The 55,891-nt window shown below is 73.9% G+C and carries 55 protein-coding genes (2 of these 55 running past the window's edge); 28 read left to right on the plus strand and 27 right to left on the minus strand.

Annotation, left to right across the window (positions count from 1 at the left end):
- On the minus strand, positions 1-194 hold the start of the coding sequence (locus ACIBPC_RS28670) for a winged helix-turn-helix transcriptional regulator (RefSeq protein WP_398848641.1). Its footprint begins 262 nt before the window's first position; the window shows 194 of its 456 coding nt (coding positions 1-194); its start codon is at positions 192-194; the stop codon falls past the left edge of the window.
- Between the two features lie 84 nt (positions 195-278).
- On the opposite strand from ACIBPC_RS28670, the gene ACIBPC_RS28675 reads away from it, so the two are divergent.
- The 5 genes from ACIBPC_RS28675 to ACIBPC_RS28695 all read left to right on the plus strand — a co-directional run bounded on the left by ACIBPC_RS28675 (position 279) and on the right by ACIBPC_RS28695 (position 4,280).
- Complete coding sequence (locus ACIBPC_RS28675) at positions 279-1,439, plus strand: MFS transporter (RefSeq protein ID WP_398848642.1); 1,161 nt, start codon at positions 279-281, stop codon at positions 1,437-1,439.
- Positions 1,440-1,449: 10 nt separating this feature from the next.
- Positions 1,450-2,586, plus strand: a complete 1,137-nt coding sequence (locus tag ACIBPC_RS28680) for an adenosine deaminase (RefSeq protein WP_362967805.1) — start codon at positions 1,450-1,452, stop codon at positions 2,584-2,586.
- Positions 2,587-2,751: 165 nt separating this feature from the next.
- Complete coding sequence (locus tag ACIBPC_RS28685) at positions 2,752-3,132, plus strand: ATP-binding protein (protein ID WP_362967806.1); 381 nt, start codon at positions 2,752-2,754, stop codon at positions 3,130-3,132.
- 75 nt (positions 3,133-3,207) lie between these two features.
- On the plus strand, positions 3,208-3,393 hold the full coding sequence (locus ACIBPC_RS28690; RefSeq protein WP_398848644.1) for a hypothetical protein: 186 nt from the start codon (positions 3,208-3,210) through the stop codon (positions 3,391-3,393).
- Between the two features lie 62 nt (positions 3,394-3,455).
- Positions 3,456-4,280, plus strand: a complete 825-nt coding sequence (locus ACIBPC_RS28695; protein WP_398848646.1) for a hypothetical protein — start codon at positions 3,456-3,458, stop codon at positions 4,278-4,280.
- A gap of 24 nt (positions 4,281-4,304) precedes the next feature.
- On the opposite strand, the gene ACIBPC_RS28700 is transcribed toward ACIBPC_RS28695, so the two are convergent.
- Genes ACIBPC_RS28700 through ACIBPC_RS28715 form a run of 4 tightly spaced genes read right to left on the minus strand, consistent with a single transcriptional unit; the run spans position 4,305 to position 7,931 of the window.
- Entirely contained in the window at positions 4,305-4,931 is a 627-nt protein-coding gene (locus ACIBPC_RS28700; RefSeq protein ID WP_398848648.1) for a VanZ family protein, read from the minus strand.
- A 59-nt stretch (positions 4,932-4,990) separates the two neighbouring features.
- The gene (locus ACIBPC_RS28705; RefSeq protein ID WP_362967810.1) at positions 4,991-5,587 is read right to left on the minus strand and encodes a hypothetical protein; all 597 of its coding nucleotides are present in this window, start codon (positions 5,585-5,587) and stop codon (positions 4,991-4,993) included.
- On the minus strand, positions 5,584-7,257 hold the full coding sequence (locus tag ACIBPC_RS28710) for an ATP-binding protein (RefSeq protein WP_398848649.1): 1,674 nt from the start codon (positions 7,255-7,257) through the stop codon (positions 5,584-5,586). The genes ACIBPC_RS28705 and ACIBPC_RS28710 overlap by 4 nt, the downstream gene beginning before the upstream one ends.
- Positions 7,254-7,931 carry a response regulator transcription factor gene (locus ACIBPC_RS28715; protein WP_362967812.1) on the minus strand — a complete coding sequence of 226 codons (678 nt, stop codon included), beginning with the start codon at positions 7,929-7,931 and terminating at the stop codon, positions 7,254-7,256. Before ACIBPC_RS28715 ends, ACIBPC_RS28710 begins: the two co-directional genes overlap by 4 nt.
- Positions 7,932-8,123: 192 nt before the next feature.
- Here ACIBPC_RS28715 and ACIBPC_RS28720 point away from each other — a divergent pair, with 192 nt between their 5' ends.
- On the plus strand, positions 8,124-8,855 hold the full coding sequence (locus tag ACIBPC_RS28720) for a SigE family RNA polymerase sigma factor (protein ID WP_362967813.1): 732 nt from the start codon (positions 8,124-8,126) through the stop codon (positions 8,853-8,855).
- 117 nt (positions 8,856-8,972) lie between these two features.
- On the opposite strand, the gene ACIBPC_RS28725 is transcribed toward ACIBPC_RS28720, so the two are convergent.
- On the minus strand, positions 8,973-10,160 hold the full coding sequence (locus ACIBPC_RS28725; protein ID WP_398848651.1) for a phosphatidylserine/phosphatidylglycerophosphate/cardiolipin synthase family protein: 1,188 nt from the start codon (positions 10,158-10,160) through the stop codon (positions 8,973-8,975).
- A 297-nt stretch (positions 10,161-10,457) separates the two neighbouring features.
- Here ACIBPC_RS28725 and ACIBPC_RS28730 point away from each other — a divergent pair, with 297 nt between their 5' ends.
- Positions 10,458-10,676, plus strand: coding sequence for a hypothetical protein (locus tag ACIBPC_RS28730; RefSeq protein ID WP_398848653.1), 219 nt, complete (start codon positions 10,458-10,460; stop codon positions 10,674-10,676).
- Between the two features lie 12 nt (positions 10,677-10,688).
- Positions 10,689-11,240, plus strand: a complete 552-nt coding sequence (locus tag ACIBPC_RS28735) for a hypothetical protein (protein WP_398848655.1) — start codon at positions 10,689-10,691, stop codon at positions 11,238-11,240.
- A gap of 2 nt (positions 11,241-11,242) precedes the next feature.
- On the opposite strand, the gene ACIBPC_RS28740 is transcribed toward ACIBPC_RS28735, so the two are convergent.
- From ACIBPC_RS28740 to ACIBPC_RS28750, 3 genes are read right to left on the minus strand one after another with little or no spacing between them, the layout of a single operon-like run.
- On the minus strand, positions 11,243-11,578 hold the full coding sequence (locus ACIBPC_RS28740) for a hypothetical protein (protein ID WP_398848657.1): 336 nt from the start codon (positions 11,576-11,578) through the stop codon (positions 11,243-11,245).
- Positions 11,565-12,071: a hypothetical protein gene (locus ACIBPC_RS28745; RefSeq protein ID WP_398848659.1), complete on the minus strand. Its 507-nt coding sequence runs from the start codon at positions 12,069-12,071 to the stop codon at positions 11,565-11,567. The genes ACIBPC_RS28740 and ACIBPC_RS28745 overlap by 14 nt, the downstream gene beginning before the upstream one ends.
- Positions 12,052-16,491, minus strand: coding sequence for a DUF6531 domain-containing protein (locus ACIBPC_RS28750; protein WP_398848661.1), 4,440 nt, complete (start codon positions 16,489-16,491; stop codon positions 12,052-12,054). The genes ACIBPC_RS28745 and ACIBPC_RS28750 overlap by 20 nt, the downstream gene beginning before the upstream one ends.
- Positions 16,492-16,689: 198 nt before the next feature.
- On the opposite strand from ACIBPC_RS28750, the gene ACIBPC_RS28755 reads away from it, so the two are divergent.
- Both ACIBPC_RS28755 and ACIBPC_RS28760 read left to right on the plus strand, forming a co-directional pair.
- A complete protein-coding gene (locus ACIBPC_RS28755; RefSeq protein WP_398848663.1) occupies positions 16,690-17,172 on the plus strand; it encodes a nucleoside deaminase in 483 nt (160 codons plus the stop codon).
- A 73-nt stretch (positions 17,173-17,245) separates the two neighbouring features.
- Complete coding sequence (locus ACIBPC_RS28760) at positions 17,246-18,058, plus strand: class I SAM-dependent methyltransferase (protein ID WP_398848666.1); 813 nt, start codon at positions 17,246-17,248, stop codon at positions 18,056-18,058.
- Between the two features lie 62 nt (positions 18,059-18,120).
- Here ACIBPC_RS28760 and ACIBPC_RS28765 read toward each other — a convergent pair whose 3' ends face one another.
- Positions 18,121-18,678, minus strand: coding sequence for a hypothetical protein (locus ACIBPC_RS28765; protein WP_398848668.1), 558 nt, complete (start codon positions 18,676-18,678; stop codon positions 18,121-18,123).
- Positions 18,679-18,793: 115 nt separating this feature from the next.
- Between ACIBPC_RS28765 and ACIBPC_RS28770 the strand changes: the two genes are divergently transcribed.
- Positions 18,794-19,489, plus strand: coding sequence for a TetR/AcrR family transcriptional regulator (locus tag ACIBPC_RS28770; RefSeq protein ID WP_398848669.1), 696 nt, complete (start codon positions 18,794-18,796; stop codon positions 19,487-19,489).
- A gap of 128 nt (positions 19,490-19,617) precedes the next feature.
- Here ACIBPC_RS28770 and ACIBPC_RS28775 read toward each other — a convergent pair whose 3' ends face one another.
- From ACIBPC_RS28775 to deoC, 6 genes are all read right to left on the minus strand, one after another.
- Complete coding sequence (locus ACIBPC_RS28775; RefSeq protein ID WP_398848671.1) at positions 19,618-19,872, minus strand: type II toxin-antitoxin system RelE/ParE family toxin; 255 nt, start codon at positions 19,870-19,872, stop codon at positions 19,618-19,620.
- Positions 19,860-20,162, minus strand: a complete 303-nt coding sequence (locus ACIBPC_RS28780) for a hypothetical protein (protein ID WP_362967826.1) — start codon at positions 20,160-20,162, stop codon at positions 19,860-19,862. Before ACIBPC_RS28780 ends, ACIBPC_RS28775 begins: the two co-directional genes overlap by 13 nt.
- 102 nt (positions 20,163-20,264) lie before the next feature.
- Positions 20,265-20,810: an EF-hand domain-containing protein gene (locus ACIBPC_RS28785; protein ID WP_398848672.1), complete on the minus strand. Its 546-nt coding sequence runs from the start codon at positions 20,808-20,810 to the stop codon at positions 20,265-20,267.
- Between the two features lie 126 nt (positions 20,811-20,936).
- Entirely contained in the window at positions 20,937-21,878 is a 942-nt protein-coding gene (locus ACIBPC_RS28790; protein WP_398848673.1) for an aldehyde dehydrogenase family protein, read from the minus strand.
- The gene (locus ACIBPC_RS28795) at positions 21,871-23,304 is read right to left on the minus strand and encodes an aldehyde dehydrogenase family protein (RefSeq protein WP_362967830.1); all 1,434 of its coding nucleotides are present in this window, start codon (positions 23,302-23,304) and stop codon (positions 21,871-21,873) included. Before ACIBPC_RS28795 ends, ACIBPC_RS28790 begins: the two co-directional genes overlap by 8 nt.
- Before the next feature lie 6 nt (positions 23,305-23,310).
- A complete protein-coding gene (gene deoC, locus ACIBPC_RS28800) occupies positions 23,311-24,282 on the minus strand; it encodes a deoxyribose-phosphate aldolase (RefSeq protein WP_362967876.1) in 972 nt (323 codons plus the stop codon).
- A gap of 233 nt (positions 24,283-24,515) precedes the next feature.
- Here deoC and ACIBPC_RS28805 point away from each other — a divergent pair, with 233 nt between their 5' ends.
- From ACIBPC_RS28805 to ACIBPC_RS28825, 5 genes are all read left to right on the plus strand, one after another.
- On the plus strand, positions 24,516-24,770 hold the full coding sequence (locus tag ACIBPC_RS28805; RefSeq protein WP_362967832.1) for a hypothetical protein: 255 nt from the start codon (positions 24,516-24,518) through the stop codon (positions 24,768-24,770).
- 87 nt (positions 24,771-24,857) lie between these two features.
- Positions 24,858-25,505 carry a PH domain-containing protein gene (locus ACIBPC_RS28810; RefSeq protein WP_362967834.1) on the plus strand — a complete coding sequence of 216 codons (648 nt, stop codon included), beginning with the start codon at positions 24,858-24,860 and terminating at the stop codon, positions 25,503-25,505.
- Between the two features lie 16 nt (positions 25,506-25,521).
- Positions 25,522-26,130 (plus strand): M23 family metallopeptidase, encoded by a 609-nt coding sequence (locus ACIBPC_RS28815; protein WP_398848674.1) that lies wholly within the window; start codon positions 25,522-25,524, stop codon positions 26,128-26,130.
- 41 nt (positions 26,131-26,171) lie between these two features.
- The gene (locus ACIBPC_RS28820) at positions 26,172-26,948 is read left to right on the plus strand and encodes an SDR family oxidoreductase (protein WP_398848676.1); all 777 of its coding nucleotides are present in this window, start codon (positions 26,172-26,174) and stop codon (positions 26,946-26,948) included.
- 2 nt (positions 26,949-26,950) lie between these two features.
- Positions 26,951-27,802, plus strand: a complete 852-nt coding sequence (locus tag ACIBPC_RS28825; RefSeq protein ID WP_398848677.1) for an SAM-dependent methyltransferase — start codon at positions 26,951-26,953, stop codon at positions 27,800-27,802.
- Between the two features lie 67 nt (positions 27,803-27,869).
- On the opposite strand, the gene ACIBPC_RS28830 is transcribed toward ACIBPC_RS28825, so the two are convergent.
- The 4 genes from ACIBPC_RS28830 to ACIBPC_RS28845 all read right to left on the minus strand — a co-directional run bounded on the left by ACIBPC_RS28830 (position 27,870) and on the right by ACIBPC_RS28845 (position 31,452).
- On the minus strand, positions 27,870-28,412 hold the full coding sequence (locus ACIBPC_RS28830; protein ID WP_398848679.1) for a GNAT family N-acetyltransferase: 543 nt from the start codon (positions 28,410-28,412) through the stop codon (positions 27,870-27,872).
- A gap of 46 nt (positions 28,413-28,458) precedes the next feature.
- Positions 28,459-29,508: a zinc-binding dehydrogenase gene (locus tag ACIBPC_RS28835; RefSeq protein ID WP_398848681.1), complete on the minus strand. Its 1,050-nt coding sequence runs from the start codon at positions 29,506-29,508 to the stop codon at positions 28,459-28,461.
- A gap of 184 nt (positions 29,509-29,692) precedes the next feature.
- The gene (locus ACIBPC_RS28840; RefSeq protein WP_398848682.1) at positions 29,693-30,304 is read right to left on the minus strand and encodes a TetR/AcrR family transcriptional regulator; all 612 of its coding nucleotides are present in this window, start codon (positions 30,302-30,304) and stop codon (positions 29,693-29,695) included.
- A 50-nt stretch (positions 30,305-30,354) separates the two neighbouring features.
- Complete coding sequence (locus tag ACIBPC_RS28845; protein WP_398848739.1) at positions 30,355-31,452, minus strand: methyltransferase domain-containing protein; 1,098 nt, start codon at positions 31,450-31,452, stop codon at positions 30,355-30,357.
- Positions 31,453-31,598: 146 nt separating this feature from the next.
- Between ACIBPC_RS28845 and ACIBPC_RS28850 the strand changes: the two genes are divergently transcribed.
- The 4 genes from ACIBPC_RS28850 to ACIBPC_RS28865 all read left to right on the plus strand — a co-directional run bounded on the left by ACIBPC_RS28850 (position 31,599) and on the right by ACIBPC_RS28865 (position 38,036).
- On the plus strand, positions 31,599-32,141 hold the full coding sequence (locus ACIBPC_RS28850; protein ID WP_362967852.1) for an AAA family ATPase: 543 nt from the start codon (positions 31,599-31,601) through the stop codon (positions 32,139-32,141).
- A gap of 10 nt (positions 32,142-32,151) precedes the next feature.
- A complete protein-coding gene (locus tag ACIBPC_RS28855; protein WP_398848684.1) occupies positions 32,152-32,928 on the plus strand; it encodes an SDR family NAD(P)-dependent oxidoreductase in 777 nt (258 codons plus the stop codon).
- 191 nt (positions 32,929-33,119) lie between these two features.
- Entirely contained in the window at positions 33,120-37,580 is a 4,461-nt protein-coding gene (locus ACIBPC_RS28860; protein WP_398848686.1) for a putative adhesin, read from the plus strand.
- A 36-nt stretch (positions 37,581-37,616) separates the two neighbouring features.
- Positions 37,617-38,036 carry a hypothetical protein gene (locus ACIBPC_RS28865; protein ID WP_398848688.1) on the plus strand — a complete coding sequence of 140 codons (420 nt, stop codon included), beginning with the start codon at positions 37,617-37,619 and terminating at the stop codon, positions 38,034-38,036.
- Positions 38,037-38,393: 357 nt separating this feature from the next.
- Here the strand turns inward: ACIBPC_RS28865 and ACIBPC_RS28870 are convergent, their stop codons facing one another.
- The 3 genes from ACIBPC_RS28870 to ACIBPC_RS28880 all read right to left on the minus strand — a co-directional run bounded on the left by ACIBPC_RS28870 (position 38,394) and on the right by ACIBPC_RS28880 (position 41,462).
- On the minus strand, positions 38,394-40,088 hold the full coding sequence (locus tag ACIBPC_RS28870; RefSeq protein WP_398848690.1) for a phospho-sugar mutase: 1,695 nt from the start codon (positions 40,086-40,088) through the stop codon (positions 38,394-38,396).
- Positions 40,089-40,098: 10 nt separating this feature from the next.
- Positions 40,099-40,899: a purine-nucleoside phosphorylase gene (locus ACIBPC_RS28875; protein WP_362967860.1), complete on the minus strand. Its 801-nt coding sequence runs from the start codon at positions 40,897-40,899 to the stop codon at positions 40,099-40,101.
- Positions 40,900-41,024: 125 nt separating this feature from the next.
- On the minus strand, positions 41,025-41,462 hold the full coding sequence (locus ACIBPC_RS28880; RefSeq protein WP_362967862.1) for a gamma-glutamylcyclotransferase: 438 nt from the start codon (positions 41,460-41,462) through the stop codon (positions 41,025-41,027).
- Between the two features lie 94 nt (positions 41,463-41,556).
- On the opposite strand from ACIBPC_RS28880, the gene ACIBPC_RS28885 reads away from it, so the two are divergent.
- Positions 41,557-42,996 (plus strand): NAD(P)H-quinone dehydrogenase, encoded by a 1,440-nt coding sequence (locus ACIBPC_RS28885; RefSeq protein ID WP_362967864.1) that lies wholly within the window; start codon positions 41,557-41,559, stop codon positions 42,994-42,996.
- A gap of 156 nt (positions 42,997-43,152) precedes the next feature.
- Positions 43,153-44,067, plus strand: a complete 915-nt coding sequence (locus ACIBPC_RS28890) for a DeoR/GlpR family DNA-binding transcription regulator (RefSeq protein WP_362967866.1) — start codon at positions 43,153-43,155, stop codon at positions 44,065-44,067.
- Positions 44,068-45,091: 1,024 nt separating this feature from the next.
- Here ACIBPC_RS28890 and ACIBPC_RS28895 read toward each other — a convergent pair.
- Positions 45,092-46,867 (minus strand): biotin carboxylase N-terminal domain-containing protein, encoded by a 1,776-nt coding sequence (locus ACIBPC_RS28895; RefSeq protein WP_398848692.1) that lies wholly within the window; start codon positions 46,865-46,867, stop codon positions 45,092-45,094.
- Between the two features lie 778 nt (positions 46,868-47,645).
- Here ACIBPC_RS28895 and ACIBPC_RS28900 point away from each other — a divergent pair.
- Positions 47,646-48,128 carry a hypothetical protein gene (locus ACIBPC_RS28900; protein ID WP_362967872.1) on the plus strand — a complete coding sequence of 161 codons (483 nt, stop codon included), beginning with the start codon at positions 47,646-47,648 and terminating at the stop codon, positions 48,126-48,128.
- Here ACIBPC_RS28900 and ACIBPC_RS28905 read toward each other — a convergent pair.
- The gene (locus ACIBPC_RS28905; protein WP_362967874.1) at positions 48,060-48,656 is read right to left on the minus strand and encodes a nucleoside triphosphate pyrophosphatase; all 597 of its coding nucleotides are present in this window, start codon (positions 48,654-48,656) and stop codon (positions 48,060-48,062) included. The genes ACIBPC_RS28900 and ACIBPC_RS28905 overlap by 69 nt on opposite strands.
- Positions 48,657-48,878: 222 nt before the next feature.
- Here ACIBPC_RS28905 and ACIBPC_RS28910 point away from each other — a divergent pair, with 222 nt between their 5' ends.
- From ACIBPC_RS28910 to ACIBPC_RS28920, 3 genes are read left to right on the plus strand one after another with little or no spacing between them, the layout of a single operon-like run.
- Positions 48,879-49,775 carry a polyphosphate polymerase domain-containing protein gene (locus ACIBPC_RS28910; RefSeq protein WP_398848695.1) on the plus strand — a complete coding sequence of 299 codons (897 nt, stop codon included), beginning with the start codon at positions 48,879-48,881 and terminating at the stop codon, positions 49,773-49,775.
- Positions 49,765-50,442 carry a DUF4956 domain-containing protein gene (locus tag ACIBPC_RS28915; protein ID WP_398848696.1) on the plus strand — a complete coding sequence of 226 codons (678 nt, stop codon included), beginning with the start codon at positions 49,765-49,767 and terminating at the stop codon, positions 50,440-50,442. Before ACIBPC_RS28910 ends, ACIBPC_RS28915 begins: the two co-directional genes overlap by 11 nt.
- The gene (locus ACIBPC_RS28920) at positions 50,442-52,154 is read left to right on the plus strand and encodes a CotH kinase family protein (protein WP_398848698.1); all 1,713 of its coding nucleotides are present in this window, start codon (positions 50,442-50,444) and stop codon (positions 52,152-52,154) included. The genes ACIBPC_RS28915 and ACIBPC_RS28920 overlap by 1 nt, the downstream gene beginning before the upstream one ends.
- 12 nt (positions 52,155-52,166) lie before the next feature.
- Here ACIBPC_RS28920 and ACIBPC_RS28925 read toward each other — a convergent pair whose 3' ends face one another.
- Complete coding sequence (locus tag ACIBPC_RS28925) at positions 52,167-52,376, minus strand: acyl-CoA carboxylase epsilon subunit (protein WP_398848700.1); 210 nt, start codon at positions 52,374-52,376, stop codon at positions 52,167-52,169.
- A gap of 96 nt (positions 52,377-52,472) precedes the next feature.
- On the opposite strand from ACIBPC_RS28925, the gene ACIBPC_RS28930 reads away from it, so the two are divergent.
- Positions 52,473-53,408 (plus strand): zinc-binding alcohol dehydrogenase family protein, encoded by a 936-nt coding sequence (locus tag ACIBPC_RS28930; RefSeq protein ID WP_398848702.1) that lies wholly within the window; start codon positions 52,473-52,475, stop codon positions 53,406-53,408.
- A gap of 18 nt (positions 53,409-53,426) precedes the next feature.
- Here the strand turns inward: ACIBPC_RS28930 and ACIBPC_RS28935 are convergent, their stop codons facing one another.
- Complete coding sequence (locus tag ACIBPC_RS28935) at positions 53,427-55,022, minus strand: acyl-CoA carboxylase subunit beta (RefSeq protein ID WP_362968576.1); 1,596 nt, start codon at positions 55,020-55,022, stop codon at positions 53,427-53,429.
- Between the two features lie 101 nt (positions 55,023-55,123).
- Here ACIBPC_RS28935 and ACIBPC_RS28940 point away from each other — a divergent pair, with 101 nt between their 5' ends.
- Positions 55,124-55,891: the 5' portion of a biotin--[acetyl-CoA-carboxylase] ligase gene (locus ACIBPC_RS28940; RefSeq protein ID WP_398848704.1), read on the plus strand. The gene runs 84 nt beyond the window's last position; only the first 768 of its 852 coding nucleotides appear in the window; the start codon lies at positions 55,124-55,126; its stop codon lies beyond the right edge, outside the window.

Consider the following 55,891-nt stretch of genomic DNA (forward strand, 5'->3'; position numbering starts at 1 on the left):
CTGCGGAGCCGGTCGGTGAGGATGTTGCGCGCGATGCCGGTGCGGCGCTGGAACTCGGTGAACGAGCGCGCCCCGTCCATCGCGTCGCGGACGACGAGCAGGCTCCACCGGTCGCCGACGAGGTCGAGCGTCCGGGCGACGGGGCACTCCGGGTCGGTCCAGCCCGCGTCGGGCGCGTGCGCGGTGCTCGGCATGGCACCTCCAGATCGGTTGCGGATCGAAACCATTGTGACGTAGCCTCCGAACGGTTGCAAAGTGCTACTGATTGGAGCCGCGGAATGGGTACGGGTCGGAGGCTGCTGCTCGCGGTCGTCTGCGGGGTCGCGGTGGCGGGCGTCTACGCCGCGCAGCCGGTGCTGGGGCCGATGGGCCACGACCTCGGCGTCCCTGAGCGGCTCACCGGCTGGTTCGTGGCGGCCGGACAGCTCGGCTACCTGGCCGGGCTCGTGCTGCTCGTGCCGCTCGGCGACGTGGCCGACCGGCGGTGGCTGATCTCCGCGCACCTCGCGCTGACCGCCGCCGGAACGGGCCTGACCGCCGCCGCCCCGGCGGCGTGGGCCGCGTTCGCCGGGCTCGCCGTCGCCGGGCTGTTCGCGGTGGTGGTGCAGATCGCCGTCGCCTGCGCCGCGTCGCTCTCCCCGCCCGACGAACGCGGCCGGAACATCGGCGTCGTCACCTCCGGCGTGGTCGTCGGCATCCTCGGCGGCCGGGTGCTCGCCGGGCGGCTCGCGGAGGAGTGGGGCTGGCGGAGCGTCTACGCCGTCCTGGCCGTGCTCGCGCTGGCGCTCGCCGCGCTCGTCCCCGCCGCGCTGCCCGCCGACGCGCGGTCCCGGCAGACGTACGGGCGCGCCCTCGCGTCGCTCGCCGGGCTGTTCCGGGAACGCCTCTTCCTCACGCGCGGCCTCGTCGCGCTCTTCCTCTTCGCCTCCTTCGGCGTCCTGTGGAGCGGCATGGCGCTGCCGCTCTCCGGCGCGCCGTGGCACCTGAGCGAGGCGCAGACCGGGCTCTTCGGCCTCGCCGGGCTCGCCGGGGCGCTCGGCGCGGCGCGCGCCGGACGGTGGGCGGACGCGGGAAGGGCGGACCGGGTCACCGTCCTCGCGCTCGCGCTGCTCGCCGCCTCCTGGCTCGCGATCGCCCAGCTGCCCAGGTCGCTGTGGCTCCTGGCCGCCGGGGTGGTCGTCCTCGACTTCGCCGTCCAGGCCGTCCACGTCGGCAACCAGCACACCCTGACCGCGGCCCACCCCGACCGCGCCAGCGGCGTCATCGGCGGGTACATGGTCTTCTACTCCCTCGGCTCCGCCCTCGGCGCGGCGGCGACCACCGTCGCGTACACCGCGGGCGGCTGGACCGCGTCGAGCCTCCTCGGGGCCGGGTGCGCCCTGGCGGCCCTCGCCGTCGCGGTGCTCGGCGGACGCCGTCTCTACGCGCGTAGGCGTTAGAGTTCGCGGCGTGACGACACCCGCTGAGACACCCCCGGCGCCCGAGCAGATCCTGCGCGCCCCCAAGGTGCTGCTCCACGACCACCTCGACGGCGGCCTGCGCCCCGCCACCATCGTCGAACTCGCCGACGCCCAGGGCTACGACGCGCTGCCCCAGACCGACCCCGAGCGCCTCGGCCACTGGTTCCGCGAGTCCGCCGACTCCGGCTCGCTCGTCCGCTACCTGGAGACGTTCTCCCACACCACCGCCGTCATGCAGACCGCGGACGCGCTGGTCCGCGTCGCCGCCGAGTGCGTCGAGGACCTGGCGGCGGACGGTGTGGTGTACGCGGAGATCCGCTACGCGCCGGAGCAGCACCTCACCGCCGGGCTGAGCCTCGACGAGGTGGTGGAGGCCGTCAACGAGGGGCTGCGGCTGGGGGAGCGGCGTGCCGCCGAGGCGGGGCGCCGCATCCGCGCGGGCGCGCTGCTGACCGCGATGCGGCACGCGGCCCGTTCCCTGGAGATCGCCGAACTGGCCAACCGCCACCGGGACCTGGGCGTCGTCGGCTTCGACATCGCGGGCGCGGAGGCCGGGTTCCCGCCCACCAGGCACCTGGACGCCTTCGAGTACCTCAAGCGGGAGAACAACCACTTCACCATCCACGCGGGCGAGGCGTTCGGCCTGCCGTCGATCTGGCAGGCGCTCCAGTGGTGCGGCGCCGACCGGCTCGGGCACGGCGTGCGGATCATCGACGACATCCAGGTGGCCGAGGACGGCTCGGTGAAGCTGGGCCGCCTGGCGGGCTACGTCAGGGACAAGCGCGTCCCGCTGGAGCTGTGCCCCACGTCCAACCTCCAGACGGGCGCGGCCGACTCGTACGCCGAGCACCCGATCGGGCTGCTGCGGCGGCTGCGCTTCCGCGCGACCGTCAACACGGACAACCGCCTCATGAGCGGAACCAGTATGACCGCGGAATTCACCCATCTGGTCCGGACATTCCGTTACACGCTGGACGACCTCCAGTGGTTCACGGTCAATGCGATGAAATCCGCGTTCATTCCTTTCGATGAACGTCTCGCCATGATCAATGACGTCATCAAGCCCGGCTATGCCGCGCTCCGCTCCGAATGGCTGTTTGGACAACGGGCGCCGCTGCCGTCCTGACCAGTGCGGATGCCGTGCGGGGCAGGGCGCGGGAATCGCGGTGAGCACGGCGGGGCGGCGGTGCGCAAGGGGACGCCGCGCGCATTTCGATTCATTGCGGTGCGGGCGCCGCTCTGGCTACCGTCCACCTCGCCGCTCGAAACCCCACGCAAGGACGAATCACTGATGAAGCAGTCAACGAAGAAGACGCTCGGCGCTGTCGCCCTCGGTGCCGCCTTCGCCGCCGCCGGTGCCGGTTCCGCCGCCGCCGTCGCGCCGCTCGACGGCGTCTCCGAGACGGCGGGCGGCGTGGTCCGCACGCTCCCCGCGCACGACGTGGCCCGCACCCTGCCGGGTGAGAGCGGCGAGGTCGTCGAGGCCGGCGCGGGCATGCTGACCGGCAAGACCGACGCCGTCACCACCGCGCACCACACCCTGTCGGCCACCCAGGCCGCCAGCCCGCTGGGCCAGGCGACCGAGCTGCTCGGCGGCCTGCCCATCGACCCGGCCGACTCCCTGGGCATCCCCACGAGCCAGGTGCTCGACGGCATCCAGATCGCCCGCTGACCCCATCGGCGCGCACGAGGGCCGGTCCCGTCCCCCCGGACGGGACCGGCCCTCGGCGTACGCGAGAATGGCGCCGTGAAGAAGTGCAGGAAGTGCGGTGCGGACAGGCGCCGTTGGCCCCGCTCCTGTCCCCGGTGCGGTCCCTCGGCGACCCGGGACGCGGCGGAGGTCGGCGCCGACATGGCCGCGCCGGCGGTGATCAGCGTGGTCTGGAGCGGCGTCGCGTCGTTCTTCCGCGCGATGCTGCGCTGGCTCAACTGACCGGCACCGGTCGGCCGCCCGGGGCCGGACAGGACGGGCAGGCGGGGGGCTCCCGCGAAAGCGTGCCCCGTTCTCCGCTCGGCACCGAGGACATGCCGGGGCGGCCGGACACCCCTGCCCCTGCGGGGCTCCCGCATCATCAACAGCTCCTGCACGGCACGGACTGGGCATCCCTCGCCACCCCGTCCGGGACGGGCGAGTCGCTTCCGGCGGCACTGGCACGCCTCCTCGACCCCGACCCGGCCGTCAGGGCGGACGCCGCGCGGGACGCGCTCGGGGCGGTGACCCACCAGAACACCCTCTACGAAGCCACCGTGCCCGTGGCCCGCTACCTCGCGGCCATCCTCAACCGGCCCGACCTCACCGCGGGCGGCTTCGGCCCCGGCACCGCCGTGCCCTCGCGCCCCCCGACCCTCGTCGGACTGCTGACCTGGCTCGGCGACACCGCCTACGACGCCGACGACGAGAGCGTCGCCATCGGCGAGCGCCACTGCGGCGAGCGGTTCCTCCACGAGTACGCGGAGATGCGCGCGTTCCGGGACCTGCGACCGGTGATCTTCTCCGCTGTCCGGCCCCTCCTCCGCCACGGGAACGCGGAGGTACGCGACGCGGCTCTCGTCACCGCCATCCCCCTCGCCGAGCATCCCCATCTCGCCGGGCACCGGGACGAGCTGGTCGAGCACGCCCGCCGCCTGCTGGCCGGCAGCAGCACCCGTCACCACCGGGACCGCGCCCTGGACGCGTTGGACGCATGGGGTCCCGGCACCGGCGATCCGGAGGACGCGGCCGACATCGCAGCTCGCGGACAACGCGCCCGTCGCACGGCTGAACGCGCCTCCCGCCGAGGCGGCTGGACAGGTGGCCACGGCGAGGACCCGCCGTTCTGACCCGGCGACGCCCCGCCGTACCCGTCAGGCGTGCAGGCGGCTGAGGACGCGTGTGTCGTGCTCGGCGGGGCGGGGCGCCGGGCGTGGCATCGCCGCCACGCGGCGGGCCGTCCACATGTCGGCGCGTCCGGGCGAGGGCTCGCGCGCCTCCCGGACGAGCGGCGGCAGCGGCGGCGCGTCGTGCCGGGCGCGGCGCAGGCGGCGCAGCGCCCCGTAGACGAGCTGGTGCGTCAGGGCGATGCCCGCCGTGTCGAGGATCACCGAGTCGATGTCGGCGACACGGCTCGGCACCACCGACTGGCAGTACTCCAGCGCCAGCGAGACCATCACGCCCGCGAAGACCGTGCGGCCGAAGGACATGAAGCGCGAGCCGCCGAGGTCGCGGCCGAGCAGGGGGAGCAGCACGCCGAGCGGTGCGAGCCTCAGCATCCCGCCGCCGATCGCGCCGACGGCCTCCAGGGGGCCGCGCCCGAGATCGGCGGAGATGGTGGCGAACGGCTGCATGTTGCCGGGTGCGACCCACACGACGCTGAGGGGGCGCAGGGCCAGCCAGCTCACGAGGGAGAGGTGGAGGGCCACGAGGGTGAGGGCGGTCAGCCGGACGCGCCGACCTGCGGCGGACCCGGTGGAGCCCGCGGTTTGAGGCTGCACGGACACCAGGACGCGAGGGGTGTCCCCTGTGGTTCCGCGCGGAATGTGTGACGTACGTCTTACGGCGCGTAGGCCCGCCGTCTGATGCTGTCGCGGGCGTCCTCGGGGCTGGCCCGGGTCGCGGTGGAGCAGGCGTACGTCTTCGGGCGGTCCTTCTCGGCGTGGGAGGGGCCCGCGAGGGTCACGGACCTGCCGTCGCCCAGCGACTCGTTGGCGGCGAAGGTGCAGATGATCTGCACGAGGGCGGTCGCGGGGAGGGCGCTGGGGCGCCTGCTCAGCCGCAGGGTCCCGGCCGGGTCGCCGCCGACCGGGCCGGTGACGCGCAGGTCCGTCGGCACCTCGCTGGTGAACCCGGCGTCCCGCTCGTCCTTTCCAGGGGCGCTCTGGAGTTCGGTGAGGAGCGCGGTGGCTATCTTCACGCCGCTCTGCACACCGGGGTTGGCGAGGATGAGGGGGCGCTCCACCGGGTTCACGTGCGAGCCGCAGACGAGGAAGACCTGGCTCGCCCGGTCCGTCTCGTCCGGCGGCGCGTCGCAGGTGGCGCGGGTCGGCGCGGGGCCCGCGTCCACGGGGACGTCGGTCGGGCGTATGCCGCAGGCGGTGGTGGCGGCGAGCAGCAGGGTCACGCCGAGGCCCGTCGCGAGGCGGCGGATCATCCGGCACCACCGCCGTCCGCCGCGCCGCCGCCCGGTGTCCGCGCGCCGTCGCCGCTGCCGCTGCCGCTGCCGCCGTCGCCGCTGCCGTCGCTCTCGCCGGGGGCGGTGCGGCCGCGGGGGATCTCCACGGCGTCCCCGCCCTCCACCGGCTCCTCCGCCTCCCCTGGCTCCTCCGGCTCCTCGGGCTGCCCGCGCTTGGGCAGCCGCAGCGTGAACTCGGCGCCGCCGCCCGGCGCGTTGCGCGCGGTGATGTCACCGCCGTGCAGGTGCGCGTTCTCCAGCGCGATGGACAGGCCGAGCCCGCTGCCGTCCGAACGCGGCCGGGACGCGCTGGCCTTGTAGAACCGGTCGAAGACGTGCGGCAGCACCTCGGCCGGGATGCCGGGGCCGTGGTCCGCCACCCGGATCACCACCTCGTCCCCGGCGGGACCGGTCTCCTCGCGCAGGCCGACGCGCACCGGCGAGCCGCCGTGCTTGAGCGCGTTCCCGATGAGGTTGGCCAGGATCACGTCGAGGCGGCGCGGGTCGAGGCGGGCGATGACGTGGCGCGGCGCGTCCAGCTCCACCGCGTCCAGCCAGGCGCGGGCGTCGACGCAGGCGGTCACCTGGTCGGCGATGTCGACGTCGTCCAGCACCATCCGGGCCGTCCCCGCGTCGAAGCGGGTCACCTCCATCAGGTTCTCCACCAGGTCGTTGAGCCGCCGCGTCTCGCTGACGACGAGCTGCACGGCGGGCGCGATCATCGGGTCGAGGCTGTCCACCTCCTCCTCCAGCACCTCCGTCATGGCGGTGATGGCGGTCATCGGGGTGCGCAGCTCGTGCGACATGTCGGCGACGAAGCGGCGGCTGGCCGCCTCCCGTTCGCTCAGCTCGGCCACGCGCGCCTCCAGCGAGGCGGCGGCGTCGTTGAACGTACGGGTCAGCTCGGCCAGTTCGTCGGCGCCGCGCACTTCGAGGCGGGTGTCGAGCTTCCCCTGGCCCAGCCGGTGCGCCGCGTCGGACAGCCGCTGCACGGGCCGCAGCACCGTGCGGGCCGCCGCCTGCGCCAGCAGCACCGAGCCGATGACGGCCAGGGCGGTGGCGACGCCGAGCGACCAGGCGAGGGACCGCAGGTCGTCGCTCTCCGGGCCGAGGGACGCGAGCATGTAGCCGGTCGGCCCGTCGCCCAGGACGCGGGTGCCGCCGATGAGGTAGGGGTGGTCGTCCATGGTGATCCGCTGCCAGTACATGTGGAACGGGGCGCCGGAGTCGTCGTCGTAGCGCCGCTGCCGTACGGCCTCGCGCAGCGACTCGGGCACCATCGCGGCGCTGAAGACGGCCGGGTCGGACTCGGCGGCGCAGCCGGGGAGCCCGGCGCGCTCCTCGACGAGGACGACCTCGAAGCCCAGGGTGTTGTTGGCGACGGCGGCGGCCATGCCGCGCAGGTCGTCGCAGGTGGCCTCGTCGGGGAGCGCGCCCGCGTTGTCGCCGAGCGACTTGCGGAACTCGCCGAGCGCCGAGTTCTGCGCGCGGGTGACGACGGCGTCCCGGTTCAGCCAGTACGCGATACCGGAGACGGACACCGCCGCGACGAGGGCGACCAGTGCGAACACCGTCACCAGCCGCAGCCGCAGGCTGGTGAGCCGCAGCAGCGCGCGCAGCTGTCCCCGTACCCCGGTGTCGTGCGTCACGAAGGGGCGTCCAGGCGGTAGCCGACACCGCGGACGGTGCGGATCAGCTTGGGCGACGAGGGGACGTCCTCGACCTTCGCGCGCAGCCGCTGGACGCAGGCGTCCACGAGCCGGGAGTCGCCGAGGTAGTCGTGCTCCCAGACGAGGCGCAGCAGCTGCTGGCGGGAGAGCGCCTGGCCGGGGCGGCGGCTCAGTTCGAGGAGGAGGCGCAGCTCGGTGGGCGTGAGCTGGAGGTCCGTGCCGTTCTTGGTGACGGTCATGGCGGCGCGGTCGATCACGATCGAGCCGAAGGTGGCGGAGTCGTTCGACTCGCGCTCGCCGCGCCGCATCACCGCGCGGATGCGGGCGTCCAGCACGCGGCCCTGCACGGGCTTCACCACGTAGTCGTCGGCGCCGGACTCCAGGCCGACCACCACGTCGATGTCGTCACTGCGCGCCGTCAGCAGGATGATCGGCAGCTGATCGGTCCGGCGGATACGCCGGCAGACCTCGAAACCGTCGATACCGGGCAGCATCACGTCCAGGACGATCAGATCGGGACGCTGCTCGCGGAGCAGCTTCAGCCCGTCCTCGCCCGTGGGAGCGGTCACCACCCGGTGTCCCTGGCGAGTCAGGCTCATCTCCAGGGCTGTCCGAACCGCCTCGTCGTCCTCGATCAGCAACAGGAAAGCCACGCCGGTCATTGTGTCCTATGGACCGGGCGGAGTACGACTGTCCGTTTGCGCCCGCCTCCCGGCGCCCGGCGGGCGCATCGGTGCACGGCCCCTGTGACACCGCTGTGACAGACGGGGGACTCCCCCATGAAACTGGCCCGGCACTGTAGTGCGCAGCAGGAACCGGACGAGAACGGACGAGGGGGGAGCGGGATGAGCGTGACGCATCACACCGGCTCGGCAGTGAAGGGGACGCACGGACCCGCCGGGGTGGTTCCCGTCCGGCACGGGGAGAAGTCCGGGACCGCGAGCCGGCTGGGGGGCCGGCGCGGTTCCGGGCAGCAGCGCCCGTCCCACCTGAGTGCGGTGGACGGACGCACGGGGGAGGTGCGCTGCGCGGCGGGGGCCGCGCGGCGCGAGGGGGCGGAGGCGGAGTTCACGGCGTACGTCCGTGAACGCCGCGCCTCCCTCTACGCCACGGCCTACCACCTCACCGGCGACCGGTTCGAGGCGGAGGACCTGCTCCAGAGCGCGCTGCTGTCCACGTACCGCGCCTGGGACCGCATCACCGACAAGGCCGCGATCAACGGCTACCTGCGGCGGACCATGACCAACCTCCACATCAGCGCGTGGCGGCGGCGCAAGCTCAACGAGTACCCGACCGAGGAACTGCCCGAGGCGCCGGGCGAGCAGGACACCATGCGCGGCACCGAGCTGCGCGCCGTCCTGTGGCAGGCGCTCGCGCGGCTGCCCGAGCAGCAGCGGACGATGCTGGTGCTCCGCTACTACGAGGGGCGGACCGACCCCGAGATCGCCGACACGCTGGGCATCAGCGTCGGCACGGTCAAGAGCAGCATCTGGCGGACGCTGCGCCGCCTGCGGGAGGACAGGACGCTCAGCCTCGGCCAGGACCAGGAGGAGTCCTTCGGCGAGCTGGTGGCCTGAGCCGCCCTGCGAGACCGGGGGGAAACGGGGGAGAAGCGGGGGGAACGGGGGAGCGGGGGAGCGCGCGGGGTCCGGTCGACCGGGGGGTTCGGCCGGGCCCCGCGTCGCGTCGCGGGATTACAGGAAGCGGCGGATCGGCCTGACCAGGGCCTCCTTGGCCCGCTGCGCCGCGTCCCTGCGCCGCCACCGCACCGCCTCCATGTGCACGCTCGCCGCCACGTCCTCGTCGAAGTGCCGGTCGAGGGTGGCCGTGAACTCCTGGTCGAGCACGGTGAGCATGACCTCCTCGTCGTGCTCCAGCGACCGCCGGTTGAAGTTGGTCGAGCCGATCAGCGCCGCGACCCCGTCCACCGTCGCGATCTTCGCGTGCATCATCGTCGGCTGGTACTGGTAGATCCGCACGCCGCAGTCCAGCAGCTGCTGGTAGTGGAGCTGGCCGCCGAGCTGCGCCACGCGCTTGTCGGTGTGCGGCCCCGGCGTGACGATCTCCACCGTGACGCCGCGCCGCGCCGTCGCGCACAGCAGCTCGGCGAAGTAGTCGTCCGGCGCGAAGTAGGCCGTGGCCAGCCGCACCCGTTCCTCGGCGGACTCCAGGACGACCTTCAGCAGCGTCTGCATGTCCTGCCAGCCGAAGCTGGCCGAGCCGCGCACCACCTGCACGACCGCGCTGCCCGGCTGCCGCTGCGCGGGGAAGCGGTCGCGTTCGTCGAAGAGGACGTCCTGGCACTCCGCCCAGTTCTGGGCGAACGCCGCCGCGATCCCGTCCACGGCCGGCCCGGTCACGCGGACGTGCGTGTCACGCCACTCGTTCTCGTTCCGCGCGTCGCCGCGCCACTCGTCGGCGATGCCCACGCCGCCGGTGAACGCCGTGCCCTCGTCCACGACGAGGACCTTCCGGTGGCAGCGGTGGTTCTGCTTGAGCGGCGACAGCAACAGCGGCTTGCGGAACCACGCGACGGTCACCCCGGCGCGTTCCATCAGGTCGAGCCGGTCCTTCTCTATGGGCATGCTGCCGAACCCGTCGAGCAGCAGCCGCACGCGCAGCCCCGCCGCCGCCCGTTCGGCCAGGGCCTCGGCGAACTCGCCCGCGATCTCGCCCTTCCAGTAGACGAACGTCATCATGTCCACGGTGTGCTCCGCCGACCTGATGGCGTCCAGCATGGCCGCGAAGATCGCGTCGCCGTTGCGCAGCACGTCCAGGTGGTTGCCCTCGGTGGCGGCGATGCCGATCAGCCGCTCGAGTCTTCGCCGTATGCGCTCGGCACGTCTGGCCGCGTCGGGTACGGCGTCCGCTGTCTCGGTCACGGTGCTCTCCTCGTCCGCCGGGCTGGGGGGACGACGCCCCGTCGCCGTCCGGCGGGGCGGCGGAGCCGATCGACTGTAGCTCCACGCACGCCCGACGAACAGGGCCGGTGGACCCGGCAGGACTCCGTTCCCGCCACCGGCCCGCACGGCATCGACGCGGGGGTGACAGAGGTCACGGCCTCCCGACCCCGACGACACCGGTAGCCACCCGCGCTCCCCGGCGGTCGAATCTTCTTCTGATACGCCAAGGCGCCCCGATCCCGCAGATGAGGAGATGATCGTCGCTACGGTCAGTGCGTGATCTCCAAAGGACGGCATCAGAGCGGAGATGTCGCGAGCGCGCTCGACCGCGCCAGGAAAGCCGGCCTCACGGTCGTGCCGGACAAGAACGGGCATCGGTGGGGGCTGGTCATCTGCTGCCCGTGCTCCTCGCGCCATATCGTCCCCGGAACGCCCAAGAACGCCGGTAACGAGGCGTTCAGAATCGATCAGTTCGTCAAAAAGCACACCCACTGAGGAGATACACGAGTGACCTGGAGTTTCGGCATCCTTCTCGAAGGGCCGGTCACCCTGGAGCAGTCGGACGCGTTCGATCACTGCGACGCCTTCGCGGACGGGGAGATCTCCTACACGATCGCCTTCCCGAGTGACGACGCCTACCTGGAGCCCGACCCGGAAGAGCTGCGGACGTTGATCTGCGATGTCGAGGCGCCGAGCTACCTGGACGCCGTCGCCCAGGCCCTTCAGCGCATCCGGCTGATCGACGGGTTCCGGCCGGTCGGCGTCACTCTGCACCGCCTCGTGACGCTCGACACGGCCGCCCAGCGCAGCGGGCTCGACGAGGAAGAGATGGTCCGCCTGGCGAAGGACCCGCGCTTCCCCGAGCCCCTGCCCGGGGACGGACCGGCGTTCTGGACCTGGGACCGGATCTTCGCGTTCTTCCAGGAGATCGGCGCCCCGGTCCCCGACGTCCCGCGCGAGGTGCTGATCGCGGACCTGGCACTCCGCCTCGCCGACGCCCTCGACGGCGCGGACATCCCCCCCGGCTCGCTCAAGGCCCTCGGCCTGTCGCTCGACTGACGTCAGAGCGCGCCGGTCCGCAGCGGGCGCCTCGTGCGGCGCACGGCGGCGTCCGCGTGGAAGGTGACGGAGGTCGCGGGCCCGCTCAGGGCGACGGCGATACGTCCCGCGTCGTCCGGGAGCGGCGTGCTCTCCCAGGCGGTCACCGGTTCGTGGCTCCAGCCCGTCACGGTGAGCGAGTCCACCGAGGTGTGGACGGCGATCTCCTCCGACGCGTTGTGGCCCTCCGGCGTCGGCTCGGTGGGGTGGAGGGCGTAGACGGTGACGGTCCGCTCGCGTTCGTCGATCAGCAGGGACGTCACGCGGCTGTCGGGGAGTGTGCTGTCAGACGCGTTCATAGAAGGCCCTGTCCGTGGTGTCCGGCAGTCCGCCGCGCAGCCTGATGCGGTCGACGGGTCCGGCGAAGCGGTAGGTCTCGGGCGCGTCGCCGTGGGCGGCGAGGTGGCCGACGCGCAGGGACCCGTTCGCTGTGAACCGCCCCTGGCCCGCCTCGTCCTGCCGCGTGACCGTGACGGCGAGGCGGCGGTGTCCCTCCGGCGGCGCCGCGTCCAGCGTGACGTCCACAGGGCCGCCCACGAGCCGGCCCGTGATCCGCACATCCGCCACGTCCAGGAACGCGACATGGCACCCGAACCACTCCGCCTCCGCACCGGCCCCTTCGGAGCCCCCCCGGTCGGGCGGGGCCGGCAGGTCGATCCTGAGGATGACGGACGGCCCGTTCCGGTCCAGGTACAGCGAACGCAGCACGGCACCCGACAGCGGCGGGACGGCGGAGTAGTACCCGTCCAGCAGTTCCCGGTTGACCACCGCGTCAGCCCAGTGACGGGTCATAGTAGTAGTGCTCCTCGGCGCCGGGGATCTGCCCGTTGCGCGGATCATCGTACGGCCTGACGTGCACGTGCGGTGGCTGGTCGCCGATCCCGTTCGGGTCGCCGTACGAATGTCCTGTGTGGTGGTCCTGGTAGACGATCAGCTCGTCCCTGTTGTTGATGTGCACCTCTTCGTAGAACATCACCGGCTGGTAGTCGTCGTCGAGGATCTGCTTGCCGTTCGGCTTGGTTGAGGGGGTGTGGCGAACCTCCAGCGGCTCCGCGCCGTCCGGCACCCCCGCGTCGCGCAGCGCCTGCTCGCGCGCGGCGGCGCGGCACGGCGTGAGACCGAGCGGGTCGCTCCAGCTGTGCGGATCGCGCACGTAGCCGTAGGGGTTGGGGGACGGCGTGAGGCCGAGCGGATCGGGGGTGGCGAACCGGGCGGTGTCCGGGTCGTAGTGGCGGTGGACGTTGTGGTGCCAGCCCGTCTCGTCGTCGGCGTACTGGCCGGGGAAGCGCAGCGGGAAGTCCTCGCCGTCCGTTCCCCGGTCCGAGCCCCAGACCGTCCCGTCGGCGCGCCAGGCCGTGGCGCCCGTCTCGTCCAGCAGGTGTGTCGGCGTACCGACCAGGTCGGTGACGATCGCGAGGAACCGCCGGTCGGTCTCCTCCTGCCGGCGCTCCCGCCGGTCGAGCTGCGTCAGCGGCTGGTGCGCATGGTGGTTCCACGTGGTCGTGCGCACGGAGGCCTCGCCCGGCCGCCCGCCGGGCGAGGTGATCCGCTCGGCGAGGGTGGGTCCGTCCCACACGAACTCCGTCCGCTCGCCCTCCCGCCCGTCCGGCGCGACGCGCTGCTTGCTCACGCGTCGCCCCAGCGGGTCGTGGCCGTAGGTCCAGCGGCTGCCGTCCGGAGTGATGACGCCGGTCAGCCGGTCCTCCGCGTCCCAGGTGAAATGCCAGGCGAGCAGCTTGCCCGAGAGCGTTCGCACGCGCCGCAGCACGACCCTGCCCGCCTCGTCGTACGAGTAGCGGGTGCGGCCCGCGGCGCGCAGGCGCATGCCCTCGTGGCGGCGCTCGCCTGCGGTGTCGCCGCCGTCCCGGGTGTGGGCGGCGGTCTGGTTGCCGTCCGGGTCGTACGCGTAGGTCTCGGCCGCGCCGGGCGCGGTGACCGACAGCGGGCGGCCGAGGGCGTCCCGTTCGTAGCGCGTCGTCCCGGTGTCATGGTCGTGGACGCCGACGAGGTGGTCGTCCGCCCGCCAGTCGTACGTGCGCTGCTGCACGGTCCGGCCGCCGCGCAGGACGCTCTGCCCGGTGAGATGGCCCGCGGGGTCCCATGCGTGGGTGAGGACGAGCGGGACCGGACCGCCGGTGATCTCCCGGGTGGTCTCGCGGCCCCGGTCGTCGTAGTCGAAGGCCAGGATGTGCCCGGAGGTCGCCAGAGTGGCGGGGGCGCCCGTGGGTGTGTACGTCCAGACACTGTCCACGGCCGAGGGGGTCGTGCGTCGGGTGCGGCGGCCGAGCGCGTCGTACGTGCTTGTGACGGTGCGGCCGTCGGACGTCTCGGCGGTGACCCGGCCCAGCGCGTCGCGCACCAGGCTCAGCGTGCTGTCGTCTGTGACGGCACCGACGAGCCGCCCGGCGGCGTCGTGCCGGAAGCGGGTCACGTGCGCTCCCACGGTCTTCTCGACGACCCGCCCGGACGGATCGCGCGCCAGGTAGACCGTCTGCCCGAGCGCGTCGGTGCGGCTGACGATCCGGCCGGCGGCGTCGTGTTCCCAGCGGGTGACGCGGCCGTCGAAGTCGGTCTCTCGGACGACGCGGCCGAGCGCGTCGCGCTCCAGCTCCCAGGTGAGGCCGGACGGGCTGACGAGGCGCCGCAGCCTGTTCTCGGTGTCGCGCTCGAAGACATGGCGGCTGCCGTCCGGCAGGGTACGCGCGACGACGAAGTCGAACGTGCCGTAGGTGTAGGCGGTCACGCCCCCGTGGCGGTCGGTGTGGGTGAGGCAGTTGCCCTCGGGGTCCCAGGTCCAGCTCCGGACGGCGCCGTTCTCGTCGGTGTGCCGTAGCGGGCGTCCTTCGACGGTCCACTCCCAGGTGCTGCGCGCGGCGTGCTCACCGCCCTGACCGCGGGTGATCCCGGTGATCCGGCCGAACGCGTCGCGTGTGCAGCGGGTGACGGCCCCCGCCGCGTCGGTCACCGCGCGAGGCAGTCCGGCGGCGTCCGTCTCGAAGCGGGTCACGGCGCCGGTCGCGTCGGTGAGTTCGGTGAGGGCGCCCTGTGGGCCGTAGCCGAAGCGGGTCACGGCGCCGGACGGATCGGTCACCGCTGTGCGGTTGCCGCGTTCGTCGTACTCCTGCCGCCAGACGGCGCCGTCCGGCTCGGTGACGCGGGTGGGGCGGCCGCCGTCGTCCACCTCGTACGCGGTGCTGCGGCCGTCCGGGCCGGTGACCGCGATGACATGGCCGTCCTCGTCGCGTGCGTGGTGCGTCGTGCCGCCGAGCGCGTCGGTGCGAGTGAGGAGGCGGTCGTACCGGTCCCAGGTGTGGTGGGTGTGGTGGCCTTCGGGGTCGGTCTCGGTGACGAGTTGGTAGGAGTCGTTGAACTGGTAGACGGTGGTGTGGCCGAGGGAGTCGGTGAAGAGGGTGCGGTGGGTCGCGGGGTCGTAGGCGATGCGGCTGGCGAGGGCGCCGCCGGTGCCGTCGGTGGCGACGCAGCGGCCCTGCGCGTCGTAGGTGTACGCGTACCAGGTGCCGTTGCGGTCCTCCCAGCGCGTGATGCGGTGACGGTCGTCGTAGTGGAGAAGCAGGGGGAGGCCGGAGGAGTTGGTGACCGAGGTGAGGTCGCCGTGCGCGCTGTAGTCGTAGCGCAGGAGGACCGGACGGTCGGGGGCGCTGAGCAGATTGACCCGGGTGACGCGGCCGTCCGCCGTGGTGATGCCGAGGTGGTGGCCGGAGCTGTGGCGGATGCCGGTGGGGCTGCCGCTGTCGTCGTAGGTGAGGCGGAGGACGTTGCCGTTGCGGTCGGTCACGGAGGCGAGGGGGAGTTCGCCGCCGTGCCGTCCGGGGACGGGCGCGAACCGGAGGGTGCGTCCGGTGGCGCTTTGGAGGACAGACATGGGCGAGCCCGCGTGGCCGTCCCAGGCCAGGGGCCAGCGCGGGCCCTCGACGGGCAGGACCGGACCGTCCGGCGTCGGTGGAGGGTAGTCCAGCACCATGCCGTCGTCCGTCACGAGGCGGACGCCTTCCGGTGCGAGCACGAGCCGCTGGTCGAGAGTGGAGGCCCAGGAGCGGCCGAACCAGGTGCCTTCCCGGAGGCCCGAACGGTGGTGTCGTGCGAGAACGAGGGGTAGGACTCCCGGGAGTTCGACATCCGTGGCGGTCATGACGACTTCGCCGGTGGCCATGTCTACGGGGTCGGTGGCGCAGACGAGTCGGTCACCCGGGCGAGCACCGCGGCGGAGGCCCTGGGCCAGCCCGCGGGCGCCTTGGGCGAGGCCGCGGAGGCCGGTGCGGGCGGCGGTGAGGCCGCCGCGGAGGCCGCGGGCGAGGCCGCCGAGAGTGGTGAGGCCTTTCATGCCCGGGATGCAGTCCAAAGCGGCGAACGCGACATCCCACAGGGAGGCCTCGCCGTTGGCGTATTTGACCAGCGTGTCGGCGAGGACGACGAGTGCCGCGGCGAGGACGACCCAGGCGAGGGGTCCGCCGATGATCATGACGACGACGCCGAGGACGGCGACGACGATCTTGCATATGTCGACTATCGTGTCCCAGTTTTCCGTGACCCAATGGACGGCCTTCTGCCACCACTTGCGGTTGTGGATACCGGCGTCGGACGCCTCGTCGATGTCACGGGCCGCCTGCCGTGCGGCCTCTTCCCGCATCTCCTTGGCCTGGCGGGCCAACTCCCGGGCGGCGTCGAGGGAGTCCTGCGCCGTGTCGACGCGGGCCTGTGCGGCGTCGCGGGCGTCGTTCGCTGCTTGGCGGTCGCGGGTGGCGGCGCGGACCTCTGCCTCGTCCGGCGCAGGCGCATCGGCCCGTTCGCCTTCGCGCTGGAGGCGTTCGGCCTCGTCCCCGGCGCGGCCCACCCAGTCCTGCGCGCTGCCCAGCGAGCCCTGCGCGGCGGTGAGATCGGCCTGCGCGGCGATGGCACGGTCCAGCGCGCGATCCGCCTGCCCCTGTGCCGTCTGCAACTTGGGCCAGTACGTCTGCAACGCCTGCGCGCACAGGTCGTAGGAGTCCCGCAGCTTCTCCAAGTTGCCCGGCACGCCGTCGAACTCGCTACGGAACGCCTCCGCCGACAGCCCGGCCCAGTCCTGCACCGCACGGTCGGAGGCCAGACCCCGGACCTTCCCCAGCGCCTCCGCCACATCGTCGGAGAACGTCTGCAACTCGTCCGCGAGGTCGCGGACCTCCTCCGGATCACCCGGCGTCGGATCGGAATCCATTCCCACGGCAGACCAATCAGAAGGCCGCGCCATACCCCACCCCCGTGCTTGTTCCGAGGCAAACTAGCGTGTCTGTCGTCATCGACAGGCGGCAGTTGCGTCACGGAGTCGTCCCGTTGCCGCCGTCCGTCTGCGGCGCGTCGGCGCAAGACGTCGTGTGAGCCCTGCGATGACGTACCGGAAGGGGAAGGAACGCACATGAACGAGACCGACCTGCGTCATCTGCGGCGTGCTGTCGAACTGGCCGCCGAGGGGCTGGCGGCGGGGGATGAGCCGTTCGGTGCCGTGCTGGTGGGACCGGACGGGGGCGTGCTGTTCGAGGACCACAACCACGTCGGCGGCGGTGACGCGACGCAGCACCCCGAGTTCGCCATCGCCCGCTGGTCGGCCACGCACCTCACCCCGGAGGAACGGGCCGCCGCCACCGTCTACACCTCCACCGAGCACTGCCCCATGTGCGCCACCGCCCACGGCTGGGTCGGCCTCGGCCGTGTCGTCTACGCCAGCTCGTCGGCCCAGCTCGGCACGTGGCTCGGCGGCCTCGACCTGCCGCCGCTGCCCATCCGCCCGCTCCCGATCACCGACCTGGTGCCGGGCGCGGTGGTGGAGGGCCCGGTCGCACCGCTGGACGAGGAGGTGCGCGCGCTCCACCTGCGCTACCACTCCATCCCCCGGGACTGAGCCCGAACCGGCGAAACCCCGCGCCGCTCCCGTCCCGCCTGCCATGGTGGCGTTCCGGAGCGGAGGAGGGGCTGTGGAGCGGACAGACCGGGAACGGGCGGCGTGGTCGCCCGAACGGTACGCGGAAGGCATGTTCGGCCACGCCGTGCCGACCGAGCACGAACGGCTGCGGCTGCTCGAATCCCTGCTGGACGGCCCGACGCGCGCCCGGCTGACGGCACTCGGCCTGCGGCGCGGGCAGGACGTGCTGGAGGCGGGCGGCGGGGCCGGTTCCGTGGCGCGCTGGATGGCCGGGCAGGGCGCGCGGGTGACGGTCACGGACCTGGACACGTCGTTCCTCACCGGCCTCGCGGCGGACGGCGTGCGCGTGCTGCGGCACGACCTGTACGCGGACGATTTCCCGCCTGCCTCGTTCGACATCGTCCACACCCGGTACGTCGTGATGCACCTGCCCGACCCCGATCTGGCCGTCGCCCGGCTCGCCGGGTGGCTGAAACCGGGCGGGGTGCTGCTGGTGGAGGAGCCCGCGGCCTTCCCCGTCCTCGACTCGCCGCACCCGGCGTACCGGACGCTCATGCGCGCGTACTTCGCCCACCTGGAGCGGTCGGTGGGCAGCGACACGGCGTGGGCCCGTTCGCTGCCGGTGCCGCTGGAACGCGCCGGGCTGGCCGGAGTCGGGCTCGACGCGCGGCTGCGGCCGCTCCGGGGCGGGGACGGGGAGGCGCGGTGGTGGCGGCTGACGCTGGAGCAGGCCCGCCCGGCGATGGTGGCGGCCGGGACGGCGGCGGACGGGGACTTCGAGGCGGCCTACCGCGACCTGGCGTGCCCGGACTTCCACGACCTGTCACTCGCCGTCTTCGCCGCCTGGGGCCGCCGCCCGGCCTGACGCGAGCACGCCCCGCCGGGTCTCGCGCGGCGGGGCGTGCTCACGCACGGATGGGGCGGGCGTCAGCGTTCGTCGGCCGGGCGCGGGAGGCGGAAGGCCGAGACGAGGAAGAAGATCCCGCCGAGCAGGGCGTAACCGGCGAGGGTCGTCAGCGAGGGGTCGTCCTGCGCGGCGCTCCCGACGAACGAGGCGCCGGCCAGCGCCGAGATCCCGCCGCTGGCGATCATGGCCCACTGGCCGCCCATCGGCCGTCGCGCGACGCCCACGAAGAGCTGGACGAGACCGGAGACGATCGCCCACGCGCCCCACACGCGCAGCACGTCGGCGACGCCCGAGGCCCCCGCGACAGCGACGCCGACGGCGGCGAGCGAGCTGACGGCGATGTTCACGTACAGGCCCGTGACGGGTCGGCCGGTACGCGCCGACCTGGCGTCCACGACGGCCGCGGCCACGTCGAAGGCCGGATAGAGGAACAGCAGCAGCCGGGCGCCGGTGGTCAGTTCCGAGCCGGACGCGAGCAGGAGCGCCGCCCACGCGGCGGCGAAGACGAAGCGGACGGTGTAGAGCCTGCGCAGGGCGGGCGTGGCTCCGGCGTGCTGGGCCGTGGCAGCGGATGTCATGGCGTTCTCCCGTGGAGGTGAGAGTGGAGAGAGAACGGTCTCTCTCCTTTTGAGAGCGTGGCACAGTCCGCACGCGAAAACAAGAGAGACCGTTCTACCTGCTACAGTCGGCGCTATGAACGACACGGCATCCGCGCCCGGCAAGGCCCCCGGCGGGCGAGTCTCCGCGGCCCGCGAGCGGCTGCTGCGGACCGCCGGACAGCTCTTCTACGCGGAGGGCATCCACACGGTGGGCGTGGACCGCCTCGTCGCCGAGGCGCACGTCACCAACGCCACCTTCTACCGCCACTTCCGCAGCAAGGAGGACCTCGCCGTCGCCTACATCGGCGGCGTCGACCGGACGATCCGCGCCCAGATCGACTCCCTCGCGGCCGCGGACGCGCCGCCCGACGCCGTCCTGCGGGGCATCGGCGCGTCCCTGGTCGAGCAGATCCGCTCGCCCGGCTACCGCGGCTGCGCCTTCCTCAACGCGGCGGCCGAGTACCCCGATCCGGAGCACCCCGTCCACCGTGCCGTCGTCGAGCACCGGGCGTGGTTCCTGCGGACGGTGACCGGGCTGTTCGCCGCGATCACGGCCGCGGAGTCCGCGTACGCCGGGCGGCACTTCGTCATGCTCCGCGACGGCGCGATGAGCGCGGGCTACCTCGGGGACCCCGTCGTCGCGGGCGAGACCCTGCGGCGGGGGATCGACGGACTGCTGCGCGTCCACGCGGCGCGTGAGCTGGGCGAGGACGCCGCCGCGCCCGGCGGGGCACCGGACGCCCCGGCGGTCGCCGACGTCGCGTGCGCGCCACCGCCGCCCGGCGCGTAGCCACGACTGGCGCAGACGTCGAACGGATGCCGCGCGGCGGCGGGAGCACGGTCGCGGTTCCACTCACCGTCGCGTGACGCCGACCGGTCGGCGGTACCGGGCCGATCCGGGACCGGCGGGCCGATGCCTCAAGGCCTGTTGCTCACCCCGACGTGCTCGACAGCGACGATCACCGGTTTCCTGCTCACGATCCGGTAGAGCACCCGGTAGAAGCCCGCCCGCATACGGAACTGGTCGTCACCGTACGGGTGAACGCCCGGTGGTCGCGGGTTGTCCAGAAGGAGGTTGATGCTGTCGAGCAGCGACTCCGCTGCTCGGTGGTCCTCCTTCTGGAGCCGGGCGAACGAGCGTTTGGCGGACGCCTCCCACTTCACTCCCCCCATTCCCCGGCCTCCAATTGCTTCACGAACTCCTCGTGCGGCGTGGGCTCCTTGCCTTCGAGACGGGCGACGGTGTTCCGCGCGATGGCGAGGTCGTCCTCCAGGTCCTCCAGTTCGGGAAGGCACACCACGACGGCGACGATGCGGTCGTCCCCGTCCACGAGCGCGATCCGCTCCCGCGATTCCTCGACGCGTCGCGCCAGTACATTCATCTGGCCGTCGGCGCAGGTGATCGGCATGGCGTTCCAGGGGCCCAGTTTCTTCAGCCCGCTCAACGGTGTGTAGGCGTCCATGCGGAGAGCGTAGCTTCCGGCGGATCGCCGCATTTCCCCTCCGGCCTCGCCGCCGGGCATCCCTCCCGCCCTCCGGGTCCGGGGGCGGGAGGGGCCGTCCGGTCAGGCGGCCGGGTCGCCGACCAGGGCGTCTCCGGCGATGCCCGCCTTCGCGGGGTCGTAGTAGTCGCGGATGCCCTCGGCCCACACGTCCACCGTGATGCGGTCGTCGTCGTCCGGGCCGAACGCGTCGAAGAGCGCGTTGATGTTCGGCGTCTCGAAGCCGATGGCCCGCATCAGGGCGATGAACAGCGGCCGTTCGATCCGCCCGTCGCCGTCCGGGTCGCCGAGCGCCGACAGGGCGACGGCGAACGCGTCCAGCGCGGCGCCGAAGCGCTCGGGCGCGAGGACGACGGCGTTGAACTCCGCCGGGTCGATCCGTCCGTCCTGGTCGGCGTCCAGCTCGGTGGCGAGGGTGGTCCACCAGTCCCGGAGGGAGGCGAGCAGCGCCGCCTTGCGCGACTCGTCCGAGCCCTCGGCCACCGCGAGGACGCGCTGCCCCATCAGCTCGAAGTCGTCCGCCTCGACGACGCCGTTGCCGTTCGCGTCGAAGAGGGTGAAGACCAGTCCGGCCCTGCCGGTCGCCGCGCTGGTCGCTTCCGTGGTCATCTCGCACCGCCTATCCCCGGGCCCTGGGCGGCCCGGCCCCTCGACTATGGAGGGCGCGGGACGGGGCGGCCTGGAGAACGGCGGGCGTTCACCGTAACGGATGAACGCCCACCCTCCGGTGGGGAGTTAGACCCCCATCGGGTGCCAGACGGTCTTCGTCTCCAGCGGCCACAGCAGGCGGCCGGTGCCCGGGTCCGCCGTCCAGTCCTCGTCGGCGCGCGGGCGCCGTACGCGCTTCAGCGTCCCGGCCGCCTCGGCCTCCAGGGCGGCCGCCTCCGTCCCCGCGCCGGTGAGGTCGAGCGCGTCCACGTCGCCGTGCGCGGCCAGCGGCGGCCCCAACTCGGCGACGCGGCCGGAGAGTACGTTGACGACGCCGCCCGGCACGTCCGAGGTCGCCAGGACCTCCGCCAGCGACAGGGCGGGCAGCGGGGCGCGTTCCGAGGTGATCACAACGGCCGTGCAGCCCGTGGCGAGGACCGGCGCCAGCACGGACACCAGGCCGAGCAGCGACGACTCCTGCGGCGCGAACACGGCGACGACGCCGGTCGGTTCGGGCGTGGACAGGTTGAAGTACGGCCCGGCCACCGGGTTCGCCGCGCCCGCGACCTGCGCGATCTTGTCCGTCCAGCCCGCGTACCAGACCCAGCGGTCGATCGCCGCGTCCACGGCGGCCCGCGCCTTCGCCGCGCCAAGACCCTCCGCGTCCGCCACCTCGGCGGCGAACTGCCCGTGCCGCCCCTGGAGCATCTCCGCGACGCGGTACAGGACCTGGCCCCTGTTGTACGCGGTCGCGCCCGACCAGCGCGGGAACGCCTTGCGGGCCGCGACCACCGCGTTCCGCGCGTCCTTGCGCGACGCCAGCGGGGCGTTGGCGAGCCACTGCCGTCCGGCGGCGTCCGTCACCTCGTACACCCGTCCGCTCTCGGAGCGGGGGAACGCGCCCCCGATGGACAGCTTGTAGGTCTTCAGCACGGAGAGACGCTGCGCGGGCCCCGGCTCCGGCTGCTTCTTCGCGGGCTGCTTCCCGGCCTGCTTCGCCGGCTGCTTCGCGGACTGCTTCTCAGACATCGAGATACGCCTCCAGGCCGTGCCGCCCGCCCTCGCGGCCGTAACCGGACTCCCGGTAGCCGCCGAACGGCGACGTGGGGTCGAACTTGTTGAACGTGTTGGACCAGACGACGCCCGCCCGCAGCCGGTTCGCCATCCACAGGATGCGCGAGCCCTTCTCCGTCCAGATCCCGGCGGACAGCCCGTACGGCGTGTTGTTGGCCTTGGCGACCGCCTCGTCCGGCGTGCGGAAGGTGAGGACGGACAGCACCGGGCCGAAGATCTCCTCGCGCGCCACGCGGTGCGCCTGCGTCACGCCGGTGAACAGCGTCGGCGCGAACCAGTAGCCGCTGGACGGCAGTTCGCACGGCGGCGACCAGCGCTCCGCGCCCTCCGCCTCGCCCGCCGCCGCCAGCTCCTCGATCCTCGCGAGCTGCGCCGCCGAGTTGATCGCGCCGATGTCGGTGTTCTTGTCCAGCGGGTCGCCCACGCGCAGCGTCGCCATGCGCCGCCTGAGCGCGTCGAGCAGCTCCTCCGCCACCGACTCCTGCACCAGCAGGCGCGAGCCCGCGCAGCAGACGTGGCCCTGGTTGAAGAAGATGCCGTCGACGATCCCCTCGACGGCCTGGTCGAGCGGGGCGTCGTCGAAGACGATGTTCGCGGCCTTGCCGCCGAGTTCGAGCGTGACCTTCTTGCGCGTCCCGGCGACCGTGCGGGCGATGGCGCGGCCCACGCCGGTCGAGCCGGTGAACGCGACCTTGTCCACGCCGTCGTGCGCGACCAGCGCCGCGCCCGTCGCGCCGTCGCCCGTCACGATGTTGACGACACCGGCGGGCAGCCCGGCCTGCGCGCAGATCTCCGCGAAGCGCAGGGCGGTCAGCGGCGTCGTCTCGGCCGGCTTGAGGACGACGGTGTTGCCCGTCGCGAGGGCCGGGGCGATCTTCCAGGCGAGCATCAGCAGCGGGAAGTTCCACGGGATGACCTGCGCCGCGACGCCGAGGGGGCGCGGCGCGTCGCCGAAGCCCGCGTACCGCAGCTTGTCGGCCCAGCCCGCGTAGTAGAAGAAGTGCGCGGCGACCAGCGGGAGATCGACGTCGCGCGACTCGCGGATCGGCTTGCCGTTGTCCAGCGACTCCAGCACCGCCAGCTCGCGCGACCGCTCCTGGACCAGCCGCGCGATGCGGAAGAGGTACTTGCCGCGCTCGGCGCCCGGCAGCGCCGACCACGCGGGGAACGCCGCGCGCGCCGCCGCGACCGCCGCGTCCACGTCCGCCTCGCCCGCCCAGGCGACCTCGGACAGGACCTCCTCGCTCGCGGGCGAGACCGTCTTGAAGACCTTCCCGTCCGCCGCGGGCCTGAACTCGCCGCCGACGAACAGGCCGTGCGACGGCCGGACGTCCGCGACGGCCCGCGACTCGGGCGCGGGCGCGTACTCGAAAGTGCTCATGGGGTGTCAGTCCACCGTCACATAGTCGGGGCCGGAGTAGCTGCCGGTGCGCAGCTTCTGACGCTGCATCAGCAGGTCGTTCAGGAGGCTGGACGCGCCGATCCTGAACCAGTCGGGGCTGAGCCAGTCCTCGCCCGCCGACTCGTTCACCAGCACCAGGTAGGCGATCGCCTGCTTCGCCGTCCTGATGCCGCCCGCCGCCTTCACGCCGACCTGCCTGCCGGTCGCGGCCCGGAAGTCGCGGGCCGCCTCCAGCATGAGCAGGGTGTTGGGCGGGGTGGCGTTGACGCCGACCTTGCCGGTGGAGGTCTTGATGAAGTCGGCGCCCGCCAGCATCGCGAGCCAGGAGGCGCGGCGGATGGCGTCGTACGTGGCCAGCTCGCCGTTCTCCAGGATCACCTTCAGGTGCGCGTCGCCGCACGCCTCGCGGACGGCGGCGATCTCCTCGTACACCGCGAGGTAGCGGCCGGAGAGGAACGCGCCCCGGTCGATCACCATGTCGATCTCGTCCGCCCCGGCGGCGACCGCCGCGCGGGTGTCGGCGAGCTTCACGTCGCGGGCGGCGCGGCCCGCGGGGAAGGCGGTGGCGACGGACGCGACCTTGATGCCGGTGCCGCGCAGGGCCTCGACGGCGGTGGCGACCAGGTCGGGGTAGACGCAGATCGCGGCGACGGCGGGCGTCCCGCGGTCGGTGGGGTCGGGCGCGGCGCCCTTGGCGCAGAGCGAGCGGACCTTGCCCGCCGTGTCGGCGCCCTCCAGCGTCGTCAGATCGATCATCCGGATGGCGAGATCGATGGCGAACGCCTTGGAGCTGGTCTTGATCGAACGCGTCCCGAGCGTGGCGGCGCGGGCTTCGAGTCCGACCGCATCGACGCCGGGCAGACCGTGCAGGAAGCGGCGCAGCGCGGCGTCGGACGCCGTGACGTCCGCGAGGCCGGGGGCGGCGGCGGGGCTTGAGCTGGGGGGCCGGGAAAGCATGGTCACCAGATCAGCATATCTACGCGCGTAGTGGCCTGTCACGCCCTCGGCGGAAGACGGCCGGAAGGCGGCCCGTGGATTCGTTCCCTTGTCCACGAATGCACCCCTGCGGGTGGTTTGGGGCGGTGGTGCGCGTCCGTGTGGGTGACGTCTCGCCGCCTGGGCAGGCACAGGGGGGCGCGCGCCGAGCCGCCCGCCCGCACTGCCCGCCCGGACGGAAGGACCACACGCAGATGGCCACCTACAGCACGGAGATCCACACCGGAGGCGGCGGCTGGCAGCCGGACCGGCCGCTGTCGCTCCACCTCGCCAACCGCGGCGAGGTCGTGCCCGAGGACGGGCGCCCCTCGACCGGCACGACCGTCACGTGGAGCGGCGACCAGGGCAAGGGGACGGTCACGTTCTTCGACGGCGGCAGCCGCTTCGAGGGCACCGCCCAGTTCCCGGGCGAGGGCCCCGTCGAGTACCGGGGCAGGGCCCAGGACTGACCGGTCCGCCACCGCGTCGCGGGGCGCCCCGGACACCGGGCGCCCCGCGACCCCGCCCCCGCGCGGCCGTCCGGCACAATCGGTCGCATGAGTGAGCCCCAGAAGTACGCCGACCGCGTCTACCGCTCGGGAGCCGGCATCGTGGGCGGCGTCCTGCTGCTCGCCCTCGCCGCGTGGCTCGGCTTCGACGCCATCCTGCGCGGCGACGGCCGCACGCCGCTGGTGGCGCTGTCGGTGCTGGTGTTCGCCGTGCCGCTGATCGTGGCGTTCTCCATCCGCCCGGCGGTCTTCGCGTCGGACGAACGCCTGCGGGTGCGCAACCCGTTCCGCACCGTCGTGCTGCCGTGGGGCAAGGTCGAGACCGTGCGGGCGCGCTACTCGTCCGAGGTCGTCGCGGAGGGGCGCACGTACCAGCTGTGGTCCATCCCCGTCTCGCTGCGCGCCCGCAACCGCGCCAACCGCCGCCGCGAGCAGGCCGAGTCCGCCCGCATGCCCCGTTCGGGACGCCTCGGCGGCTTCGGCGGCTTCGGCACGCCCGACCAGGAGCACGGTGAGCCCCGCCCGCCGACCCCGGCGGCGGGCGACGAGGCCGTCCTCGTCCTGCGCGAACTGGCCGAGCGGCACCGCGAGAAGCCCGGCGCGCAGGGCGACATCGAGACCCGCTGGAGCCTGGAGACGCTGATCCCCCTCGCGGCGGGCGCGGTCGCGCTGCTCGTGCTCTGGCTGACGAGCTGACCCGGCCGCCGCGCGCGTGGACCTCGCCTACCCGTTCGCGGGCCGCTGGCTCGTCCGGAACAGCCCCGCCGACCGGGTGCCGAGCCACGGCACGGCCCTGTTCGCCACGTCCTACGCGATCGACTTCGTACCGGTCGGCGACACGGGCGGCACGGCGCCCCTCACGCCCCGCTCCCTCATCCGGCCTGAACCGCCCGAGAGGTTCCCCGGCTTCGGGCGCCCCGTCCTGGCGCCCGCCGAGGGGGTCGTCGTCGCCGCGCACGACGCCGAGCCCGACCACATGGCCTACCGCGGCCTGCCCTCCCTCGGCTACGCGCTGACGCAGCGCCGACGGGCCGCGGCAGGCTGGGTGGCACTCGCCGGGAACCACGTACTCATCGAGAGCCGCGGCGTCGTCGTCGCCCTCTGCCACCTCCGGCACGGCACGGTCGAGGTCCTGCCGGGGCAGCGCGTCCTCACCGGTGACACGATCGGCCGCTGCGGGAACTCGGGCAACAGCACCGAGCCGCACGTCCACGTCCAGGCCGTCGACAGCCGCGACATCGCGCACGCCGCCGCCGTGCCCCTGACGTTCGGGGGGCGCCTGCCGCACAACGGCGAGGTCATCACCGCGCACGCCCCCTAAGGCGTTTGCGGCGACGCCGCCCGTCGCGGATCATCCCTCCCGTGACCGACACCCGCGCGCCCGCCGCCCCCCGTCCCCTCGCCCTGATCACCGGGGTCGGCCGCAGCGCCGGGATCGGCGCGGGCATCGCGCGCCGCCTCGCCGCGTCCGGCTGGGACCTCGCCTTCACCTACTGGACGCCCTACGACCGGCGCATGGAGTGGGGCGCCGAGGAGGGCGCGGCCGACGCCATCGCCGCCGACCTCGCCGCGCGCGGCGCCACGACCGCAGCCGTCGAGGCCGACCTCGCCGACCCGGCCGCGCCCGCCCGGGTCTTCGACGAGGTCGAGAGCCGCCTCGGCATGGTCACGGCCCTGGTGCTGTCCCACTGCGAGTCGGTCGACTCCGGCCTGCTGGACACGACCGTCGAGAGCTTCGACCGCCACTTCACGGTCAACGCGCGGGCGTCCTGGCTGCTGATCCGCGAGTACGGCCGCCGCTTCACGGGCACGCACGGCACCGGCCGCGTCGTCGCCCTCACCAGCGACCACACCGTGGGCAACCTGCCGTACGGCGCGAGCAAGGGCGCCCTCGACCGCATCACCCTCGCCGCCGCCCACGAACTGGCCGAACTCGGCGTCACGGCGAACGCCGTCAACCCCGGCCCGGTGGACACCGGCTGGATGACCGACGACCTCCGCACGCGGATCCGCGCCGCCACCCCCCTCGGCCGCCTCGGCACCCCCGAGGACACGGCGCACCTCGTGGACTTCCTGCTGTCGCCGCAGGGCCAGTGGGTCAACGGGCAGCTCCTCCACAGCAACGGCGGGTCGGCCTGACCGTGTTCGCCGCACTCTCCGCCCTCAACGCCCGCCCCGCCCTCTACTCCCGCGTCACCACACCGGAGTTGTGGACCGACCCGCACATCTCGGCGCGCATGCTCGCCGCGCACCTGGACCCGTCCGTCGATCTCTCCTCCTACCGGGCGGAGTTCATCGAACGGGTCGTCGCCTGGCTCGTCGGCCGCTTCGGCGTACGGGCGGGCGTGCGCGTCGCCGACCTCGGGTGCGGGCCCGGCCTGTACACCACGCCGCTGGCCCGCGCCGGGGCCGACGTCACCGGGCTCGACCTGTCGGCGCGCTCGCTCGGCCACGCCGGGTCGCTCGCCCGCGCGGAGGGGCTGACCGTCCGCTACCTGCGGCAGGACTACCTCACCTGGCGCGACCCGGACGGCGCGCGGTACGACCTGGTCCTCATGGTGATGCGGGACTACTGCGCGCTGCCCCCGGACGGGAGGCGGGCGTTGCTGCGCACCGTGCGGCAACATCTCGACGGCGGCGGCTCGTTCGTCCTCGACGTCGATTCCGCGGCCGCGCTGGCCGATGTGCGCGAGCGGGCGGTGTACGCGCCGTCCATGATGGACGGATTCTGGTCCGACCGGCCCTACTTCGGCTTCCACAACACCTACCGCTACGAGAGCGCGCGCGTGTCGCTGGACAAGTACGAGATCTTCGAGGCCGGGCGGCACAGGACGTTCTGCAACTGGGTCCGCTACTTCACGCCGGACGAGCTGGGCGCGGAGCTGGCCGAGGCCGGGTTCGGCGCGGTCGAAATCCTCGGCGACCTCGCCGGAGGCGCCTACGACGCGGGGGCGCCGTCGTTCGCCGCCGTGGCGACGACCGGCCGCCGGTAGGCCGCTCCCGCACGGGCGGGCGCGACGCGCTCCGTCCGTCCGCGTCCCGGCGCCCCGGGGAGCCGGATCAGCCCTCGGCGCCCGGACGCCACTCAGCGGCGAGGAGGCCGAGCAGCACCTCGTCCAGGAACTCGCCCATCACCCACGCCGAGGACCGCAGCACGCCCTCGCGCGTGAAGCCGTTGCGCTCGGCGGCGCGCAGCATCGCGAAGTTGTCCGCCAGCGTCTCGATCTGCAGCCGGTGCAGGCCGCGCACGACGAAGCCGTAGTGGCACAGCACCGCCACCACGTCGCTGCCGTAGCCCTTGCCGCGGAACGACGGGCGCAGGCCGAGGCCGATGTGCGCGCTGCGGTGATGGGTGTCGATGCCCCACAGCGTGGCCGTGCCGACGAGTTCGCCGCCGTCCAGCTCGACCACGGAGAACGGGACGTGCCCCTGCTCCTTGTCGTCCACGACGAGCCGCGAGTCCTCCGCGCCGGGCGTCATGGGCCGCCACGGCCGCCCCTCGGCCCGCGAGCCGCCCACCACGTCGTCGTACAGCTCCGTCCGCAGGACCGGGATGTCGTCCGCGTGCCGGGCCCTGAGCCCGACCTTCGTGCCTGTGAGCATGCGAGCTTTCTATCCGACCAGCCGATTCACCGGCAAACCGGTTCCCCTAGGGACGCAGCACGATCTTCCCGACGTGTCCCCTGCGGGCGAGTTCCTCCTGCGCCCGCGCGGCCTCCTCCAGCGGGAACACCTCGGCGACGAGGGGCTCGACCGCGGCCCGGCGCGCCATGTCCATCAGGAGGGCGAAGTGCGTGGGCGTGTGCATCGCGGACCCGATCACCTGCGCGTTGTGCAGGTAGAGGCGGCGCACGTCGAAGGCCACCCCGTACCCGCCGAGCGCCCCGGCGACGACCCACCGGCCGCCCTCGCACAGGAGCGGCAGCCCGTCGCCCACCAGGTCACCGGCGACCACGTCGAGCCCGACGTCGATGCCCTGCGGCGCGGCGTCGCGCACCTGGGCGGCGACGTCCCCGGCCCGGTCCACGACCTCGTGCGCGCCCGCGTCGCGCACCGCGTCGATCTTCGCGCCGCTGCTGATCGCGACCACCGTCGCGCCGCGCGCGCGGGCGATCTGCACCAGCGCGATCCCGACGCCGCCCGACGCCCCCGAGACGAGGACGGTCTCGCCCTCGCGCAGCCGCCCGCGTTCGATCATGCCGAGCGCCGTGCCGTACGCGGTGGGCAGCGACGCGAGCTGGTCGTCCGTGAGCGGGGAGTCCGTGACGTCGTGCGCGCGGTCGGCCCGCGCGGTGACGAACTCGGCGTAGCCGCCGTCGCGTTCGCTCCCCATCAGGCCGACCGGGTTCGCGTCGGGGCCCTCGGCGTCGTAGAGCGCGGGGTCCACGACCACGCGGCGGCCGACGAGGCCCGCGTCCACCCCCGTACCGGCCGCAACGACCCGCCCCGCCACGTCGGCACCCTGGATGCGCGGGAAGTCGAGCGGGCCGCGCCAGCCCGACAGCGCGTCGGGGTCGTCCGGGCGGCCGTAGGCGCCCTCGCGGGTCCACAGGTCGGTGTTGTTCAGCGCCACCGCGCCGACCCTGACGAGGACCTCACCCGCCCCCGGGACGGGCACGGGCACCTCGGCCGCCTCCAGGACCTCGGGCCCTCCGTGCCTGGTGATCCGCACCGCGCGCATGGTCTCGGGCACACCCATCGCTCACCCTCTCCGTCGTCCCACAGAACAGCGCAAGCCCTCACCGGGCCCGCCACCGCACCTTTCCACGCACCGCCTACCCCACAGGACACCGACACCCACACCCGCATATCCGCCGACAGGCCGGGAGCAACCCCCGCACATGCCGTGAACGCGGGCCGGAGGCCGCCGCCACCGGACCGGGTCAGGGGGTGGGGGGCCAGGTGTGGAGGGCTGTGGTGGCCACCGCGTGGAGGTCTTCGCGTGTGGCGCCGCTCGCGGCCTGGACGGCGAGGCCGCTGGAGACCGCCATCACGAACCGGGCGAGCAGTCCCGGGTCGGACGCCGTCGGCAGGTCGCCGTCGTCGCGCGCCCTGGCGAACCTCTCCGCGAGGCGCGCGCAGGCGTCGTTGCGCCAGCCGGCCAGCAGGTCGCGGACGGCGCGCTCCGCCGGGGCCGCCGCCAGGCAGCCCTGGACGACGAGGCAGCCGGCCGGGCGGCCGGCGCCGCTGACGGTCTCGACGGTGCCGCGCAGGAAGGCCGCCGCGACCTCCCTGGCGGTCGGTTCGGCGAGCGCGCGCACGGCGTAGGCGGCCGGGCCCTCGGAGTAACGCGCCAGGGCCTTCCGGAACAGTTCCTCCTTGTTCCCGAAGGCGGCGTACATGCTCGTGCGGGTGATGCCCATGGCGGCGGTCAGGTCGGTGAGGCTGGCGCCCTCGTAGCCCTGCTCCCAGAACACCAGCAGCGCCCGTTCAAGCGCCTCGTCCGCGTCGAACCCCCTGGGCCGCCCGATGGCCGCCCGCCGTGCGCCTTCCATGCCGGGGAGCATAGTCCGCCCCTGGCCGAGGGGGCGGGGCCGTGGCGCCCTCAGGCGATGAGGAGGCGGAGGCCGAGGTCCGCCGCGTCGAGCCGCCCGAGCCCGGCGTTGCGTTCCGCCCAGCGGCCGGAACGGAGGTCGTCGCCGAGCCCGCGCACCGCCCGCCGCTCCGCCTCGGGGCCGACCCTCGTCCACACCGACACCGCGCGGCGCACATGCTCCTCCAGGTACGCGTGCGGCCGCCGCCAGTACGCCTCGAACAGGCCGTCGGCGCAGTCCCACGGGACGGGCACCGGCTCGGCGCGGGCACCGATCGCGTCCGCCATCCCGGCGAGCGACGGGAACCCCGCGAGGACACCGGCGAACTCGGGCAGGTAGTCCCGGGTGAGCCAGAACCGGCCCCGCCACCCCGGCTCGTCGGTGTCGAAGGTGAGCACCACCACGCGGCGGGCCACGCGCCGCATCTCGCGCAGCCCCGCCATCGGGTCCTCCCAGTGGTGCACGGTGGAGACGGCCATCGCCGCGTCGAAGGCGCCGTCCTCGAACGGCAGGTCCTCCGCCGCGGCCGCCACGCACGGCGCCGACCCGGCGGGGCGCTGCGCCCGCATGACCGCCGACGGCTCCACCGCCGTCACGTCGCGGTCGGCGGGCTCGTACGAGCCGGTGCCCGCGCCGACGTTCAGCACCGTCCGCGCGTCGCCCAGCGCGTCCGCGATCCGCGCGGCGAACCGCGGGTCCGTGCGGCGGGTCGCGGTGTAGGCGCCGCCGATCGTGTCGTACAGCCGTGCACCGAGCACTTCCAGCTGCTCCTCGGGTGTCACTTCGAGTCCCTTCGCCCGTACGTCGAGTTCCCTGTCGATGGCGGCCACCATGGCGGCGGCGCGGTCCCGCCGTTCCAGCAGCAGGGCGCGCAGGCGGCGCAGGTGCGCGACCGCGTCGGCGGACGGGTCGCCGACCAGTTCGGCGACCTCCCGCAGGCCGAAGCCGAGCCGCCGGTAGGCGAGCACTTCCCTGAGCCGCTCCACGTCGCCCGCCGAGTAGGCCCGGTACCCGGCGGCGGTCCGCGCCGACGGGCGGACGAGCCCGACCTCGTCGTAGTGGTGCAGCGTGCGGACGGTCACGCCTGCCAGTCCGGCCACGCGTCCCACGGTCCAGTGGTCTTCCACGCCGACGACTATGCGCCCTGCCGTCACGTGAGGGTCAAGGGCCGATGTGACGCGGGCGGGCAGGGGGTGCGTGCCGTCCGCGCCAAAAGCGTTTGTGGGGGCGGGCGGCGGGCGGGGAGGATCGGCGGGTGGAGGGTGTGCTGATCGTCACCGGCATGCCGGGGGCGGGGAAGACGACGGTGACGCGGCTCGTCGCGTCGCTGCTGCCCCGGTCCGCCCGGCTCGCGGGGGACGACCTGAACGGGATGATCACCAGGGGACGCGTCTGGGCGCTGGGCGAGCCCGCCGACGAGGCCGCGCGCCAGGTCCGCCTGTGCAACGCCAACCTCTGCGCGCTCGCCGCCAACTTCGCGGACGCCGCGTTCACCCCTGTGATCGACTGGGTGGTGCCGACCCGGGAGCAGCTCGACTTCTTCGTCGCCCGCCTCGCCCCGCGGCCGGTGCTGTTTGTCGTCCTCGCGCCGGGGCCCGAGGTCTGCCGCGAGCGGAACGAGGCGCGCGATCCCCGCGAACGCGTCCCCTACGACCACCGGGCCCTGGATGCCGGGATGCGGCGGGAGCTGGGCGGCGCGGGCTGGTGGCTCGACACCGCCGCCCTCACGCCGGGGGAGACGGCGGACCTGGTCGTGCGCGAGGCCGCCCGCCGCGCCCCGGTGGGGCCCGCTGCCTAGGATGTGCGGCATGAACACGGCATATCTGGCGGAACTGTTCTCGCTCGAAGGGCGGGTCGCCGTCGTGACCGGAGGCAGTTCCGGGATCGGGCGGGCGATGGCGGAGGCGCTCGCACGGGCGGGCGCGAGCGTCGTGGTCGTCGCCCGGCGCGCGGCCGGACTCGACGCGACCGTGCGGGACCTGACCGACGCGGGCTGCCGCGCCGCCCGCGTCGCCGCCGACCTGGGCAGCCGCGAGGGGGTCCGCGCCGCCGCCGAGGAGGCGGCGGCCGTCTTCGGCGAACCCGACATCCTCGTCAACTCCGCCGGGATCAACCTGCGTCCGCCGATGGGCGACATGGACGACGCCGTGTGGGACGCCACCATGGCCGTCAACCTGGAGGCGCCCCACCTGCTGTCCCAGCGTTTCGGCCCCGGCATGGCCGAGCGCGGCCACGGGCGGATCATCCACGTCAGCTCGCAGCAGGCGCACCGCGCGTTCGTGCAGAGCGGGGCGTACGGGGTGTCCAAGGGCGCGCTCGAATCCCTCGCGCGCTCCCAGGCCGAGGCGTGGTCGCCGTACGGGGTCACCTGCAACACCCTCGTACCCGGCTTCGTGATGACCCCCCTCAACGCCCGCCTGTCGTCCGACCCCGAGCGCGTCGCCGCGCTGGCCGCCCGGACGATGGTCGGGCGCAACGGCGTGCCGGACGACTTCGCGGGCGCCGTCGTCTTCCTGGCGAGCCGCGCGTCGGCGTACGTCACCGGCCAGTCGGTGTACGTGGACGGCGGCTTCTCCGTCCACTGACGGGGGCGGCCCGGCCGCGCCGGGAAGCACCGGTGACGGCGGTATTGCAGCCCGGGTGGAACCGCGGGCGGTGGGCCGCGCGTGTCATAGCAAACTTGTACGATCGCGAGCCCTGCGCCCCGCCTCGGCGGGGCGCAGGGGCGTTCCTTGGGGGAAAGATGGCGCGGCCTTCCGATTGGTCTCCGGTGGGGATGGATTCTGATCCGACGCCGGGTGATCCGGAGGAGGTGCGGCTGCTGGCGGATGAGTTGCAGACGTTCTCCGATGATGTGGCGGAGGCGCTGGGGAAGGTCCGGGGGCTGGCGTCGGATCGTGCGGTGCAGGACTGGGCGGGCCTGTCGGCGGAGGCGTTCCGGTCCGAGTTCGATGGTGTGCCGGGGAATCTGGAGAAGCTGCGGGATTCCTACGACTTGTGTGCGCAGGCGTTGGGGACGTACTGGCCGAAGTTGCAGGCGGCGCAGGGGCAGGCTGACCGCGCGCTGGACCGGGCGATCGCGGCGCAGGCTGATCTGACGTCGGCGCAGGGCGCGTTGGGGGATGCGCAGGACTGGGTTGGCAGGGCGGGGGACGAGGCGGAGCGGCTCCAGCGGGAGGGGGAGCGGGCGGGTGCGCCTGCGCCGGATGAGGCGGAGGTGCGTGCGGCGACGCGGGATCGGCAGGCGGCTGATCAGGCGCGGGAGTCCGCACAGGCCCGGGTGGACACGGCGCAGGACTCGCTGGATGCGGCGCGGGAGTTGGCGCGGCAGGCCAGGGAGATGCGTGAGGAGGCTGCCCGGGAGGCGGCGCGTGACATCGACGAGGCCTCGGACGCGGGGATCCAGAACCGCAAGTGGTGGCAGAAAGCGGTCCACTGGGTCACCGAGAACTGGGACACGATAGTTGACGTGTGCAAGGTGATCGTCGCCGTCCTCGGGGTCGTGGTGATGATCATCGGCGGACCCCTGGCGTGGGTCGTGCTCGCGGCGGCGCTGGTCGTGCTGGCGGACACGCTGGTCAAGTACTCCAGAGGCGAAGCAGGTCTGCTCGACGTCGCGTTCGCGGCGCTGGACTGCATCCCGGGCATGAAGGGGCTCACGACGCTCGGCGGCCTCGCCCGCGGTGCGCGCGGTCTTGCTTCCGGTGGTCTGCGCGGCATGGCCCTCGGTGCCCGTGGCCTCGGCCAGCGCATACGCGGCATGGGGCGCGGCATACGCAGCCTCTTCTCCCGGGGTGACCCGGTGGACATGGCCACCGGCGACGTCGTGATGTCCGCCACCGACGTCGAACTGCCCGGTGTGCTGCCCCTGGTGCTCGAACGCCATCACCGCACGTCGGTGCGGTCGGGCACCTGGTTCGGCCGCTCGTGGGCGTCCACGCTCGACCAGCGGCTCGCCCTCGACGCGGACGGCGCGCGGCTGTGCACCGAGGACGGCATGACGCTGTACTACCCCCGCCCGCTGCCGGGCGAGCCCGTCTACCCCGTCGAAGGCCCACGCTGGGCGCTCCGCTGGTCGGGCAACCCCCAGGACCCGCTCGTCGTCCACCAGCGCGAGACCGGCCGTTCCCTGCACTTCTCGGTCGTTCCCGGCCGCAGGGGTGGCGAACTGCCGCTCACCGCCCTCACCGACCGCAACGGCAACCGCATCCGCGTGGAGTACGACGACGAGGGCGCGCCCACCGACGTCGTGCACGACGCCGGATACCACGTCGGCATCACCACCCACCAGCGCCGCATCACCGAACTGCGCCTCCTCAGCGACCCCGAGCACCCCCTCCTCCTGCGCTACGGCTACGACCGCGCGGGCAATCTCACCTCGGTCACCAACTCCTCGGGCCTGCCCCTCACCTTCGCCTACGACCACAAGCGCCGCCTCACGCGCTGGGAGGACCGCAACGGCACCTGGTACGCGTACACCTACGACGCGCAGGGCCGCTGCGTCGCCACCGACGGCACCGGCGGCGCCCTCGCCAGCCGCATCGCCTACGACCCCGCGACCCACCGCACCCTCTTCACCGACTCCCTCGGCAACACCACCGTCTACCAGTTCAACGACTCCTACCAACTCGTCACCGAGACCGACCCCGAAGGCCACCACACCCACCGCACCTGGGACCGCTTCGATCACCTCCTCACCTATACAGACGCGCTGGGCCACACGACGTGTCACACCTACGACGACCACGGCGCCCTGCTGACCCTCACCCGCCCCGACGGCGGACGCGTCACCGTCACCCGTGACGACGAACTCGGCCTGCCCACCGAGGTGGTGCGCGAGGACGGCGCCCGCTGGCTCCAGGAGTACGACGAACGCGGCAACCCCCTCACCGTCACCGACCCCGCCGGTGCCCGTACCACCTACACCCACGACGCCCGCGGCGCCCACACCTCCACCACCGACCCCCTCGGCCACACCACCCGCATACGCAACGACGCGGCCGGCCTCACCGTCGCCCTCACCGACCCCACCGGCGCCACCGGCACGGTCACCCGCGACGCCTTCGGCCGCGCCGTCGCCGTCACCGACCCCACCGGCGCCACGGCCACGACGACCTGGAGCACCGAGGGCCACCCCCTCACCAGCACCGACGCCTCCGGCGCCGAACGCCGCTGGACCCGCGACGCCGAGGGCAACCCCGTCGCGTACACCGACGAGAGCGGCCGCACGACGCGCTGGACCTACGGCCCGTTCGACCTGCCCGTCTCCCAGACGCTCCCGGACGGCACCCGCCACGACTTCGAGCGCGACACCGAACTGCGCGTCCGCCGCGTCACCGCCCCCGGCGGCCTGGCGTGGCACCAGACGTACGACGCACTCGGCCGCCTCGTCGCCCAGTCCGACTTCGACGGCCGCACCCTCACGTACACCTACGACCCGTCCGGCGCCCTGCTCAGCCGCACCAACGCCCTCGGCCAGCGCGTCGCCTACACCTACGACGCCAACGGCGCGCTGACCGGCAGGGACGCCGACGGGCGGCGCACCGACTACCGCCTCGACGCGGCGGGCCGCCCCGTCGAGGCGTACGGGCCCGACGCCCGCGTCACGATCGAGCGCGACGTGCTCGGCCGCGTCCTCGCCGAGACGGTCGGGGACCGCACCGTCCGCCACACGTACGACCCGCTCGGCCGCCCCGTCGGCCGCACCACGCCCGCCGGGCACCACAGCGCCACCCGCTACGACGCCGCCGGACGCCCCGCCGAACTGCGCACCGGCACCCGCCTTCTGCGCTTCGACCGCGACCACGCGGGCCGCGAGACCGCCCGCACCCTCGGCCCCGGCCTCACCCTCCACCACACATGGGACGAACGCGGCCTCCTCACCGGCCAGACCCTCACCGCGCCCGGCGGGACACCGGTCAGCCGCACCTGGACCCACCACGCCGACCGCACCCCCGCCTCGGTCACCGAACCGGCCGCAGGACGGACCGACTTCACCCTCGACGCGCTGAACCGCATCACCGGCACCACCGGACCCGGCGGCCCCGAGGCGTACGCCTACGACCCGCTCGGCAACCAGACCGCCGCCCAGTGGCCCGACGAGGACACCGCCACCACCGGGGCACGCGAGTACGCCGGCACGCGCGTCCTCACCGCGGGCGCCGTCCACCACGAGTACGACGCGGCGGGCCGCACGGTCCTGCGCCGCCGCAAACGCCTCTCCCGCAAGCCCGAGACGTGGCGCTACGAGTGGGACGCCGAGGACCGCCTCACCCAGGTCACCACCCCGGACGGCACCCGCTGGCGCTACCTCTACGACCCGTTCGACCGGCGCACCGCCAAACAGCGGCTCGCCGCCGACGGCACCGTCGCCGAACAGACCACCTACGCCTGGTCGGGCTCCACCCTGATCGAGCAGACCACCACCAGCGCCGCCGACCCCACCGCGACCACGCTGACCTGGGACCACCACGAACTGCGCCCCGTCGCCCAGACCGAGCGCCGCGCCCCCGCGCCCTTCGACGCCGCCACCGCGCCCGACAGCGAGATCGACGCCCGCTTCCACGCCATCGTCACCGGCCTGACCGGCGCGCCCACCGAACTCGTGGACGACAGCGGCCGGATCGCCTGGCAGGCGCGCGCCACCGTCTGGGGCGTCACCACAACCGCGCCCGGCGCCACCACGGACACCCCGCTGCGTTTCCCCGGCCAGTACGCCGACGACGAGACCGGCTGGCACTACAACCTGCACCGCCACTACGACCCCGCCACCGCCCGCTACACCAGCCCCGACCCGCTCGGCCTCGCACCGGCACGCAATCCCGTCGCCTACGTCGAGAACCCCCAGACGCACGCCGACCCGCTGGGCCTGGCGCCCTGCCCCATCGACGTCAACTACGGGCGTCCCGACGGGCAGATCGTCCTGAGCGGCCACGGCGGCATCGGGGCGGCCGACCCCTCCCTCGTCACCGTGCCCGAGGGGACATGGCTGCACTTCTACTCACGCCACGGGGAGTCGATCGACAACTTCCTCGGCAACCGGATCGAGATGGCGAACCCCGTCCCGGTCCGCGTCTGGGGCCCGGGCAGCCGCGTCCCCGACTACCACCTCTACCCGCCGGACGGCCTCAGCCTCGTCGGCGCACCGCGTACGGTGACGGAGCCGACGCGCCTGTCCGCCCTCATCGGACCCAACATGGGCCCCGTCCACTGGGCCGCCTGCCGCTCCGTCCTCTGACCCACGCCCCCGCCCTCACACCGGAAGCCGCGCCACATGACCCACTTCGCCGACCTCACCCCGTACACCTACCTGCCCGGGACCGTGCCGCCCGGCGTCACGGCGCTGAACGTGGGCTGGCTCGCGGCCCCGCACGACCTCCCCACGGGCGAGCCCCCCGCCGGGTTCACCGAACGGCTCGGCCTGCTGTGCCGCGACGAGCGGCGGGCGCAGACGCGGGGCATGCACGCCTGCGACCGGCCGCACGCGGACGGTACGCCCGGCTTCCCCGTGAACGCCGCCATCGCAGGCGCGTCCGTACTGCTCGGCACGGCCGAGGTCCGCGTGGTCACGCCGGACGGGGTGTGGCTGTGCGCGCCGACGATGGTGCACCACTACGTGACGCACCACGCCTACCTGCCCCCGCCCGCGTTCACCGAGGCCGTCCTCGCGGGACGCGCCGCACCCGCCACCTGACGCCCACCCGCCGCGGGGCACAACCAACGGGCCGCACCCGACAGCCGACACCCACCGGCCCACCCGGGGGAGCCCGGGCTGGGGACGCGGCAGTGCCCGCACGCGCTGGGACGGTCGCATTGGCCGCTCACCACCAACCACGCGTACTTCCGCCTTGGGCAGCTCGCGCGGAGGGCGGCTCACCCGTCGCACGCCTCCGTCCCGGGCGGCCCGTCGGCAGTACGCGGCAGTGCCCGCACACGCCAAGGCGGCTCCGCTGGACGCGTCGCACTCGCCGCGCGTACTTCGGTGCCGGGTGCCCCGTCGGCAGTCGCCGCTGCTGGGCGGAACGGTTGGCATTCGTCGCGCCCCCCGGCGTCACACCTCCAGGCCCGCCGCCTCCGCCAGGTCGCGCTTGACCGCCGCCAGCGCCCCGGCCGCCGTCGCGCGGGCGTCCGGCAGCGCGTCGTGGCCCTCCACCGGGACGACCACCTCCAGGTAGCACTTCAGCTTCGGCTCGGTCCCGCTCGGCCGCACGATCACCCGCGCCGCCTCCACCGCGCCCGCGCCCGCCAGCCGGTACCGCAGCCCGTCCGTGGGCGGCAGCCCCCCGGCGCCCTCCGCCAGGTCCTCCGCCGCCTCCACCGCCAGCCCGCCGAGCGCGCGCGGCGGCGCGGACCGCAGCCGCGCCATCGCGTCCGCGATCACCGCGAGATCCGCGACCCGCACGGACAGCTGGTCCGTCGCGTGCAGGCCGTGCGCCACGGCGATGTCGTCCAGCAGATCGGCGAGGGTGCGCCCGCCGCGTTCCTTCTCCTCCGCCGCCAGCTCGGCGAGCAGCAGCGCGGCCGTGACGCCGTCCTTGTCGCGCACGCCCTCGGGGTCGACGCAGTAGCCGAGCGCCTCCTCGTAGCCGAAGCCCAGGTCCGGCACGCGCCCCAGCCACTTGAAGCCGGTCAGCGTCTCCTCGTACGGCAGCCCCGCCGCCGTCGCGATGCGGCCCGCCAGGGACGACGAGACGATGGACGCCGCGAACGTCCCGCGCCGCCCGCGCCGCACCAGGTGCGTCGCCAGCAGCGCGCCCACCTCGTCGCCGCGCAGCATCCGCCAGCCGCCCTCGGCCGCCGGGGCCGGGACACCGGCGGCGCAGCGGTCGGCGTCCGGGTCGTTGGCGATCACCAGGTCGGGGGAGGACGCGCGGGCCGCCGCGAAGGCGAGGTCCATCGCGCCGGGCTCCTCCGGGTTGGGGAACGCGACGGTGGGGAAGTCCGGGTCGGCCTCCGCCTGCTCCGGCACGTCCACCGGCGGCGGGAAGCCCGCCCGCGCGAACGCCGCCGCCAGCACCGGCCGCCCCACCCCGTGCAGCGGCGTGTAGACCACCGAGACGGAACGGGGCGAGCCGCCCGTCAGCGCGGCGCCGCTGCGCGCGAGGTACGCCTCCACGACGTCCTCGCCGAGCGTCTCCCAGCCCGCCTCGGGCCGCGGCACGTCCGCCAGCGCCCCCACGGCCGCGATGCGCGCGGCGATGTCGGCGTCCGCCGGGGGGACGATCTGGCTGCCGTCGCCGAGGTACACCTTGTAGCCGTTGTCGCGCGGCGGGTTGTGGCTCGCCGTGACCATGACGCCCGCGACGGCGCCCAGGTGCCGGATGGCGAACGCGAGCACCGGCGTCGGCAGCGCGCGCGGCAGGACGGCGGCCCGCAGGCCCGCGCCCGTCACCACGGCGGCGGTGTCCCGGGCGAAGTCCGCGCTCTTGTGCCGCGCGTCGTAGCCGACGACGACGAGGCCGCCGGGCCCCGCCCCCGTCTCCCGCAGGTACGCCGACAGCCCGGCCGCCGCGCGGATCACCACGGCGCGGTTCATGCGCATCGGGCCCGCGCCCATCTCGCCGCGCAGCCCCGCCGTGCCGAACTGGAGCGTGCCGGCGAACCGTTCCGCCAGCGCGCCGCGGTCGTCCGCCGCCAGCAGCGCGGACAGCTCGGCGCGCGTCTCCGGGTCGGGGTCCTCGGCGAGCCAGGCGCGGGCGCGCGCGGTCAGGTCCCGCGACAGGTCGGTGTCGTCGTGATCGGTCATGCGTTCATGGTCAGATACGGCCCAGCACCTTGGCGAGGAGGGCCCCCATACGGGCGGCGGAGTCACGCCCGGCCCGGAGGACCTCCTCGTGGTTCAGGGGCTCGCCGGTGATCCCGGCGGCGAGGTTGGTGACCAGGGAGATGCCCAGGACCTCGGCGCCCGCCTCGCGCGCGGCGATGGCCTCCAGGACGGTCGACATGCCGACCAGGTCGCCGCCGATCGCGCGGACCATGCGGATCTCGGCGGGCGTCTCGTAGTGCGGCCCGGGGAACTGGACGTACACGCCCTCTTCCAGCGACGGGTCGATCTCGCGGCACAGGGCGCGCAGCCGGGGCGAGTACAGGTCGGTGAGGTCCACGAAGCGGGCGCCCGCGATGGGGGACGTCGCCGTGAGGTTGATGTGGTCGGAGATCAGCACGGGCTGGCCGACGCGCATCCCCTCGCGCAGGCCGCCGCAGCCGTTCGTGAGCACGATGGTCCCGCAGCCCGCCGCGACGGCGGTGCGGACGCCGTGGGCGACGGCGGCGACGCCGTGGCCCTCGTACGCGTGGGTGCGACCGAGGAAGACCAGGACGCGTTTGCTCCCGACCCGGTAGGAGCGCAGCTTGCCCGCGTGGCCCTCGACGGTGGGCGGGGGGAAGCCGGGCAGCTCGGTGAAGTCGCACTCGAAGGCGGGTTCACCCAGCTCCACGGCCGCCGGGACCCAGCCGGAGCCCATGACGAGGGCGACGTCGTGGCTGGTCACACCGGTCAGCTCGCGCAGCCGGGCGGCGGCCGCACCGGCCGGCTGGTCAATATCGGAAGCGTTCACGCGCTGAGCCTAACCGTTCATCTCCTACGCGCGTAGAGGGTTTCCGGGGCACGGTCCGGGCACGGTTCGATCTCGGCCACGCCCGGGTGCGCGCGCACGGGTGCGGTCGTGAAGAGCGTGTGCCGTCAGCAGGGGCGCTTGCGCAGTTCCATCACGTAGTCGTGGGGTGCGCCCGCGGACTCGGCCGCGTCCGCCAGTTCGCCGAGGTAACGGGCGGAGGGCAGGCCGCCCTCGTAGGCGTTGAGGACGTACGCCCACGCCGTCTCGTCGCCGTCCAGCGTGTGGACGCGCACGCGCGTGCGCCGGTAGATGCCGAGGCCGACCCCCTCCCAGCGGTCCATGGCCTCCTCGTCGGCGGGCGCGAGGTCGTAGAGCGCGACGAACACGTCCGAGACGGGCGCCTCCACGATCGTGGCCAGGGCGCCTTCCCACCCCATCTCCTCACCGCCGAAGGTGAGCCGCCAGCCGGTGAGCCAGCCGGTGCTGCGCAGGGGCGAGTGCGGTGCGCGGCGGGACATCAGCCGGGGATCGAGGTTTCCGGCGTATGCGGCGTAGAGCGACATGGCACTGAGCGTACGGGAGAGGCGCGGGTGACCCGGCGAAGTCCGCCCCCGGGGCCGTGCCGGTCCCGGGCGGGGCGTGCGCGACACTGGAGGGGTGACTCGGATCGTGATCATCGGTGGCGGACCTGGCGGCTACGAGGCGGCGCTGGTGGCCGCGCAGCTCGGGGCGGAGGTGACCGTCGTCGACCGGGACGGCCTCGGCGGCGCCTCGGTGCTCACCGACTGCGTGCCGTCCAAGACGCTGATCGCGACCGCCGAGGTGATGACCGGCTTCGACTCCTCGCACGAGGAGCTGGGCATCGAGATCGACCACGACGGCGACGGCATCGGCGACGAGGTGCGCGGGATAGGGGTCGACCTCGGCAAGGTGAACCGGCGGGTGAAGCGCCTCGCGCTCGCCCAGTCGCACGACATCACCGCCTCCGTCACCCGTGCGGGCGTCCGGCTGCTGCGCGGCACGGGCCGGCTGGAGCCGAACCAGGCGCCGGACGGGTCGCGCCGCGTCACCGTGACGGACCCGGACGGGGCGGAGAGCGAGCTGGTCGCGGACGGCGTGCTGATCGCCGTGGGCGGGCAGCCGCGCGAGCTGCCGGACGCGCGCCCGGACGGCGAGCGCATCCTGAACTGGACGCAGGTGTACGACCTGAAGGAGCTGCCGGAGGAGCTGATCGTGGTCGGCTCCGGCGTGACCGGCGCCGAGTTCGCGGGCGCGTACCAGGCGCTCGGCTCGCGCGTGACGCTCGTCTCGTCGCGCGACCGCGTGCTGCCGGGCGAGGACCCGGACGCGGCGGCCGTGCTGGAGGACGTCTTCCGGCGGCGCGGCATGAACGTGCTCTCCCGCTCGCGCGCCTCGGCCGCCCGCCGGGTCGGCGACCGCGTGGAGGTGACGCTCCAGGACGGGCGGGTCATCTCGGGGACGCACTGCCTGATGGCGGTCGGCGCGGTCCCGAACACGGCGGACATGGGCCTGGCCGAGGCGGGCGTGCGGCTCAAGGAGTCGGGCCACATCAAGACGGACAAGGTGTCGCGCACGTCGGCGCCTGGCGTGTACGCGGCCGGGGACTGCACGGGTGTGCTGGCGCTCGCGTCGGTCGCGGCGATGCAGGGGCGCATCGCGATGTACCACTTCCTCGGCGACGCGGTCGCGCCGCTCGACCTGCGGACCGTCTCGGGGAACATCTTCACCGACCCCGAGATCGCCACCGTGGGCTGGACGCAGTCCGACGTGGACGAGGGGCGCATCGACGCACGGGTGGTGAAGCTGCCGCTGCTGCGGAATCCGCGGGCCAAGATGCAGGGCGTCCGCGACGGCTTCGTGAAGCTGTTCTGCCGTCCCGGCACGGGGATCGTGGTGGGGGGCGTGGTCGTGGCGCCGCGCGCCAGTGAGCTGATCCATCCGATTTCGATCGCGGTGGACAACAGTCTGACGGTGGAACAGATCGCAAAAGCGTTCACTGTGTACCCGTCTCTGTCCGGCTCGATCGCCGAGGCCGCGCGCCAGCTGCATACACGGAAGTTCGCCGAGGAACAGTAGGCACTGGTCAGCGCGCGGCTCACGGGCGAGCGCGCGCGGCACATAGCACGCCCGGGGCGCACGTATAGACAACTTCGGAAATTCCCCGCAACCTGCTGAAACAAGATGGTCGTTGGGGTTACTGTCAGTTCCGTGTTCGCTGCTGAACGTCGTCAGATGATTCTCGAAATGGTGCGGGCCAACGGGGCAGTGTCGCTCCGGGAGCTCGCCCGCGTTGTCCAGACCTCGGAAGTGACGGTGCGGCGCGATGTCCGCGCCCTGGAGGCGGAAGGACTGCTGGACCGCAGGCACGGCGGTGCGGTCCTGCCGGGTGGCTTCACCCGGGAGTCGGGCTTCCCCCAGCGGGCGATGGCCGCCACCGCCGAGAAGACCGCCATCGCCGAGTACGCGGCCGGCCTGGTGCGCGAGGGCGAGGCCATCGTCGTCGGTGCGGGCACCACGACGCAGGAACTGGCCCGCAGGCTCGCCCGCGTCCCCGGCCTCACGGTGGTGACCAACTCCCTGCTCGTCGCCCAGGCCCTGGCCCACGCCAACCGTGTCGAGGTCGTCATGACCGGCGGCACCCTCAGGGGCTCGAACTACGCGCTGGTCGGCAGTGGCGCCGAGCAGTCGCTGCTCGGGCTGCGCGTCAGCCGCGCGTTCCTGTCCGGCTCGGGGCTCACCGCCGACCGGGGCCTGTCCACGTCCAACATGCTGGCCGCCAGTGTCGACCGCGCCCTGGTGCGCGCCGCCGCCGAGGTCGTCGTCCTGGCGGACCACACCAAGCTGGGGACGGACACGGCGTTCCAGACCGTGCCGACCGAGCACATCACGCACCTGGTGACGGACCAGCCGCCGCCGGAGGCCGCCAAGGCGGGCGTGGAGATCGACGCGCTGGCCGACCAGGGCGTACGCGTCTCGCTGGCGGGCGGCGGGCACCAGCCGGGCGTCAAACCGCCGCTGGACGGCCCGCGCCGCGACCTGCGCGACGCGCGCGACCCCAGGGAGGCCCAACTGCCCGGCCCGCGCGCAACGGGCCACGGCCCCCTCGGCCAGCGCCTGGGCGACCTGGCCCCACCCCGCCGCCGCTGAGGCACCCCGCGGGCCGCGGGCGCGCCGGCGGGACGGTCCCCGGCGCGGGCGCGTGCGTCCGTACCGGGCAGCGGAAGCGGGCGGACGACCGTCCCCGCTCCCGAGTCGGGAGAGGTGGCAGCACGCCCCGCCGGGCCGGGCGTTCCGGACAGCATGGCGGGGCTGCGCGTCGCGGGGGGCGCGGGCCCGATGCGGATGGACCGCGCCGTGGTGATCCGCGCGGCTGCCGGGCTGTCGGCGTACCTGCGGGAGACGGGGGCGGGACCTGGCGGTCTCGTCGTCCGCGGGAAGGTGGGTGGGCTGCTGCGCCGCCTCGCTCCTCAGCCGTGCCCGTCCGGCTCCGGGGGAGGCGGTGGGTCCGGCGCGGCGTACCGTCCGCCGGGCCGCGTTTCGGGCGAACGCCCGCCTGCCGGAGGGCGGATGCGCCCGCCCTGCCGTCCGTCCCCGCTCTCGAACCCGGCCCGGCCCGGCCCGTGTCAGGAGAGGTGGCAGCGCGCCCCGCCGGGTCGGTCCGGGCGTCGGGAGCCGGTGAACGTCCTGCGGTCCTGCTCCGAGCGGTTCCGGAAGCGGCGGTGGGCCCGGCGTGGGGGTGGGCGTCCGCACCGGGTGGAGGTCCGTCTGCCGCAGGGCGCCGTCCCGCTCCTGAGCCCGGCCCTGCCCTGGCCCGCGGCGGAAGGAGTGGCGGCGCGCCGTCTGCCGGAGGCACCTCGCCGACGGCGCACGGTCTCCCGCGCGGAAGAGGGTGAACGCCCGTCGGCTGCCTCGTCACCGTACTCCTCAGCCATGGCCGTCCTGCGCCGGGAGGAGCGGTGAGTCCGGCGCGGAAGCGAGTCAACGCCGCGCGGCCGTCCCGCTCCTGGACTGTGCCGGGTCCGCGCCACGGCTGGTGCGGTGCGTCACGCGGGCGGCGCCGACCGGATGTCCCGCCCGCCGGGAGGGGAGACGCCTCTCGTCGGCGGGGGGAAGCGCACGCACGTCCGGCCGGGCCCGTGGGGGGCCCGGCCGGATGGGTGTGGTGGGTGCGTCAGTCCTTGATCTCGCAGATCACGGCGCCCGCCGAGACCGCGCTGCCGACCTCGGCGGACAGGCTCGTCACCGTGCCCGCGCGGTGCGCGGTGATGGGCTGCTCCATCTTCATCGCCTCCAGGACGATGACCAGTTCGCCCTCGGCGACCTGCTGGCCCTCCTCGACGGCGACCTTCACGATGGTGCCCTGCATGGGCGACGCGAGCGCCGCGCCCGTCGCCGCCGCCGCGGCACGCCCCCCGGCCTTCCGGCGCGCCGGGCGCGCGCCCCCGGCGACCGCCGCGCGCGCCAGCGGCATCGCCAGCGTCGCGGGCAGCGACACCTCAAGGCGCTTGCCGCCGACCTCGACCACGACCGTCTCGCGCAGGCTGGACTCCTCGCCCTCGCCGGCCACGGCGTCGAACGCGGGCAGGTTGTTCACGAACTCGGTCTCGATCCACCGGGTGTGGACGAGGAACGGCTCGCCCTCACGCCCCGCGATCTCCGGCGCGAACGCCGGGTCGCGCACCACCACGCGGTGGAACGGGATGACCGTCGCCATCCCCTCCACGCGGAACTCCGCCAGCGCGCGCGACGCGCGCTCCAGCGCCTGCCTGCGGTCCGCGCCGGTCACGATCAGCTTCGCCAGCATGGAGTCCCACGCCGGGCCGATCACCGAGCCGGACTCGACGCCGGTGTCCACGCGCACGCCGGGGCCGAGCGGCGGGACGAACGTCGTCACCGTGCCCGGCGCCGGGAGGAAACCGCGGCCCGGGTCCTCGCCGTTGATGCGGAACTCGATCGAGTGCCCGCGCAGCGGCGGGTCGTCGTAGCCCAGCTCCTCGCCCTGCGCGATGCGCAGCTGCTCGCGCACGAGATCGATGCCGCTGATCTCCTCGGAGACCGGGTGCTCCACCTGGAGGCGGGTGTTGACCTCAAGGAACGAGATGGTGCCGTCCTGCCCGACGAGGAACTCGCAGGTACCGGCGCCCACATAGCCGGCCTCCTTGAGGATGGCCTTCGACGCGCGGTACAGCTCGGCGTTCTGCTCGGGCGTGAGGTACGGCGCGGGCGCCTCCTCGACGAGCTTCTGGTGGCGCCGCTGGAGCGAGCAGTCGCGGGTGGAGACGACGACGACGTTGCCGTGCGTGTCGGCGAGGCACTGCGTCTCGACGTGCCGGGGGCGGTCGAGGTAGCGCTCCACGAAGCACTCGCCGCGGCCGAAGGCGGAGACCGCCTCGCGCACCGCCGAGTCGTACAGCTCCGGGATCTCCTCCAGCGTGCGGGCCACCTTCAGGCCGCGCCCGCCGCCGCCGAACGCCGCCTTGATCGCGACGGGGAGCCCGTTCTCCCGCGCGAACTCCACGACCTCGTCCGATCCGGAGACCGGGTCGGTCGTCCCGGCGACGAGCGGCGCCCCGGCGCGCTGCGCGATGTGCCGGGCGGCGACCTTGTCGCCGAGCGCCCTGATGGCGTCGGGGGACGGGCCGATCCACGTCAGGCCCGCGTCGAGCACGGCCTGCGCGAACTCGGCGTTCTCGGACAGGAATCCGTACCCCGGGTGGATCGCGTCGGCGCCCGAGTCCGCGGCCGCCTTCAGCACCTTCTCGATGTCCAGGTAGCTGGCGGCCGGGGTGTCGCCACCCAGCGCGAACGCCTCGTCGGTGGCCCGGACATGGACGGCGTCGCGGTCCGGCTCGGCGTAGACGGCCACGCTGGCGATACCGGCATCCCGGCACGCACGGGCGACCCGGACGGCGATTTCGCCGCGGTTGGCGATGAGCACCTTGCGCACGATGGCTCCCTCCTCGGAACAAGGTGAGTTTAGGTAGTGGCGACACCTCGCAACGAGTCGCCCACAGGAGTGACCTCGCCCACACGGAGGGTGGGAGCGGGCGCTCCGCCGGGCGGTCCGCCCTGCGGTCCCAAGGTACGCGCCCCGCGGGCGATTACCGACCGATTCCGGGGCCGGGCCGAAAGTCCGGTACTCCGGCACAGCAGTCGTCCGGACAGTTTGTGGGAACCGGATAACGACGATGCGGAAACTTTGCGCTTCGGCGAATCGGACCACCCCCCTCCGGAGGGGGTCCGGCGGGTGTGGCGCGTACGCACCCGGCGGCGTCCCGCCCCGACGGCGAGACGGTGACAGGAGTGAGCAGCGGAGCCGCCGGGCCCCGTGACCGGCACGCGGCGAGCGCCGTGTCGCTCACCTCGGCCCCCCTGCTGGTCGCCGCCGCGCCCTTGTCGGGGCCCTGTCGTGGCAGGAACGCGAGCCGTGTCGGGGCGGTGGTGGCGTTCCCGCTGGTCGCGGGCGTCCTCGGGCACGCCGAGCGGGACCGCCGCCGGATGGCCGAGGAACGGCCGCGCATCGTCCGGGAGTTGTACGACCTGGTGGCCCACCGGATCACCCTGGCCGACGCGCGTCCCGCGGGAACTGGTCGGCACCACCGCGCGGCGCTCGACGAACCGCGCGCCACCGTTCACCTGTCGGGGCGGCCGGGAGACGCCGCCGCGCCCCGATGCGCGCGCACGACCCATTGCCGGGGGCGTTACCGCTCGGTAACCTGCCGGGCATGGACGCCTTCGAGCAGCGGGCGAGACGCGGTGTGGCGGCCGGTGCGGCGCTCGGGTGCCTGGGTGGCGCGGTCGTCGCCGGGGTCGCGCACGCCGCCCTCGCGGTGGCGGCGGACCGTCAGGAGATCGAGGTCGGGGGCGTGCCGCCCGGCGTGCTCGTGGCGGCGGCGTGGAGCGGCGGCGTGCTGGTCGCGGGCGCGCTGGCGCTGACGGCCGTGCCGCTGCTGCGGGTCGCCGTGCGGGACCGGCCGCCCGGCCGGGGCTGGCGGCGGGTGCTCGCGGCGGGCGCGGGGCTGCACGCCGTGCTCGGCGCGCTGACGCTCGCGGTCGTGGACTGGACGGTGTTCGCCGTGCTGATGGCGGTGTTCGCGCTGATCGTCGGGACGCTGACGCTCACCCCGCCGCCGGGGCCGTCACGTCCAGAAGTCGGTGATCCCGACGCCGATCCCGTCCCGCAGCAGGCGCCGCAGCAGCGGGAGTGACAGGCCGATCACCGTGCCGGGGTCGCCGTCGATGCCGTCGATGAACGGCGCCGACCGCCCCTGGAGGGTGAACGCGCCCGCGACGGACAGCGGTTCACCCGTCGCGACGTACGCGGCGATCTCCTCGTCCGTCGGCTCGCCGAACCGCAGCGTGGTCGAGGCGGTCGCGGCGGCGCGCCGCCCGTTCGCCGTGTCGATGACGCAGTGCCCGGTGCGCAGCACGCCGGTGCGGCCGCGCATCGCCTTCCAGCGCGCCGCGGCCTCCCCGGCGTCGGCGGGCTTGCCGAACGCCTCGCCGTCGAGGTCGAGCACGGAGTCGCAGGCCACGACCACCGCGTCCGCCGCCTCGGGCCGGGCCGCCACCGCCGCCGCCTTGGCCTCGGCGAGCACCTGGGCGAGCGCCCCCGGGTCCGGGGCGTCGAGCGCGTCCTCGTCCACGCCGCTGACGACCACCTCGGGGCTGAGTCCGGCCTGCCGCAGCAGCCAGAGCCGCGCGGGGGACTGCGAGGCGAGCACGAGTCTTCTCATGCGCCCCAGCGTCTCACGCCGCCGGGCACGCGCCCGGGGTGCCCGCCTCGCCCCGTTCCGCTCCGTGTGAGGCCGGTCACTGAGCGGCTTCTCACCCGGTTCTCATCTCCTTCTCATACGGACCCAGTTGGTTGACGGGAGGTGAATTCCGGATGCCGTGCGCCGGAACACCGGTCTCCGTCCCCCCGTCCGCCGCGCGGCCCGACCACGAAAGGAGACGGAATGACAGCCGACGCACGCCACGGCCCCGGCGTGGCCAGCCGACTGCACGCGTTCAACCGCTACGAGATCAAGTACCTCGTGCCCGCGACGGACGTGCCCGCGCTCCGCGACGAACTCGCCGTCCGCCTCGACACCGACGCCCACTGCCCGCCCGGCGGATACGGCGTCTGGAGCCTGTACTACGACACCCCGTCGCTGCGGTTCTACTGGGAGAAGATCGAGGGCATCAAGTTCCGCCGGAAGCTGCGCATCCGGCACTACGGCGAGGCGCACGACGTCACCGACGAGTCGCCCGTCTATGTCGAGATCAAGCAGCGTGTCAACCGTGTCACCCAGAAGCGCCGCCTGCGGCTGCCCTACCGGGCCGCGCGTGCGCTGTGCGACCGGCGCGAATCGGCCGAGGTGGGGGAGCGGGAGCGCGGGTTCGCCGACGAGGTGCTCGAACTCCTCGTGCGGCTCGACCTGCGGCCCACCGCCATCACCGGCTACCGCCGCGAGGCCCTGGTGGGCCGCGACCAGGACACCGGCCTGCGCGTCACGTTCGACCGGCGCGTGCGGGGCCGCGACCGCGACTTCCACCTCGGCACGGCCACCGCGGAGAACCGTTTCATCATCCCGCCGCGGCTCGCCGTGATGGAGATCAAGGCGAACGAGCGCGTCCCGTACTGGCTCACCGACCTCGCCGCGCGGCGCAACCTCACCGTCGTCCGCGTCTCCAAGTACTGCCAGAGCGTCGAGGCGTACGGCAAGGCGCCCCGCTCGGCCTTCCACATCCCCGAGGAGCCCGCGCACGAGGCGGGACCCGCCCACCACCCGAGCCCCATGCTCCCCGTCACCCCCACCGCCGCCACGACGCCCGCGCCCCACGGGCGGGAGGAGAAGACCCGTGTCCCTTGATCTCCAGGACCTCAGCGGGACGTTCAGCACCGCCGACATCATCCTGTGCCTGCTGCTGTCCTTCGCGCTGAGCACGCTCGTCGGCTACGTCTACCGCGGCACGCACAAGAACGTCTCCTACAGCCAGTCGTTCGTCCAGACGCTGGTGATCGTCGGCATGATCGTCGCCATCATCCTGCTGGTCGTCGGGTCGAACCTGGCCCGCGCGTTCTCCCTCGTCGGCGCCCTGTCGGTCGTCCGCTTCCGCAACGCGGTGAAGGAGACGCGCGACGTCGGCTTCATCTTCCTCGTGATGGGCCTCGGCATGGCCTGCGGCGCCCGCTTCTACACGCTGGCCGTGCTCGGCGGCGTCGTGATCTGCGCGGTCATCCTGGTGATGAACCGCTTCAACATGTTCCGCCTCGACGTGCAGCGCCAGGTCGTGAAGGCGCAGATGCCCACCGGTGAGGACCTCACCGCCGACATCGAGGACGTACTGGCCGCGCACACCAGCGAGTTCGAGCTGGTGAGCACGGAGACCGTACGGGGCGGCGCGCTGACCGAGTTGTTCTACACAGTGCGGCTGCGCAAGGGGCACAAGCCGGGCCAGCTCGTCAGCGCGCTCCAGGAACGGACGCGTGGCCAGCGGGTCGCGGTGCTCACCGGATACGACCAGACGGACCTGTGATGCGCGCGCTGCGCCGCCGCGTCCCGGTCCGGCTGCGGCAGAACTGGCGGCCCATGGCCCTGCTCGCCGCCGGACTGGCCGTACTGCTGGTCTACTTCGGCGACGCCCGCGTCACGCCGCTGGTCACCAGCGCTTCGGACGCGGAGGGGGACGTGGTGACCGACGACATCGCGGGCGCCGTGGACCTCTTCGACGAGTCCGTCACGCACACCGTGCAGGTCGAGTACGACGAGGACGACTACCGGCGGATGGCGGACGCGTTCGAGGAGGACGGCACGAAGGAGTACATCGAGGCGGACCTCACGATCGACGGCACGTTCATCCCGAGCGTCGGGCTGCGGCTGAAGGGCAACTCCACGCTCCAGTCGCTCGGCGGCGGGGGCGGGATGCCGGGCGGCGGGCGGCTGCCGGAGGGCGGTGAACTCCCCGAGGGGATGGAACTCCCCGAAGGGGTGGAGCTTCCCGAGGACGGTCAGTTCCCGGGTGGTGGCCGGCAGCAGGACGGCGAGCAGGCCCCTGGCGGAGGCGGCGGCTTCGGCGGGATGGGCGGCATGGGTACCCAGCTGTCCTTCGACAAGCCCGGCGAACTCCCGTGGCTCATCAGCCTGGACGAGTACGCCGAGGGCCGCGCCTACCAGGGCATGCGCGAACTCGCCGTGCGCCCCGGCAGCGACGGCGAGGTGCCGCTCAACGAGGCGGTCTCGCTCGGCCTGATGGCGGCGTCGGGCCAGCCCGCCGAACGCTTCACCTTCTCGTCGTTCACCGTCAACAACGAGCCGGCGGCGACCCGGCTCGTCGTGGAGAACCCGGGCGCCGGGTACGCGACGGACACCCTGGGCGACAACGGCGTCCTCTACAAGGCCCGCGCCGGGAGCAGCTTCACGTACCAGGGCGACGACCCGACCGCGTACGAGGCGGACTTCAACCAGCTGACGAAGAAGGGAAGTCAGGACCTCCAGCCCGTCATGGACCTCATCCGGTGGGCGGAGAACGCGAGCGACGAGGAGTTCGCGGCCGAGCTGGGCGACCACGTGGACATCCCGTCCTTCGCGGCCTACACGGCGACGCAGAACCTGCTGCTGAACGGCGACGACATGGCCGGTCCCGGCAGCAACTACCTGCTCTGGTACGACCTGGACACCAAGAAGTTCAGCGTCCTCGGCTGGGACTTCAACCTCGCGCTCAGCGGCGACGCCACCACGGGTCCCGACGAGGAGACCGGCATGGGCTTCGGCGGCGGCCGTCCCGGCGGGGGCCAGGAGGGCGGGCAGGAAGGCGGCCAGGCGCCGGGCGGCATGCAGCCCCCCGAGGGCATGGAGCCGCCGGAAGGGATGGAACTGCCCGAGGGCATGGAACTGCCGGAGGGGATGGAGCCGCCGGAGGGCGGCCGGTTCCCGGGCGGCGGCGGTGCCGGGGAGGAAGGCGGTGGCGGTGCGGGGGCCGGGGGCTTCGGCGGGATGGGCGGGAACGTGCTGAAGACCCGCTTCCTCGAACTCGACGCGTTCGACGACGCCTACCACGACGCGTACCGCGACCTGTACGAGGAGTTCTACGCCTCCGGCACCGCGACCGACCTCCTCGACTCCCTCGTCACCCGCGCCACGGACGCCGGGGCCGACGCCGAGGCCATCGGGACGGCGGCCGACCTGCTGCGGGAGACCGTCACCACGCGCACCGAGGCGCTGGCCGCCGAGGAGGTGGTCACCGGCTGAGGCGGGCGGGCGTCAGGCGGGCCACAGGCTCGTGCGCCAGGCGTGCTGCCCCGGCGCGGGGAGCCCCCGGGTCAGGGCGCGCGCCGGGTCCGCCCACGCGCGCAGGGGGCGTACGCCCGGCGTGTCCGCCGCCGCGGCGCCCGCCGCGAGCCGGGCCTGCACGACGGCCAGCGCCGCCGCCAGCTCCTCCGCCGAAGGATTGCCGCGCACCACTGTGATCATCAGCCACTCCCGTGTCGGTCGCGTCGGTCACCCGGTCGGGGTGCCCGGCCATCCTAGGCTTCGCGGGACGTGCCGACGTGGTGGAGAGGACATGCGATGCGCGCGGTCGTACTGAGGAGCAAGGTGCCGTCCGAGCCGGAGGTCGCCGAGGTGCCCGACCCGGAGCCGGGCCCCGACGAGCTGCTGGTGAAGGTCGCCGCGTCGTCGGTGAACGGCATCGACCTCAAGGTGGCGGACGGCGCGTTCGGCGACCGGGGCGCGTACCCGCTCGTCCTCGGCAAGGACTTCGCCGGCACGGTCCAGGCCATCGGCGCGCGGGTGACCGGGTACGGCGTCGGCGAGGCGGTGTTCGGCGTGACGGTGCGCCCGCCCGTCGGCGAGGGCGGGCTCGCGGAGTACGTGACGGTCCCCGAGGCGTTCGGCGTCGCCCGCATCCCGGCCGGGGTGTCGCTGGCCGACGCGGGCGCCCTCGGGCTCGCGGGCACGACGGCGCTCGCCTGCGTGGACGCGGTCGACCCGCGGCCGGGCGAGCCGGTCCTCGTGGCCGGGGCCACCGGCGGCGTGGGGGCGATCGCCGCCCAGTACATCGCCGCGCGCGGGGCGCGCCTGATCGCGACCGCGCGCCCCGGCGTGCAGTCCGGCTTCCTCGCCGACCTGCTCGGCCCGCGCGTCCACGTCGTGGACCACACGCACGACCTCACCGGCCAGGTGCGCGCCCTGGCGCCGCGCGGCCTGGCCGCCGCGATCCACCTCGCCGGCGACGCCGACGCCCTCGCGCCCCTGCTGGCCGACGGCGGGCGGCTGGCGACCGTGCTGCACTGGGCGCCGCACGACGGCGTCGGCGACCGCCTCACCGTCACCGGCGTCATGGCCGACCCGGACACCGCGACGCTCGACCGCCTCGCGGCCGACGTCGCGGCGGACCGGCTGACCGTCCCGATCACCGCGACGTACGCGCTCGGCGAGGCCCCGGCCGCCCTCGCCGCGTTCCGGCAGAGCAGCCTCGGGAAGCTCTCCGTCTCCGTGGACTGACCGGGGCCGCGCGCCGGGTCAGAGCGGGATGTTGCCGTGCTTCTTCGGGGGCAGCTGCCGCCGCTTCGTGCGCAGCGCCCGCAGGCCGCGCACGATGTGGCGGCGCGTGTGGGACGGCATGATCACCGCGTCCACATAGCCGCGCTCGGCGGCGGCGTACGGGTTCAGCAGCGTGTCCTCGTACTCCTGGGTGAGGCGCGCGCGTTCGGCCTCGCGCTCCTCGTCCGAATCCAGCGCCGCCAGCGTGCGCCGGTGCAGGATGTTGACCGCGCCCTGCGCCCCCATGACGGCGATCTGCGCCGTCGGCCAGGCGAGGTTGAGGTCCGCGCCGAGGTGCTTGGACCCCATGACGTCGTACGCGCCGCCGAACGCCTTCCGCGTGATCACGGTGATCAGCGGCACCGTCGCCTCCGCGTACGCGTAGATCAGCTTCGCGCCGCGCCGGATGATGCCGCCGTACTCCTGCCCGGTGCCCGGCAGGAAGCCGGGGACGTCCACGAAGGTCAGCACCGGGATGTTGAACGCGTCGCAGGTCCGCACGAAGCGCGCCGCCTTCTCCGACGCGTCGATGTCGAGGCAGCCCGCGAGCTGCGTCGGCTGGTTCGCCACCACGCCGACCGAGGCGCCCTCGACGCGGCCGAAGCCGGTGATCATGTTGGGCGCGAACAGCGCCTGCGTCTCCAGGAACTCCCCGTCGTCCAGGACGCGTTCGATCGCCTCGTGCATGTCGTACGGCTGGTTGGCCGAGTCCGGCACCAGCGTGTCCAGCTCCTCGTCCGCCGGGGTCGCCGTCAGATCGGCCGCCTCCGGTCCCGGCGTCCAGACCGGCGGCTCCGACAGGTTGTTGGACGGCAGGTACGACAGCAGCGCCTTCACGTACTCGACGGCGTCCTTCTCGTCGCCCGCCATGTGGTGCGCGACACCGGAGACGGTGTTGTGCGTCCGCGCGCCGCCCAGCTCCTCGAAGCCGACGTCCTCACCCGTCACCGTCTTGATCACATCGGGACCTGTGATGAACATGTGCGACGTCTGATCGACCATCACCGTGAAGTCCGTGATCGCCGGTGAGTACACCGCGCCGCCCGCGCACGGCCCCAGGATCAGCGAGATCTGCGGCACGACGCCGGACGCGTGCACGTTCCGCCGGAAGATCTCCGCGAACAGCCCGAGCGCGACCACGCCCTCCTGGATGCGCGCCCCGCCGCCGTCGTTGATCCCGATCACCGGGCAGCCCGCCGTCAGCGCGAAGTCCATGACCTTGACGATCTTCTCGCCGTACACCTCGCCCAGCGAGCCGCCGAAGACCGTGAAGTCCTGCGAGTAGACGCAGACCTGCCGCCCGTCCACCGTCCCGTACCCGGTCACCACGCCGTCCCCGTACGGCCGGTTCGCGCCGATCCCGAACGCGGTCGCCCGGTGCCGCGCGAACTCGTCCAGCTCCGTGAACGACCCCTCGTCCAGCAGCAGGTCGATCCGCTCCCGCGCCGTCAGCTTCCCCTTCGCGTGCTGCTTCTCGACCGCCCGCGCCGACCCCGCGTGCGTCGCCTCCTCGGCGCGGCGGCGGAAATCGGCGATCTTCCCCGCGGTGGTGTGGATGTCGTCAGCGTCGGACACCGGTCGCTCCTACTCGTCCTCGGGCGGCTACCGCTCCGTAGGTTAACGTCGCCCGCCCGGCGCCGGACGTGCCCCGTGCGTCACACCCGTAGGGTGGCCGCATGAGCCCTACGCCGAGCCGCTGGTCCGACCTCGACCGCCCCCCGCTCAGCGCGACCGCGCTGCGCGCCGCGCTCGTCCGTCCCGGCGGCCTGTGGACGCGCCTCGACATCACCGACACCACCGGCTCCACCAACGCCGACCTCGCCGAGGCCGCCCGCACCGGCGCCGCCGCGCCCGGCACCGTCCTCGTCGCCGAGGCGCAGACCGGCGGACGCGGCAGGCTCGGGCGCTCCTGGGACGCGCCCCCGCGCTCCGGGCTCTTCCTCTCCGTGCTGCTCGACCCGGAGGCGGACGGCGTCCCCGTCGAACGCCTGACATGGCTGCCGCTGCTCGCCGGCGTCGCCACCGCCACCGCGCTCGCCCGCGCCGCCGGGGTGGACACCGCCCTGAAGTGGCCGAACGACCTGCTGGTGCGCGTCGGCGGCGAGGACCGCAAGCTCGGCGGCATCCTCGCCGAACGCGCGGACGGCGGCGTCGTCCTCGGCATCGGCCTCAACGTCTCGCTCCGCGCGGACGAGCTGCCCGTGCCCACCGCCGGGTCACTGGCGCTCGCGGGCGCGCCCACCGTCGACCGCGATCCCCTGCTGCGCGCCGTGCTCCGGTCGCTGGCCCAGTGGTACGGCCAGTGGACCGCCGCGGGCGGCGACCCGGCCGCCGGGTCGCTCCAGTCCGCCTACGCCGCCGGGTGCGCCACGCTCGGCCGCCGCGTACGCGCCGAGCTGCCGGGCGGCGGCGAGCTGAGCGGCGAGGCCGTGGCCGTCGACGGC

It is taken from the genome of Streptomyces sp. NPDC049879 (genome assembly GCF_044461265.1).
Classification (GTDB): Bacteria; Actinomycetota; Actinomycetes; order Streptomycetales; family Streptomycetaceae; genus Streptomyces.

Coding starts and splice junctions, on each gene's coding strand:
- ACIBPC_RS28930 (WP_398848702.1), top strand. CDS start 52,473: ATGCGCGCGGTCGTACTGAGGAGCAAGGTGCCGTCCGAGCCGGAGGTC.
- ACIBPC_RS28830 (WP_398848679.1), bottom strand. CDS start 28,412: ATGCTCACAGGCACGAAGGTCGGGCTCAGGGCCCGGCACGCGGACGAC.
- ACIBPC_RS28925 (WP_398848700.1), bottom strand. CDS start 52,376: ATGATCACAGTGGTGCGCGGCAATCCTTCGGCGGAGGAGCTGGCGGCG.
- ACIBPC_RS28920 (WP_398848698.1), top strand. CDS start 50,442: ATGCGCGCGCTGCGCCGCCGCGTCCCGGTCCGGCTGCGGCAGAACTGG.
- deoC (WP_362967876.1), bottom strand. CDS start 24,282: ATGCTTTCCCGGCCCCCCAGCTCAAGCCCCGCCGCCGCCCCCGGCCTC.
- ACIBPC_RS28840 (WP_398848682.1), bottom strand. CDS start 30,304: ATGGAAGGCGCACGGCGGGCGGCCATCGGGCGGCCCAGGGGGTTCGAC.
- ACIBPC_RS28765 (WP_398848668.1), bottom strand. CDS start 18,678: ATGACATCCGCTGCCACGGCCCAGCACGCCGGAGCCACGCCCGCCCTG.
- ACIBPC_RS28750 (WP_398848661.1), bottom strand. CDS start 16,491: ATGGATTCCGATCCGACGCCGGGTGATCCGGAGGAGGTCCGCGACCTC.
- ACIBPC_RS28685 (WP_362967806.1), top strand. CDS start 2,752: ATGAAGCAGTCAACGAAGAAGACGCTCGGCGCTGTCGCCCTCGGTGCC.
- ACIBPC_RS28855 (WP_398848684.1), top strand. CDS start 32,152: ATGAACACGGCATATCTGGCGGAACTGTTCTCGCTCGAAGGGCGGGTC.
- ACIBPC_RS28860 (WP_398848686.1), top strand. CDS start 33,120: ATGGATTCTGATCCGACGCCGGGTGATCCGGAGGAGGTGCGGCTGCTG.
- ACIBPC_RS28790 (WP_398848673.1), bottom strand. CDS start 21,878: ATGTCTGAGAAGCAGTCCGCGAAGCAGCCGGCGAAGCAGGCCGGGAAG.
- ACIBPC_RS28775 (WP_398848671.1), bottom strand. CDS start 19,872: ATGGGGGGAGTGAAGTGGGAGGCGTCCGCCAAACGCTCGTTCGCCCGG.
- ACIBPC_RS28770 (WP_398848669.1), top strand. CDS start 18,794: ATGAACGACACGGCATCCGCGCCCGGCAAGGCCCCCGGCGGGCGAGTC.
- ACIBPC_RS28900 (WP_362967872.1), top strand. CDS start 47,646: ATGGACGCCTTCGAGCAGCGGGCGAGACGCGGTGTGGCGGCCGGTGCG.
- ACIBPC_RS28805 (WP_362967832.1), top strand. CDS start 24,516: ATGGCCACCTACAGCACGGAGATCCACACCGGAGGCGGCGGCTGGCAG.
- ACIBPC_RS28705 (WP_362967810.1), bottom strand. CDS start 5,587: ATGATCCGCCGCCTCGCGACGGGCCTCGGCGTGACCCTGCTGCTCGCC.
- ACIBPC_RS28810 (WP_362967834.1), top strand. CDS start 24,858: ATGAGTGAGCCCCAGAAGTACGCCGACCGCGTCTACCGCTCGGGAGCC.
- ACIBPC_RS28910 (WP_398848695.1), top strand. CDS start 48,879: ATGACAGCCGACGCACGCCACGGCCCCGGCGTGGCCAGCCGACTGCAC.
- ACIBPC_RS28745 (WP_398848659.1), bottom strand. CDS start 12,071: ATGACCCGTCACTGGGCTGACGCGGTGGTCAACCGGGAACTGCTGGAC.
- ACIBPC_RS28755 (WP_398848663.1), top strand. CDS start 16,690: ATGAACGAGACCGACCTGCGTCATCTGCGGCGTGCTGTCGAACTGGCC.
- ACIBPC_RS28720 (WP_362967813.1), top strand. CDS start 8,124: ATGAGCGTGACGCATCACACCGGCTCGGCAGTGAAGGGGACGCACGGA.
- ACIBPC_RS28780 (WP_362967826.1), bottom strand. CDS start 20,162: ATGGACGCCTACACACCGTTGAGCGGGCTGAAGAAACTGGGCCCCTGG.
- ACIBPC_RS28675 (WP_398848642.1), top strand. CDS start 279: ATGGGTACGGGTCGGAGGCTGCTGCTCGCGGTCGTCTGCGGGGTCGCG.
- ACIBPC_RS28880 (WP_362967862.1), bottom strand. CDS start 41,462: ATGTCGCTCTACGCCGCATACGCCGGAAACCTCGATCCCCGGCTGATG.
- ACIBPC_RS28740 (WP_398848657.1), bottom strand. CDS start 11,578: ATGAACGCGTCTGACAGCACACTCCCCGACAGCCGCGTGACGTCCCTG.
- ACIBPC_RS28785 (WP_398848672.1), bottom strand. CDS start 20,810: ATGACCACGGAAGCGACCAGCGCGGCGACCGGCAGGGCCGGACTGGTC.
- ACIBPC_RS28795 (WP_362967830.1), bottom strand. CDS start 23,304: ATGAGCACTTTCGAGTACGCGCCCGCGCCCGAGTCGCGGGCCGTCGCG.
- ACIBPC_RS28835 (WP_398848681.1), bottom strand. CDS start 29,508: ATGGGTGTGCCCGAGACCATGCGCGCGGTGCGGATCACCAGGCACGGA.
- ACIBPC_RS28890 (WP_362967866.1), top strand. CDS start 43,153: ATGATTCTCGAAATGGTGCGGGCCAACGGGGCAGTGTCGCTCCGGGAG.
- ACIBPC_RS28865 (WP_398848688.1), top strand. CDS start 37,617: ATGACCCACTTCGCCGACCTCACCCCGTACACCTACCTGCCCGGGACC.
- ACIBPC_RS28905 (WP_362967874.1), bottom strand. CDS start 48,656: ATGAGAAGACTCGTGCTCGCCTCGCAGTCCCCCGCGCGGCTCTGGCTG.
- ACIBPC_RS28870 (WP_398848690.1), bottom strand. CDS start 40,088: ATGACCGATCACGACGACACCGACCTGTCGCGGGACCTGACCGCGCGC.